The sequence below is a fragment of the Georhizobium profundi genome (genome assembly GCF_003952725.1).
Taxonomy (GTDB): Bacteria; Pseudomonadota; Alphaproteobacteria; order Rhizobiales; family Rhizobiaceae; genus Georhizobium; species Georhizobium profundi.
Map to the genome: position 1 here is coordinate 4255001 of NZ_CP032509.1, position 57220 is coordinate 4312220.

The 57220-nt window shown below is 63.1% G+C and carries 49 protein-coding genes and 1 tRNA gene; 21 read left to right on the top strand and 29 right to left on the bottom strand.

Features of this window, described 5'->3' with window-relative positions:
* Positions 1–341: 341 nt before the first annotated feature.
* Complete coding sequence (locus tag D5400_RS20530) at positions 342–2291, top strand: M23 family metallopeptidase (RefSeq protein ID WP_126012253.1); 1950 nt, start codon at positions 342–344, stop codon at positions 2289–2291.
* Between the two features lie 81 nt (positions 2292–2372).
* On the opposite strand, the gene D5400_RS20535 is transcribed toward D5400_RS20530, so the two are convergent.
* The 7 genes from D5400_RS20535 to D5400_RS20565 form a co-directional block, all read right to left on the bottom strand.
* Positions 2373–3818, bottom strand: a complete 1446-nt coding sequence (locus D5400_RS20535; RefSeq protein ID WP_425364941.1) for a L,D-transpeptidase family protein — start codon at positions 3816–3818, stop codon at positions 2373–2375.
* 277 nt (positions 3819–4095) lie between these two features.
* Positions 4096–6708: an ATP-dependent chaperone ClpB gene (clpB, locus tag D5400_RS20540; RefSeq protein ID WP_126012259.1), complete on the bottom strand. Its 2613-nt coding sequence runs from the start codon at positions 6706–6708 to the stop codon at positions 4096–4098.
* Positions 6709–6925: 217 nt separating this feature from the next.
* A complete protein-coding gene (locus tag D5400_RS20545) occupies positions 6926–7882 on the bottom strand; it encodes a DUF4167 domain-containing protein (protein WP_126012262.1) in 957 nt (318 codons plus the stop codon).
* A 301-nt stretch (positions 7883–8183) separates the two neighbouring features.
* On the bottom strand, positions 8184–9062 hold the full coding sequence (gene prmC, locus D5400_RS20550; protein WP_126012265.1) for a peptide chain release factor N(5)-glutamine methyltransferase: 879 nt from the start codon (positions 9060–9062) through the stop codon (positions 8184–8186).
* 3 nt (positions 9063–9065) lie between these two features.
* Positions 9066–10145 carry a peptide chain release factor 1 gene (gene prfA, locus D5400_RS20555; protein ID WP_126012268.1) on the bottom strand — a complete coding sequence of 360 codons (1080 nt, stop codon included), beginning with the start codon at positions 10143–10145 and terminating at the stop codon, positions 9066–9068.
* Between the two features lie 17 nt (positions 10146–10162).
* Positions 10163–12433: a phosphoenolpyruvate--protein phosphotransferase gene (ptsP, locus tag D5400_RS20560; RefSeq protein WP_126012271.1), complete on the bottom strand. Its 2271-nt coding sequence runs from the start codon at positions 12431–12433 to the stop codon at positions 10163–10165.
* A gap of 114 nt (positions 12434–12547) precedes the next feature.
* Entirely contained in the window at positions 12548–13801 is a 1254-nt protein-coding gene (locus tag D5400_RS20565; protein ID WP_126012274.1) for an aspartate kinase, read from the bottom strand.
* Between the two features lie 224 nt (positions 13802–14025).
* Here D5400_RS20565 and ubiG point away from each other — a divergent pair, with 224 nt between their 5' ends.
* Entirely contained in the window at positions 14026–14817 is a 792-nt protein-coding gene (gene ubiG / locus D5400_RS20570) for a bifunctional 2-polyprenyl-6-hydroxyphenol methylase/3-demethylubiquinol 3-O-methyltransferase UbiG (RefSeq protein WP_126012277.1), read from the top strand.
* A 48-nt stretch (positions 14818–14865) separates the two neighbouring features.
* Here the strand turns inward: ubiG and D5400_RS20575 are convergent, their stop codons facing one another.
* From D5400_RS20575 to D5400_RS20590, 4 genes are all read right to left on the bottom strand, one after another.
* On the bottom strand, positions 14866–15297 hold the full coding sequence (locus tag D5400_RS20575) for a DUF1178 family protein (protein WP_126012280.1): 432 nt from the start codon (positions 15295–15297) through the stop codon (positions 14866–14868).
* Entirely contained in the window at positions 15294–16154 is an 861-nt protein-coding gene (locus D5400_RS20580) for a carbon-nitrogen hydrolase family protein (RefSeq protein WP_126012283.1), read from the bottom strand. Before D5400_RS20580 ends, D5400_RS20575 begins: the two co-directional genes overlap by 4 nt.
* A gap of 3 nt (positions 16155–16157) precedes the next feature.
* On the bottom strand, positions 16158–16418 hold the full coding sequence (grxC, locus tag D5400_RS20585; RefSeq protein ID WP_126013676.1) for a glutaredoxin 3: 261 nt from the start codon (positions 16416–16418) through the stop codon (positions 16158–16160).
* Positions 16419–16498: 80 nt separating this feature from the next.
* Positions 16499–17269, bottom strand: coding sequence for a ComF family protein (locus tag D5400_RS20590; RefSeq protein WP_126013679.1), 771 nt, complete (start codon positions 17267–17269; stop codon positions 16499–16501).
* A 77-nt stretch (positions 17270–17346) separates the two neighbouring features.
* On the opposite strand from D5400_RS20590, the gene D5400_RS20595 reads away from it, so the two are divergent.
* Positions 17347–18228 carry a methyltransferase domain-containing protein gene (locus D5400_RS20595; protein WP_126012286.1) on the top strand — a complete coding sequence of 294 codons (882 nt, stop codon included), beginning with the start codon at positions 17347–17349 and terminating at the stop codon, positions 18226–18228.
* A 7-nt stretch (positions 18229–18235) separates the two neighbouring features.
* Here the strand turns inward: D5400_RS20595 and D5400_RS20600 are convergent, their stop codons facing one another.
* From D5400_RS20600 to D5400_RS20625, 6 genes are all read right to left on the bottom strand, one after another.
* Entirely contained in the window at positions 18236–18415 is a 180-nt protein-coding gene (locus D5400_RS20600) for a Flp family type IVb pilin (protein WP_126012289.1), read from the bottom strand.
* 108 nt (positions 18416–18523) lie between these two features.
* Complete coding sequence (locus D5400_RS20605) at positions 18524–18835, bottom strand: hypothetical protein (RefSeq protein ID WP_126012292.1); 312 nt, start codon at positions 18833–18835, stop codon at positions 18524–18526.
* A gap of 216 nt (positions 18836–19051) precedes the next feature.
* Positions 19052–19513, bottom strand: a complete 462-nt coding sequence (mutT, locus tag D5400_RS20610; RefSeq protein ID WP_126012295.1) for an 8-oxo-dGTP diphosphatase MutT — start codon at positions 19511–19513, stop codon at positions 19052–19054.
* The gene (locus D5400_RS20615; protein WP_126012298.1) at positions 19485–20261 is read right to left on the bottom strand and encodes a GNAT family N-acetyltransferase; all 777 of its coding nucleotides are present in this window, start codon (positions 20259–20261) and stop codon (positions 19485–19487) included. The genes mutT and D5400_RS20615 overlap by 29 nt, the downstream gene beginning before the upstream one ends.
* A complete protein-coding gene (gene argJ / locus D5400_RS20620; RefSeq protein WP_126012299.1) occupies positions 20242–21474 on the bottom strand; it encodes a bifunctional glutamate N-acetyltransferase/amino-acid acetyltransferase ArgJ in 1233 nt (410 codons plus the stop codon). Before argJ ends, D5400_RS20615 begins: the two co-directional genes overlap by 20 nt.
* Positions 21475–21566: 92 nt before the next feature.
* On the bottom strand, positions 21567–22535 hold the full coding sequence (locus D5400_RS20625) for a peptidylprolyl isomerase (RefSeq protein ID WP_126012301.1): 969 nt from the start codon (positions 22533–22535) through the stop codon (positions 21567–21569).
* A gap of 249 nt (positions 22536–22784) precedes the next feature.
* Here D5400_RS20625 and secA point away from each other — a divergent pair, with 249 nt between their 5' ends.
* From secA to D5400_RS20640, 3 genes are all read left to right on the top strand, one after another.
* Positions 22785–25502, top strand: coding sequence for a preprotein translocase subunit SecA (gene secA, locus D5400_RS20630; RefSeq protein WP_126012303.1), 2718 nt, complete (start codon positions 22785–22787; stop codon positions 25500–25502).
* A 162-nt stretch (positions 25503–25664) separates the two neighbouring features.
* Positions 25665–27077 carry a lipopolysaccharide biosynthesis protein gene (locus D5400_RS20635; protein WP_126012305.1) on the top strand — a complete coding sequence of 471 codons (1413 nt, stop codon included), beginning with the start codon at positions 25665–25667 and terminating at the stop codon, positions 27075–27077.
* Complete coding sequence (locus D5400_RS20640; RefSeq protein ID WP_126012307.1) at positions 27077–28369, top strand: GNAT family N-acetyltransferase; 1293 nt, start codon at positions 27077–27079, stop codon at positions 28367–28369. Before D5400_RS20635 ends, D5400_RS20640 begins: the two co-directional genes overlap by 1 nt.
* 9 nt (positions 28370–28378) lie before the next feature.
* Here the strand turns inward: D5400_RS20640 and D5400_RS20645 are convergent, their stop codons facing one another.
* From D5400_RS20645 to D5400_RS20655, 3 genes are all read right to left on the bottom strand, one after another.
* Positions 28379–30025 carry an AMP-binding protein gene (locus D5400_RS20645; RefSeq protein ID WP_126012309.1) on the bottom strand — a complete coding sequence of 549 codons (1647 nt, stop codon included), beginning with the start codon at positions 30023–30025 and terminating at the stop codon, positions 28379–28381.
* A gap of 69 nt (positions 30026–30094) precedes the next feature.
* Positions 30095–32761 carry a bifunctional diguanylate cyclase/phosphodiesterase gene (locus tag D5400_RS20650; protein WP_126012311.1) on the bottom strand — a complete coding sequence of 889 codons (2667 nt, stop codon included), beginning with the start codon at positions 32759–32761 and terminating at the stop codon, positions 30095–30097.
* Positions 32762–32903: 142 nt separating this feature from the next.
* A tRNA-Leu gene (locus tag D5400_RS20655) sits at positions 32904–32988 on the bottom strand.
* 175 nt (positions 32989–33163) lie between these two features.
* Here D5400_RS20655 and D5400_RS20660 point away from each other — a divergent pair.
* Both D5400_RS20660 and D5400_RS20665 read left to right on the top strand, forming a co-directional pair.
* A complete protein-coding gene (locus tag D5400_RS20660) occupies positions 33164–33688 on the top strand; it encodes a disulfide bond formation protein B (protein ID WP_126012313.1) in 525 nt (174 codons plus the stop codon).
* 54 nt (positions 33689–33742) lie between these two features.
* Positions 33743–35869: a DUF294 nucleotidyltransferase-like domain-containing protein gene (locus D5400_RS20665; RefSeq protein ID WP_126012315.1), complete on the top strand. Its 2127-nt coding sequence runs from the start codon at positions 33743–33745 to the stop codon at positions 35867–35869.
* Positions 35870–35890: 21 nt separating this feature from the next.
* Here the strand turns inward: D5400_RS20665 and D5400_RS20670 are convergent, their stop codons facing one another.
* Both D5400_RS20670 and D5400_RS20675 read right to left on the bottom strand, forming a co-directional pair.
* Positions 35891–36448 (bottom strand): HNH endonuclease, encoded by a 558-nt coding sequence (locus tag D5400_RS20670; RefSeq protein ID WP_126012317.1) that lies wholly within the window; start codon positions 36446–36448, stop codon positions 35891–35893.
* A 109-nt stretch (positions 36449–36557) separates the two neighbouring features.
* The gene (locus D5400_RS20675; RefSeq protein WP_126012319.1) at positions 36558–37205 is read right to left on the bottom strand and encodes a DNA-3-methyladenine glycosylase family protein; all 648 of its coding nucleotides are present in this window, start codon (positions 37203–37205) and stop codon (positions 36558–36560) included.
* Between the two features lie 126 nt (positions 37206–37331).
* On the opposite strand from D5400_RS20675, the gene gluQRS reads away from it, so the two are divergent.
* A complete protein-coding gene (gluQRS, locus tag D5400_RS20680) occupies positions 37332–38225 on the top strand; it encodes a tRNA glutamyl-Q(34) synthetase GluQRS (RefSeq protein WP_126012322.1) in 894 nt (297 codons plus the stop codon).
* Here gluQRS and D5400_RS20685 read toward each other — a convergent pair.
* Both D5400_RS20685 and D5400_RS20690 read right to left on the bottom strand, forming a co-directional pair.
* Positions 38222–38518, bottom strand: coding sequence for a hypothetical protein (locus D5400_RS20685; protein WP_126012325.1), 297 nt, complete (start codon positions 38516–38518; stop codon positions 38222–38224). The two genes, gluQRS and D5400_RS20685, sit on opposite strands and share 4 nt — an antisense overlap.
* Positions 38519–38625: 107 nt before the next feature.
* The gene (locus D5400_RS20690; protein WP_126012328.1) at positions 38626–39474 is read right to left on the bottom strand and encodes a YihY/virulence factor BrkB family protein; all 849 of its coding nucleotides are present in this window, start codon (positions 39472–39474) and stop codon (positions 38626–38628) included.
* 81 nt (positions 39475–39555) lie between these two features.
* On the opposite strand from D5400_RS20690, the gene D5400_RS20695 reads away from it, so the two are divergent.
* The 7 genes from D5400_RS20695 to D5400_RS20725 all read left to right on the top strand — a co-directional run bounded on the left by D5400_RS20695 (position 39556) and on the right by D5400_RS20725 (position 44989).
* Positions 39556–40392 (top strand): SDR family oxidoreductase, encoded by an 837-nt coding sequence (locus D5400_RS20695; RefSeq protein ID WP_126012331.1) that lies wholly within the window; start codon positions 39556–39558, stop codon positions 40390–40392.
* 109 nt (positions 40393–40501) lie between these two features.
* On the top strand, positions 40502–40699 hold the full coding sequence (locus D5400_RS20700) for a twin transmembrane helix small protein (protein ID WP_126012334.1): 198 nt from the start codon (positions 40502–40504) through the stop codon (positions 40697–40699).
* A gap of 30 nt (positions 40700–40729) precedes the next feature.
* Positions 40730–41299 carry a cob(I)yrinic acid a,c-diamide adenosyltransferase gene (locus tag D5400_RS20705; RefSeq protein ID WP_126013682.1) on the top strand — a complete coding sequence of 190 codons (570 nt, stop codon included), beginning with the start codon at positions 40730–40732 and terminating at the stop codon, positions 41297–41299.
* Between the two features lie 28 nt (positions 41300–41327).
* Positions 41328–42068: a rhomboid family intramembrane serine protease gene (locus D5400_RS20710; protein WP_126012337.1), complete on the top strand. Its 741-nt coding sequence runs from the start codon at positions 41328–41330 to the stop codon at positions 42066–42068.
* Between the two features lie 170 nt (positions 42069–42238).
* Positions 42239–42988 carry an electron transfer flavoprotein subunit beta/FixA family protein gene (locus D5400_RS20715; protein WP_126012340.1) on the top strand — a complete coding sequence of 250 codons (750 nt, stop codon included), beginning with the start codon at positions 42239–42241 and terminating at the stop codon, positions 42986–42988.
* A gap of 84 nt (positions 42989–43072) precedes the next feature.
* The gene (locus D5400_RS20720) at positions 43073–44002 is read left to right on the top strand and encodes an electron transfer flavoprotein subunit alpha/FixB family protein (RefSeq protein WP_126012343.1); all 930 of its coding nucleotides are present in this window, start codon (positions 43073–43075) and stop codon (positions 44000–44002) included.
* A 105-nt stretch (positions 44003–44107) separates the two neighbouring features.
* Positions 44108–44989: a 3-hydroxybutyryl-CoA dehydrogenase gene (locus tag D5400_RS20725; protein ID WP_126012346.1), complete on the top strand. Its 882-nt coding sequence runs from the start codon at positions 44108–44110 to the stop codon at positions 44987–44989.
* Between the two features lie 21 nt (positions 44990–45010).
* On the opposite strand, the gene tlpA is transcribed toward D5400_RS20725, so the two are convergent.
* Positions 45011–45697 carry a thiol:disulfide interchange protein TlpA gene (tlpA, locus tag D5400_RS20730; protein WP_126012349.1) on the bottom strand — a complete coding sequence of 229 codons (687 nt, stop codon included), beginning with the start codon at positions 45695–45697 and terminating at the stop codon, positions 45011–45013.
* Positions 45698–45734: 37 nt separating this feature from the next.
* Between tlpA and argH the strand changes: the two genes are divergently transcribed.
* From argH to D5400_RS20755, 5 genes are all read left to right on the top strand, one after another.
* The gene (gene argH, locus D5400_RS20735) at positions 45735–47138 is read left to right on the top strand and encodes an argininosuccinate lyase (protein WP_126012352.1); all 1404 of its coding nucleotides are present in this window, start codon (positions 45735–45737) and stop codon (positions 47136–47138) included.
* A gap of 140 nt (positions 47139–47278) precedes the next feature.
* Positions 47279–47548 (top strand): LPS translocon maturation chaperone LptM, encoded by a 270-nt coding sequence (lptM, locus tag D5400_RS20740; RefSeq protein ID WP_126012355.1) that lies wholly within the window; start codon positions 47279–47281, stop codon positions 47546–47548.
* Between the two features lie 11 nt (positions 47549–47559).
* The gene (gene lysA / locus D5400_RS20745; protein ID WP_126012358.1) at positions 47560–48843 is read left to right on the top strand and encodes a diaminopimelate decarboxylase; all 1284 of its coding nucleotides are present in this window, start codon (positions 47560–47562) and stop codon (positions 48841–48843) included.
* A gap of 108 nt (positions 48844–48951) precedes the next feature.
* Positions 48952–50013, top strand: coding sequence for a GGDEF domain-containing protein (locus D5400_RS20750; protein WP_126012361.1), 1062 nt, complete (start codon positions 48952–48954; stop codon positions 50011–50013).
* A gap of 86 nt (positions 50014–50099) precedes the next feature.
* Complete coding sequence (locus D5400_RS20755) at positions 50100–52706, top strand: TIGR02302 family protein (protein WP_126012363.1); 2607 nt, start codon at positions 50100–50102, stop codon at positions 52704–52706.
* Positions 52707–52732: 26 nt separating this feature from the next.
* On the opposite strand, the gene D5400_RS20760 is transcribed toward D5400_RS20755, so the two are convergent.
* From D5400_RS20760 to D5400_RS20775, 4 genes are all read right to left on the bottom strand, one after another.
* Positions 52733–53095, bottom strand: coding sequence for a response regulator (locus tag D5400_RS20760; protein WP_126012366.1), 363 nt, complete (start codon positions 53093–53095; stop codon positions 52733–52735).
* 146 nt (positions 53096–53241) lie between these two features.
* Positions 53242–55587, bottom strand: a complete 2346-nt coding sequence (locus tag D5400_RS20765; RefSeq protein ID WP_126013685.1) for a PAS domain-containing protein — start codon at positions 55585–55587, stop codon at positions 53242–53244.
* A gap of 228 nt (positions 55588–55815) precedes the next feature.
* Positions 55816–56358, bottom strand: a complete 543-nt coding sequence (gene hpt / locus D5400_RS20770) for a hypoxanthine phosphoribosyltransferase (RefSeq protein WP_126012369.1) — start codon at positions 56356–56358, stop codon at positions 55816–55818.
* 146 nt (positions 56359–56504) lie between these two features.
* Positions 56505–57074: an FxLYD domain-containing protein gene (locus tag D5400_RS20775; protein ID WP_126012372.1), complete on the bottom strand. Its 570-nt coding sequence runs from the start codon at positions 57072–57074 to the stop codon at positions 56505–56507.
* Positions 57075–57220: the final 146 nt, after the last annotated feature.

Here is a 57220-nt window from a genome sequence, read left to right on the forward strand (position 1 = left end):
ACTCGCTACCAGGCGACGCCCCCCCCTACTCGCTACCAGGCGACGCCCCCGCCCTGTAGGAAGAGGCATCTCGATGACCCCCGTATATAGATACGCGCGCGAACTGGTGTGTGTCATGACGAATGCAGATCGCCGCCGCATCCTTGGCACAATCTTCGTGGATTAGGGTCTCTCTGTCTTCATCGGACGAAGCAACCCGATTCGGCGGTGTCTGGAAGCCGGCATGGCTGACCCCAAGGGTTTGACTTCACGCGTTCGAGAAGGCACAGAAGGTTCGATATCAGAAGAGACTTATGGAGTGGCCCGTCGTGAGGGCCATGGAGCGGGCACGATATCCGGGGATGAGGTCTAGAAGACATTCGACGAGCCAGCTCGGCAACGAGCCGCCGCTAATGGCAGACGGGCGCCGGGCGCCCGACCGTCGCGAGATCTCGCTGCGCTGGCTTTCCGGCACCTTTCTAACAGGCGTGACCTCCTGCGCGCTGATGGGCATTGCGCTTTTCGCAGCCGTGAATGGACGCGAGCAGCTGGCCTTGCCGGCTCAGGCCATGGCGCTCAGCGCCGATGGCGCCGAGACGGCGCGCCGCGATGTGGCGAAAGGTGGCCGCATCGTTGCGTCGCTGGTGCCGTCTCGCCCCAAAGATCGCTCCATCATGGAAGTCTCCACGATGATCCGCGACGGCGATCGGGAAGTGATCCGGCGCAAGCCCTTCGCTCACATTCAGGTGGCCCTGGCAGCAAACCACCAGACCCAGGAAGAGTATCCACCGTTCGATCCACTTGCGATCTTTTCTACGGGCACGGCAGAGGAGGCGCCCGAGGCGGGCGACACGAGCGTCATCTATGGCGCGCAGGTGGAATCGGAAGTCAGCCTACGCACGCGTGACTTCCCGCTCGGCGATAACGAACTTGCCTATGGCGCGGCCATCACCGTTGATGAGGCGGAAGAAACCGTGCGCAGCAACGGATCGATCCTGACGGATGGATCGATCCAGGTGGCGGCGCTGCATTATGTCGATCCGCGCCGCTTCGCCACCGACGGTCTCGATCTGGACTTCAGCGCCAGCCTCAATTCCCGCGTCATCACCGAGAACGTTTCCGTCTCCGTTCAGGCGCCGTTCGATGCGTCGGCGGTCGAATATCTGGAAGACGTCATCACGGTCGGCGAAGAGCGCGAGATCATCGAAGCCATGGCAACGGCCGGCTATGACGACAGCCAAGCCGCCATGGTATCCGGCATTTTCGCCAACCTCGCCGCATCCTCGCGGCTGAGAGAAGGCCATGTGCTTCGGCTCGGCATCGAACAGCGCGGCGAGCAGACCCGCATCGTGCGCGCCAGCATCTACGACGGCACCGAGCATCAGTTGACGCTCGCCGAAAACGATCGCGGCTATTTCGTGCGCGCGGTCGAGCCGGCCAATTCCGAGATCGTCGCTGCCGCCCTCGATACGGATGCGGTTCCGGTCCAGTCGGGCCGTGAGCTTCCGAGTGTCTATGACGGGCTTTACCGCGCAGCGCTTTCCTACGGCATGAATGCCGAGCTGACGTCGCAGATCGTCCGGTTGCTCGCAAGCGACATCGATTTCCAGGCGCGGCTTCGGCCGACCGACCGGCTCGAGGCCTTCTTCTCCGTCGAAGACGAAAGAGGCGAAGCGGGCGATGATTCCGAGCTTCTGTTCGTCAACGCGACGTTCGGCGATCGCTCGACGCGCTTTTACCGTTTCCGCAATCCGGAAGACCAGACGATCGACTATTATGACGAGGAAGGGCGCAGCGTTCGGCAGTTCCTGTTGCGCAATCCCGTCCCGAACGGTCGGTTCACGTCTTCCTACGGCATGCGCCGCCATCCGATCCTCGGCTATAGCCGCATGCATGCCGGCGTCGACTGGGCCGCGCCGAGCGGCACGCCGATTCTTGCCTCCGGCAACGGCGTGGTCGAAAGTGCGGGCTGGCATTCCGGCGGCTTTGGCCGCCATACGGAAATCCGCCATGCCAATGGTTATGTCAGCACCTATTCTCACCAGAGCGCGATCGCCAAGGGAGTAGAGCCCGGCGCGCGGGTGACCCAGGGGCAGGTCATCGGCTATGTCGGCTCGACCGGCCTCTCGACCGGCCCTCACCTCCATTACGAGCTGAGCGTCAACGGCTCCAAGGTCGACCCGATGCGCGTGCGCCTTCCCGATGCGAAGTCGCTGGAAGGCGAGGCGCTTGCCGCGTTCAACCAGGAACGCGAGCGTATCGATCAGCTGATGGAAGCGGACGGGTCGGAATCGGAACTGGCCAGCCGCTGATTTAAAGCGATTTGCTTTTCAAACGCAAAACCGGCGGCCCATGGGACCGCCGGCAGCTTTAGCTCTGGAAATCGCCGCGTCTTACTGGATCGACGGCAACGCGCCCTGCTGGATCGATGGCTGCAGTGGCTGCGGCGCAGTGATCGAGGGCTGCGCGGCCGCGGCAGGTGCCTGTCCCGCGATCGGCTGGGTTTCAGTTTCCGTTTCCGACAGAAGCATGGGCTGATCGTCGACGAACTCGACCACGACACCGCGCTCCACCATGCCGGCGAGTTCACGCGCGTCCCAGTTGGTCAGGCGGATGCAGCCATTGCTTTCCGTCTTGCCGATCGCGGACGGCTCGGGCGTCCCGTGAATTCCATAGGTCGGCTTTGACAGCGCGATCCAGACCGTGCCGACGGGGCCGTTCGGGCCGGGCGGGATGGTCAGGACGCGATCATTGTTGCCCTGCTTGAAGTTGATGCGCGGATTGTAGGTGTAGTTCGGATCGAGCGCGATGCGTTCCACCGTGTGGGTGCCCGATGGTGACGGCGTGCCCTGGGATCCGATCGTGGCAGGATATGCTGCCACAAGAGTGTCGCTCTCATCGTAGGCGAAAACCTGCTTCAGGCTCTTGTCGGCGACGATGCGCGTGACCTTCGCCTTCACGTTGCTGCCCGTGTCCATGACCTTGATGACGGTGCCGGGGCGTGAGAAGTCTGCGTTCGGGTTGATCGCGCGCAAATAGCCCTCGTCCATGTGGAACCGCTCGGCCAGCATTTCAGCCGGCGAGGTGAACGACATGTTTTCCAGAAGCGCCTTTTCCGAATAGTCGGTTGGCACCGAGGCGATGAATGGGCCAGCAACGTCTTCGTTGGTGATCGTGTATTGTTTGATCGGCAGGCCGCCGGTGTCCACCAGACGGTTCATGATGCCGTCGACGTCGTTCGGATCGATCCGCTCTCCGGTTGCCTGTTCGTAGGCGGCCAGTGCCTTGCGCACATTCGAACCGATCTGGCCGTCGATCACGCCGGGAGAAAAACCACGGCGATCGAGATAGACCTGAAGAGCGGCAACTTCGGGCGAGCCGGCACGCGAGGGTGCGGGCGTGGCTGTCGCGGGGCCGCTGGTGCCAGCCGGCGGCGTATAGGGCTGGGGTCCGGAATTGTCATAGCCGGGATTGGACGGCTGGATCGGCTGGCGATCGACCGATCCATAATTCGGCTGCGGCGGGTAATACTGGCCCGGATCCTGCTGCGGAAAGGGCTGATACGCCCGATCGTCATAGCCGTACGGGTCGCGGTAGGGATCAACCCGACCTTCAAGCACAGGCTGGCCGCCATTATAATAGCCGCCGCCATTATAATCTTGGGGAATGCTGCCGGTCACGGGCGCTTGATCCACGGGAGGCACGATCGAGACGACTTCGCCATACTGGTTGAGGAACACCCGGTTGCCGGCATTGTCGATGTATTCGCGAAGCTCCGGCAGCGGCGGGCGGCCATAAGGATCGTAGTACTGCGCGATGGCCGGGGCAGCTGACAGCATCAGCGCCGTTGCGACACAGGAAGAGACGAGCTTCGACACTCCGGTTCCCTCTTTTCTTGCGATGGCCATTCGACCATTCAGCCGTTGTTGAACGGCGATCTCCATATCAACGCAGCAGGCAACGAATCGGTTCGCGCCCACGCGAATGTCTATGATCCCTAGCGTTAATAGTTTGCGCGAAGATGGCGGTTTGAAGATGAACGGTTGCTGAAGCGCGAGCGGCCACACGCAAAAAAAGGCGCCCGACGGAGCGCCTTTTTCTGTCGTTCAAGCGATATCAGGCTGCGATGTTTGCACCCTGTGTCGTGCCGGATGCCCGGAACTGGAGCCGATCAGAGCCAGCGGTGACCTTGATGCGGCTGCCATCGGCAATCTCACCCATCAGGATCTTCTCGGCGAGCGGATCCTGCACTTCCTTCTGGATCACCCGCTTCAACGGGCGGGCCCCATAGGCTGGATCGTAGCCCTTGTTGGCCAGGAACGTCCGAGCCTCCTCGTCAAGTTCGATGGTGATCTTGCGGTCGGCCAAGAGGCGCATCAGGCGCTGCAACTGGATTTCCACGATCTTGCCCATCTCCTGGCGATGCAGGCGGTGGAACAGGATGATCTCGTCGACGCGATTGAGAAACTCCGGTCGGAACGACGCCCGAACGACGTTCATGACGCTGTCGCGTACCTGATCGACATCCTCATCGTCGCCAAGATTGACGAGATATTCGGAACCGAGGTTCGACGTCATGATGATCATCGTGTTGCGGAAGTCGACGGTTCGACCCTGGCCATCGGTCAGGCGGCCGTCGTCCAGCACCTGCAAAAGCACGTTGAACACATCGGGATGCGCTTTCTCGATCTCGTCGAATAGCACGACCTGATAGGGACGCCGGCGTACGGCTTCCGTCAGCGCGCCGCCTTCCTCGTAACCAACGTACCCGGGAGGTGCTCCGATCAGCCTTGCAACCGAGTGCTTCTCCATGAACTCCGACATGTCGATGCGCACCATCGCCTGGTCGTCGTCGAACAGGAAATCGGCAAGTGCCTTGGTCAGCTCCGTCTTGCCGACGCCGGTAGGGCCGAGGAAGATGAAGGAGCCGAGCGGCCGGTTCGGGTCCTGCAGCCCCGCGCGGGCACGGCGAACGGCTTTCGAAACCGCCTGCACGGCTTCGCCTTGGCCGACGACGCGCTTGGCGAGTTCGTCTTCCATGCGCATCAGCTTGTCGCGTTCGCCTTCCAGCATCTTGTCGACGGGAACGCCCGTCCAGCGCGACACGATATGGGCGATGTGATCAGGCGTAACCGTCTCTTCCATCATGCCGGCGGCAACGGTGTCACCTTTTTCTTCCGCTTCGACGAGCCGCTTTTCGAGTTCCGGAATGCGCCCATAGGCAAGCTCGCCGGCGCGCTGGAATTCACCGTTGCGCTGCGCGATCGCCAACTCGTTGCGTGCTTCGTCCAGTTCGCGCTTGAGGTCGGCGGCCAGACCAAGCTTCTGCTTTTCAGCCTGCCAGCGCGCCGTCAGCGTGTCGGACTTTTCTTCCAGTTCACCGAGATCCTGCTCCAGGCGCTCGAGCCGGTCGCGCGAGGCCTGGTCGGTTTCCTTGCGCAGGGCTTCACGCTCGATCTTGAGCTGGATGATCCGGCGATCGAGTTCGTCGAGTTCTTCTGGCTTGGAATCCACCTGCATGCGCAGCCGGGCCGCCGATTCATCGACCAGATCGATCGCCTTGTCCGGCAGGAAGCGGTCGGTGATGTATCGGTTCGACAATGTTGCGGCCGAAACGAGTGCACTGTCGGAAATGCGCACCTTGTGGTGCTGCTCGTACTTTTCCTTCAGGCCGCGCAGGATGGAGATCGTGTCTTCCACCGTCGGTTCGCTGACGAAAACCGGCTGGAAACGACGGGCGAGCGCCGCATCCTTTTCCACGTGCTTGCGATATTCATCGAGCGTGGTCGCGCCAACGCAATGCAGTTCGCCGCGCGCGAGAGCAGGCTTCAGCAGGTTCGACGCATCCATCGCACCTTCTGTCTTACCGGCGCCCACCAGCGTGTGCATCTCGTCGATGAAGAGGATGATGTTGCCATTGGCTGACTGCACCTCGGTCAGGATGGCCTTGAGGCGCTCCTCGAACTCGCCGCGATATTTCGCGCCGGCAATGAGTGCGCCCATGTCGAGCGCCAGCAACTGCTTGTCCTTCAGCGATTCCGGCACGTCGCCATTAACGATGCGCAGCGCCAGACCTTCGGCGATCGCGGTCTTGCCGACGCCGGGTTCACCGATCAAAACCGGGTTGTTCTTGGTGCGGCGCGACAGGACCTGGATGGTGCGGCGGATTTCATCGTCGCGGCCGATCACCGGGTCGAGCTTTCCCTCGCGGGCATTGGCCGTCAGGTCGAGCGTGTATTTCTTCAGCGCCTCGAAGCTGTCTTCGGCCGATGCGCTGTCTGCCTTGCGGCCCTTGCGCGCGTCGTTGATGACATCGTTCAGCGCCTTGGCGGTAACGCCTGCCTGCTTCAGAATGTCCGCGGTCTTGGCACTGGTCTCGATTGCCATTGCGAGCAGAAGCCGCTCGACGGTGACGAAGCTGTCGCCGGCCTTCTTGGCGGCATCTTCGGCTGTCTGGAAGATCTTCGCGAGCGGCTGCGCGAGATAGACCTGGCCGTTGCCGCCGGTGACTTTCGGCAGTTTGGCGAGCGCGGCCTCGACGGCCAAGCGCGCGTCTTTCGGACGGCCGCCGGCGCGCTCGATCAGAGCCGATGCCATGCCTTCGCTGTCGTCCAGAAGCACCTTGAGGACATGTTCGGGCGTGAATTGCTGGTGACCTTCGGCCAGGGCGTAGGTTTGGGCGGACTGCAGAAATCCGCGGACCCGCTCGGTGTATTTTTCGACGTTCATGTGCGCATCTCCATTGTCGACCTCGCCTTCTCGAAGCACGAGGACACGGTTTGCGATCGGCTCCCAGTTCGGCAAGCCGTTTCCCGATGCATATGGGAAGCCGGTGACCACGCTGAAAGAGGACGCGGCTCCGCAAAATGACATCGATCAAACGCGCATGAAAAAAGCCGCCGGACGAGGTCCGGCGGCTCATGATTAGCGTCGTTTCTGGCGGCGATTATTCGCCGGGCACTGCCACCGCTTCGGCGGCGCCTGCTTCCGGCGCATCACCGCTTTCGTCAGCCTTGGCGCGTACCCGCTTCGGGCGTGCTGCGGCGACGCGACGGCGTGGGGCGCGCTTCGGAGCCGCACCATCCGCGTTCTCGTCGTCGGTTGATGCTTCGGCTGGCGCTGCCTCGATCTCCGGCTGAGGACCGGTGCCTGCGGCAACGGCTTCCACCGGAGCCTTCGGCGTCTCGTCCGTCGGCTGGCCGGTCGCCTCTTCCGGCTGGGCTACCGCAGTCTCGCGACGTTCGCGACGTCCCTCGCCATCCTGCTGGCCTTCGCCACGCTCGCGACGCGGCCCGCGTTCTGCCCGATCCTGGCGCTCTTGGCGTTCTGGGCGCTGCGCGTTCGGCTGACGACCTTCGCGGCCATCCTGACCTTCACGCGCTTCGCGGCCCTCTCGATTGTCACGACCTTCGCGGTTGTCACGGCCTTCCCGGTTGTCGCGCTGCTCGCGGCCTTCGCGATTATCGCGATTTTGCTGCGGCTGAGCCTGGGGCTGACGATCATCCTGGTCGTTCTCGCGATAGCCGCCCATCTGCGGCTGATCATCATCGTCGTCACGGTCATTGTTGCCGTCGCCGCCGAAGTCGCGCTCATTGCGCTGGAAGCGTTCCTGCATCTGGGCCTGGGCCGCCGCGATGATGCGGTTGTAATGCTCTGCATGCTGGAAATAGTTTTCAGCCATCACGTTGTCGCCAACGCTCTGCGCGTCACGGGCAAGCGTCGCATACTTCTCGGCGATGTGCTGCGCTGTACCGCGAATCTTCACATCGGGGCCAGTGCTGTCATAGGAGCGCGAGAGCGGATTGCCGCCTTTGCGGTTGTTGTTGCCGCCATTATTGCCGCCACCGCCGCCGCCACCGTTGTTGCGGCCGCGTCCGCGCTGCTTCTGCTGTCCTGACCTCATGAGTGGATTCCGATTTCCCTTGGTTGGCTGGTCTTTCCGCCATCGTGCATGTTCGGCACTGGGCGCGCCGATGCACTGAGCGCCGCGATCAAGACGCGTCACATCCGCGAACTTGTCGACGATTGGGGTTAAACAGATTCAAGCACCAGAGGTCCTGCGACGATCGCACCTGCGATACCGGGAACGCGCCCATTACGGGCTGGCCCTTGACCGAGACCTGCTGCCTAATGCTCGTTGGAACCTATAGTGCTTTGTATGCGATTCCAAGCCCTTTCTCAGCGCAGCAACATTCCACGGTTGTTCATGCAGCGTCCCGGGCGAAGATCAGAGCGCGGTCGTTACCGCCGAGATCCTTGAGCGCACTGAGCCTCGCCAGCCCCGCCTCCTCGAAAAGCGCCGTGACGTCTTCGCGCTGGTCGAACCCGATTTCGAGACCGACCATCCCGCCCGGCGCGAGATGATCGTTCGCGCTTGCGGCAATGGCACGGTAGGCGTCGAGCCCATCCAGACCGCCATCCAGGGCCAGAAGCGGATCATGCTCGCGCACTTCGACCGCGAGTTCGCCGATCACGGACGTCCTGATATAGGGCGGATTTGACACAATGATGTCGAACAGCCCTTCGACCGGCGCGAACCAGCTGCCTTCGAGCACCGCGAACCGATCGCCCAGCCCCAGTGCCGCGGCATTGGCGCTCGCCGTTTCGAGCGCATTCGCCGAGACGTCCGTTGCGACGGCAGTGGCGCGTGGATCTAGGGAGAGCAGCGCAAGCGCCAGCGCGCCGGCTCCTGTTCCAAGATCGAGGATGCGGCACGCGCCCTTCTCGTCGATGATCCGGCGCAGATACGGCACAAGGGCCTCCACGAGCACTTCGGTATCCGGTCGGGGTTCCAGCGTCTCTGCCGAAAGGCCAAGCTGCAGACCATAGAACTCACGATGCCCGAGAATGCGGTGTACGGGCTCGCCGTGCAGCCGGCGTTCCATGCGCGCATTGACGACATCGAGCCGTGCAGGATCGACCGGCTCGTCGGGACGGGTCACCAGATCCGTCAGGCTGATGCCCAAAGTCTCGAGGAGAAGCAGTCGCGCATCGTCACGCGGCGTTGGCAGCCCCGCCGCCTCGAACCTTTTGCGCATCTGCTTCTGCAGGGCGGAAAGCGTCATGGCGGCGGCCTCGGCCATCGATCAGTTGGCCTCGCTCAGCGATGCGAGCTGACCGGCCTGATAGTCCGCAATGAGCGCATCAACGACTTCGTCGATCTCGCCGATCATCATGCGATCGAGCTTGTAGAGCGTCAGGTTGATGCGGTGATCCGTCACCCGCCCCTGCGGGAAATTGTAGGTGCGGATGCGCTCGGATCGGTCGCCCGAGCCGACCTGGCTTTTGCGCGAAGCCGAGCGTTCCTGGTCGGCGCGCTGGCGCTCCATGTCGTAAAGGCGCGCTTTCAGCACCTGCATGGCCTTGGCACGGTTCTGGTGCTGCGATTTCTCCGACGACGTGACGACGATGCCGGTCGGCAAATGCGTGATGCGCACAGCGGAGTCCGTCGTGTTGACGTGCTGGCCGCCAGCACCCGACGAGCGCATCGTATCGATGCGGATGTCTTCGTTGCGGACCTCGATGTCGATGTCCTCGGCTTCCGGCAGCACGGCGACAGTCGCCGCGGAGGTGTGGATGCGCCCACCGGATTCCGTTTCAGGAACACGCTGCACACGGTGCACGCCGGATTCGAACTTGAGACGCGAGAACACGCCTCGGCCGGAGATCGTGGCGATGATTTCTTTAAACCCGCCGGCTTCGCCTTCGCTTGCCGACAGCACTTCGACCTTCCAGTTGTGGTCGGCGGCATAGCGCTCATACATCCGGAAGAGATCGCCCGCGAAAAGCGCGGCCTCGGAGCCGCCGGTGCCGGCGCGGATTTCGAGGATCGCGCTCTTTTCGTCCGCCGCATCTTTCGGCAGCAGCATGATCTGCATATCGGCGGCGAGCGCCTCGATACGATCGCGCACGTCGGGGTAATCCAGCTCGGCCATTTCCCGCATTTCGCGATCGGTGGCCTTGTCGGCAAGCAGGGTGTCGAGATCCTCGAGCTCGGCCGTCGCCTTCTCGTATTCGCGGATCTTGGCGACCACCGGACCAAGCTCGGCATATTCGGACGCGAGCTTGACGTAAACGTCGGAGTCCGGCCCCGCCGCCATGCGCGCCTCGATCTCGCTGTAACGGCGCTCGAGCTCGCGCATCTTCTCGATCGGCAAAACTGCCATCAGTCACCCTAATTCGGTCAAAGCGGAATCGCGTTATTTTCGGCAAACTCGGTGAGGAGCTCGCGCATTGGGCGCGTGTCGGGCCCGCTCTCCTCAAGCGCCTTTGCCATTTCCGTCCGCAGCTGGCCGGCGTCGAGCGCCAGCAGCATCGACTTCACCGGACCGATACCGGCCGGTGACATGGATATGGAGCGGAAACCGAGCCCGATCAATGCCATCGCGCCAAGAGGCTTCGCCGCCATTTCACCACAGAGGGTGACCGGCGTGTCGTGACGGTTGCTCGCTTCCACGATCTGGCGCAACACACGCAGGAACGGGCGGCCGAGATTGTCGAAGCGATCGGCAACGCGCGCATTGCCGCGATCCACCGCAAAGGTGAACTGGAACAGGTCGTTGGAGCCGACCGATACGAAATCGACCGTCGCCATCAGTTCATCCAGTTGCCAGAGCAGGCTCGGCACTTCCAGCATGGCACCGAAGCGCAGCTTGCGTGGCAGGTCATGGCCGAAGCGGGAGAGATGGCGCACTTCGCGGTTCAAAAGCTCACGCGCCTCGCGGATCTCGCGGACTTCGGTGACCATCGGGATCATCAGCCGCAATTCGCGACCGGCAGCAGCGCGCAGAAGGGCGCGGAATTGGGTGCGCAAGAGACCGGGACGATCGAGCGACAGGCGGATGGCCCGCCAGCCAAGAGCAGGGTTCTCCTCCTCCGCTCCGCGGAAATAAGGCACGACCTTGTCGCCGCCGATATCGAGCGTGCGGAAGGTGACCGGCTTGTCGCCCGATTGCCGGAGGACGTTGGTGTAGAAGCGCTCCTGATCGTCCGCCTTCGGCATGGTGGACGAGATCATGAACTGCAGCTCGGTCCGGAAGAGGCCGATGCCGCCGGCGCCGGAATCCTCGATCTGCGGCAGGTCGACGAGCAGGCCGGCATTCATCATCAGGTCGACACGGGTGCCGTCCTTCGTGACCGGCTCGACAGCCCGGAGTTCGCGGAAGCGTTCCTGCCTTTTTGCCCGGAAGCGGACCTTTTCGGCGTAGGCCTTCTCAAGGTCCGGCATCGGGCGCAGATGCACCTTGCCGTCTTCGCCGTCGACGATGATGGCATCGCCGTTTTCGGCAAGCGAAACGACGCCGGTTGCCTGGCCGACGACCGGAATGCCCATGGCACGCGCAACGATCACCACATGGCTCGTGATCGCACCGTCTTCCAACACCAGGCCGCGGATCTTGGAGCGGGTGTAATCGAGCAGTTCCGCCGCACCCATGCCGCGCGCCACGATGATCGCGGCATCCGGAAACCCCTCTGCCGTAGACGGGCCGGAGCGACCGATCAGCTGGCGCAGGAGACGGTTGGCAAGATCGTCGAAATCATGCAGGCGCTCGCGCAGATAGGGGTCCGACAGGTGCATCATGCGCGCGCGCGTGTCGCTCTGCACCTTTTCCACCGCCGCTTCCGCCGTCAGGCCGTTGCGGATCGCCTCTTCCATCTTCCGCACCCAGCCCCGGTCATGGGCGAACATGCGATAGGCTTCCAGCACTTCGCGGTGCTCGCCTTCCATGGACACGTCGCGGCGAGACAGCATGTCGTCGATGGAGATCCTGAGCGAGCCCAGCGCCTCGTCGAGGCGCTTCAGCTCCAGATCCATGTCGTCATTGAGCAGGTTCGTGACGACCACGCGCGGCTCGTGCAGCACGACATAGCCAAGGCCGATCCCGTCGCCATAGGCATCGCCATCGATTGAGATGGGCCTGGAGAGGTCCAGTTCCATGCCCGGACGGGTGATCTTCTTCAGCTCGCCCGTGGCGACCATCTCGGCGAGGACCATCGCCGTCGTCTCGAGCGCCTCGACCTCGTCGTCGCGATAGTTGCGCCGGGCCTTGTTCTGCACGACGAGAACACCGAGCGAGCGTCCGGCCCTCAGGATCGGCACGCCCATGAAGGAATGATAGACCTCTTCGCCCGTCTCCGGCAGATAGGCGAAGGCCGGGTGGGATTGGGCGTCGGAGAGGTTGAGCGGCCGCGCACTGGCCGCGATGGTGCCGACGAGACCCTGCCCCATCTTCAGCTGGGCAAGGTGGACGGCGTCGGGATTAAGACCTTCGGTGGCGTAGAGCTCCAGCACGCCGTCGGCACGCAGCACGTAGAACGAGCACACCTCGGCGACCATGTTCTGCGCGATCTGGCGCACGATCTGGTTCAGGCGTTCCTGCGGGCCGAGCGGCTCCGCCATCAGTTCGCGCAGCCGCCGCAACAGAACGCGCGGACCCGCAGACAGGTCTCTCATTGCGTGTTGGCTCCCACTCTCCATGGCGCCGCCTACGGCGTGCCACCCCGGCGCGCCTTATCGATACCGCGTGGCCGCGGCCTCACCTCCAGCACGAATCCCCATATGCTGTCTTTAACCTTTATCGAGACCGTAGACCGAATGCAAAGTCCGCACGGCCAACTCGGCATAGGGGCTGTCGATGAGGATGGAGATCTTGATCTCTGACGTGGTGATCGCCTTGATGTTGATGCCCTTTTCAGCCAGCGCTCGGAACGCGGTTGCCGCCACGCCGGCATGGCTGCGCATGCCGATGCCGATGACCGACACCTTGACCAGGCCCGCTTCGCTCTGGATCGCGTCGTAACCGATCTTCGACCGCTCGCGATCGAGCACGGCGAGCGCCTTCTCGATATCGCCGGTCGGCACCGTAAAGGTCATGTCGGTGCGCGAACCATCCTCGGAGATGTTCTGCACGATCATGTCCACATTGATGTGGCTCTCGGCAAGCGGCCCGAAAATGGCGGCCGAGACGCCAGGACGGTCGGCAAGCCGTCTCAGCGAGATCTGCGCTTCATCCTTGGCATAAGCGATACCGGTGACGACTTCCTGTTCCACGATTTCTTCCTCGTCGCAAATCAGCGTACCGGGTGGATTGTCGAAATCGCCCATGCCCGGTGCATCGGGGTCATCGAAACTGGAGCGCACGAAAGTGCGCACCTTGTGGACCATGGCCAGCTCGACGGAGCGGACCTGCAGAACCTTGGCGCCGAGGGATGCCATTTCCAGCATCTCCTCAAACGCGATCTTCTTCATGCGACGGGCCTTGGGCTCGACGCGCGGATCGGTGGTGTAGACGCCGTCCACGTCGGTATAGATGTCGCAGCGGTCGGCCTTGATGGCCGCAGCAATGGCGACGGCGCTCGTATCGGAACCGCCGCGCCCGAGCGTGGCGATGCGATTGTCCGGCCCGATGCCCTGGAAACCAGCGATGACGGCAACTTGGCCCTCGCTGAAGCGGCGGATGAGCTCCGTGCCGTCGATCTCCATGATCCGCGCGGCGCCATGGGCGTTATCGGTGCGGATCGGGATCTGCCAGCCCATCCAGGAGCGCGCATTGATGTCCATCGACTGCAGCGTGATCGCCAGCAGTCCAGCGGTAACCTGTTCGCCGGACGCAACGACCGCATCATACTCGCGCGCGTCGTGCATTGGTGATGCGCCGCGCGTCCAGGCAACGAGCTCGTTAGTCTTGCCGGCCATGGCAGAGACGACCACGGCCACATCGTGGCCGGCGTCGACTTCGCGCTTCACGTGGCGCGCGACATTGCGGATGCGGTCGAGATCGGCAACGGATGTTCCGCCGAACTTCATGACGATACGTGCCATCGGCGGTATCCGAGCTCCGATTGAGGATCAGGGGAAGGGTCGTTCGAGAGCGGCCTCTCCCGCCAAGGCCGCCTGAAAACGCGGCTCTCATAACGCAAGTGCAGGCGAGCCGCAACGGGCGAGCGGCGCAGATGGGCGGCTTAACCCAGGCATTCGAAGCTGGCGGTGCTTGACATCTTCCCATGCGCGCCCGACTTGGCACTCAAGAACAAGGAGAACGCGCCATGACGATCGCAGCCGAGGACAAGAACGGTGACAGCCGTCAATCCAGCATCGACCAGGCCGAGGTCGACCGCTTCTCGGCGCTTGCGCGTGAATGGTGGAACCCGACCGGCAAGTTCAAGCCGCTGCACAAGTTCAACCCGGTGCGCCTCACCTACATTCGCGACCAGGCGAGCCTGCATTTCGGGCGTGATGCGCGCTCGTCGAAGCCGCTTCAGGGCCTGCGCGTGCTGGACATCGGCTGCGGCGGCGGACTTCTGTCGGAACCGATGGCGCGCATGGGCGCGGAGGTCGTCGGCGCCGATGCTTCGGCAACGAACATCGAAGTTGCCAAGATCCACGCGGCCCAAAGCGGCGTTTCGGTCGACTATCGCGCGGTGACGGCCGAGCAGCTTGCCGCCGAAGGCGAGACCTTCGACATCATCCTCAACATGGAAGTCGTCGAGCACGTCTCGGATGTGAATTTCTTCATGACGACCTGCGCCTCGATGGTGCGCCCGGGTGGCCTGATGTTCGTCGCCACCATCAACCGCACGCTGAAGGCCGGTGCACTCGCGATCGTCGGCGCCGAGTACGTGCTGCGCTGGCTGCCGAAGGGCACGCACCAGTATGAGAAGCTCGTGCGACCCGAAGAGCTGCAGCGTCCGATCGAAGCTTCGGGAATGAACCTCATCGATCGGACCGGCGTCTTCTACAGCCCGCTCAGCGACAGCTGGAACCTGTCGCGCGACATGGACGTCAATTACATGGTGCTGGCCGAGCGACCAAAGGTGGCAGCGGCTTCAGCGGTCTAAATCGAGCTCACGCGTTCGGAACCGGCGACCAGTTCACCCGGATACGCTTCAGTTCGCGTCATCTGGAAAATGGGGAAGGGGTGCAACGGCGATGCCCTCCTCCAGAAGTGCTCGCGCCTCGTCGGGCGCGGCCCGTCCGATGATGCCGCGCTCTTCCGTTTCGCCGTAGTGGATCTTGCGGGCTTCTTCCGGGAAGCGATCGCCGACATCTTCCGACGACGACCGGATCGCACTCACCATCTCGCGGATTTTCTTCAGCTTCTCGGCCTGTTCGGCGCTCATCGCCAGCGGCTGCATCGCGCCGTCCGCCTTGCGTGTGCCGGTTACCGCCGGGGCCATCAAGGCTTTCGTGACATTGGTGGAGCCGCATTGCGGGCATGAGACGAGATTGCGTGCTGACTGATCGTCATAATCCGCACTCTTGGCGAACCACGCCTCGAATGCGTGGCCCCGGTCGCAACTCAAGGCAAATTTGATCATGCGGTTTGTCGCTGCTCGGCCGAATGGACTGCGGCTGCATTCTGATAGCCGCGCGCGTTCTTTAGATTGGGGATTTTGGCCCGGGCCGCCGCAACAGTCGCAGGGTCGATCTCGGCGACGATGACAGCCGGCTCGTCGTGATCGGCCTCCGCGATCACGCGGCCCCACGGGTCGATGATCACCGAGTGGCCATAGGTCTCGCGACCATCTTCGTGGAGACCGCCCTGCGCCGCCGAAATTACATAGGCACCGTTCTCGATAGCGCGGGCGCGCTGCAGCACATGCCAATGCGCCTCGCCCGTCTGGCGCGTGAAGGCAGCGGGCGCCGTGAGCACTTCAGCCCCTGCCAACGCCAGATCCCGGAACAGATGCGGAAAGCGGATATCGTAGCAAACTGCGAGCCCGATGCGCGCAAAGGGCAGATCGACCAGACAGCTTGCCTCGCCGGGTCGATAGACCGCGCTTTCCCGCCAGCTCTCGCCATTGTCGAGATCGACGTCGAACATGTGGATCTTGTCGTAGCGTGCGGCGATCGCGCCATCCGGGGCGAGGACGAACGCGCGGTTGGCGACCTTGCCGTCACCGAGCGCGATGGCCGTCGAACCGATGTGCAGATGCACCGCGTGGCGCTTGGCAAGCTCGGCGGCTGCGGCGACCACACCATCTTCCGCCTCAGGCTTCAGCTGCTCGAAAAGACGCGCGCGATCCTTCTGGATCATGCCGGTCATCTCGGGGGTCTGCACGTAGGACGCGCCGGCTGCAGCCGCCTCCCCCACCAGACGCCGCAGCGTCTCGATGTTGGCGCCAGGCTCCGTGCCGGAGCGCATCTGGACGGCGGCGGCCTTGAAACTTGCCATGGATCAGCCTGCCTTCAACATCGGATCGAGCTTGCCATCGTGCTCCAGCGCATGAAGATCGTCGCTGCCGCCGACATGAACGTCGCCGATGAATATCTGCGGGAAGGTGGCGAGGCCGTTGGCCTTCTGAATCATTTCCGCCCGAAGCTCCTTCGAAAAAGTCGCATCTCGTTCTTCAAACGCCACGCCCTTGCTCTCCAGCAGCCGCTTGGCGGCACTGCAGAAGCCACAGAACTGGCGGGTATAGATGACGACTGGCGGCATGATGCACTCCGGCTTTGCTTGCGTGTCAGCTTGGATATAGGGGGCAGCCGCCCTGCACTGCAAGGGATCGGCGCCAGGCATCATGGATCTGGAACCCGCGCGAAGGTCAAAACCGTCACATCGGCCACGCCGGCACGCTTCAAGGCGCGTGCGGCGGCGTTGACCGTCGCACCGGTCGTATAGACGTCGTCGACCAGCAGAACCCGTTTCCCGGTGACGTCGGCCTTGACTGCGTCCGGCACGACGAACGCACCCCGCACGTTGCGCTGGCGGGCTTTCTCGCCGAGGCCGACCTGCTGCCTCGTCTGGCGGCGGCGCACGAGCAAGCCGATCCCGTGCGGCTTTCCCGTGAGCCTCGCCAAAGCCCGCGAGAGTTCCGCCGACTGGTTGTAGCGTCGTGACAGGAGCCGAAGGCGATGCAGTGGGATCGGCACGATGACGTCCGCCTTTTCGACCAGTCCATCCCCGGCACGCACCATCCACGCGGCCATGATGGAGGCGAGATCGAGACGATCATTGTATTTCAGGCGGTGCACGAGGCTTGCGGCAATATCCCCATAGAGCATCACGGCACGCGCCCGGTGGTAATCCGGAGGCTCGGCCAATGCCGCAGGCGAGATCGCGCCCTCGCCTTGATCGTGCGCAAAAGGCACGCCCAGGACCTCACAGTAGGGACGTTCGATGAACTCGGCCCCCGACCAGCATGTGGGGCACAGCCCGCCATGGCGGGCCATGATGACCGAGCAGCCGAGGCAGACGGGCGGATAGACGAGCGACAGCAGACGCGACCAGAGCGCGCCAACCTGTTTGCGCACCGCTGAAACCTGGCCCGGAGGATCGATCGTCACCATCTTTCCAGGATAGCGAAACGGCGACACGCGGTATACGGGGGTTGCCTTAAGCACGTGCAACCTGAGACAGGCGACGGATGACCGACCAATCCCTATTCGATCAGGCATTTCTGGCGCTGCAACGCCGCCGGGCGCGCGCCAGAGCGACCGAGGGTGCCGACTTCCTGCTGCGGCACGTCGCCGAGGATCTGGCTGAACGGCTGGCAGCCGTGAGCCGCCGGTTTTCCGTCGCCGTTGAACTGCATGGGCACACGGGGATCGTGGGTGAGCGACTTCTTTCGAGCGGCAGCATAGACCGGCTTATCCGCATCGAAACGGATCCGCTTTTGATCGGGCAATCGGACGGCAAGGTCGCCTCGCTGGAAACCGTGCCGCTGGAACCCGAGACGGCCGACCTGATCGTATCGCCGCTGTCGCTGCACCTCACGCAGGATACACCGGGCGTCCTCATTCAGATCAACCGTGCCCTGAAGCCCGACGGCCTCTTTCTCGGCGCCATGCCCGGCGCCGGCACGCTTGGCGAGCTGCGTGAGGCGCTGATCGCGGCTGAAAGCGAGCTTTCGGGCGGCGCCGCGCCGCGCGTGATCCCGTTTCCGGACATCCGCGACGCCGGTGCGCTGATGCAGCGGGCAGGTTTTGCGCTGCCGGTGACGGATGTGGACACGCTGACCGTGCGCTATTCCGACATGTTCGGGCTGATGCGGGATTTAAGGGCGATGGGCATGGCGAACCCGCTTTCAGGAAGAAGCCGCCGCCCCGCTTCGCGGGCGCTTTTCCTGCGTGCTGCCGAACTTTATGCGGAGCGGTTTTCAGATCCGGACGGGCGCATCCGCGCAACGTTTCGCATCATTCACATGTCCGGCTGGCGTCCGCATGAGAGCCAGCAAAAGCCAGCGCGCCGGGGTTCAGCGACGGTCAGCCTTGCAGATATCTTGAAATCCACGTCCGGCGAATATTGAGCGCGTGCTATTCGCCGCTCATGGCGTCGACGACTTCGTTGGCAACATTGCCATAGAGGTTCTGAACGCTGAAGCCGGTTCCGGAAACGCCACCGATGACGGCGATGGAAAGTAGTCCCGCGATCAGACCATACTCGATAGCCGTCGCGCCACTTCGCTCGCTCCAGAAACGCTTGAGGATCGTCATGTCAGCTCGGCCTCTTGGCTTGGCCGGTCGGTGGACGGGCCCAGATCATGCGACACGAGAATAAGGGGCAATTCTTACGCAACAGCTAAATTGCGTGCGTGTATTTGTTCAACAACGGCTGCCGGTATCACCGAAATGCAGAATACAAACCGAGCCGGGCTCCTGGGCAATGCTGCGCCGAAGCGTGTATTGCCTGACGCCGCGATCGCCATTCGGGATGGAACCCGTCGCCATCGTGTCGATCCCCGGATTATAGGCCGTCATCCGTTCCCCACCGTCCAAGACAGGCGGCAACAGGAGCGCCATCGCGACTGCGACCGTGCCGAACAAAAGCGCGACGCGGACCGGGCCGACACCCGCGCGCTTGTGCTTGCGGTCAGCGTCGGTGGAGACTGAAAGCCAAAACTCGCTGTTGCTCATCGATCTGCTCTTTTCTGCCTGTCTTCGACGACTCTGCGACGACGAGGTCTATCTCAATCCAGCCGGACGACCAAGGTTTGACCACATATGTGGCATCTCGGCTTAGGCGCATATTCGCGAAAGCGGCTAAAGGATTGATTAATGATACAGGGCGGAGATCATCAATTGCGGCAACATTGATCACGTTGTCTTAATTGCTGTCGCAATTCAGAGGCTTCAACAGAGCAGATCGACCAGAGTGGGGATCAGCGGCGCATCGGCGGGCGGCATCGGATAATCGCGCAGCGCCTTGGCACGAACCCATTTGACCGCCTGCCCCTCCAGACCGCGGGCAATGCCTTCGTAGCGTCGGCAAATGTAGAGCGGCATCAGCAGGTGAAAGTCGTCGTAGCTGTGGCTGGCGAAGGTCAAGGGTGCGAGGCAGGCAATCTGGGTGACGATGCCCAACTCCTCCGCGAGTTCGCGGATCAGCGTTTCCTCCGGCGTCTCGCCAGGCTCGACCTTGCCGCCGGGAAATTCCCAGAGGCCCGCGAGCGCTTTGCCTTCCGGCCGCTGCGCGATGAGGATGCGGCCATCCGCATCGACGAGCGCGCAGGCGGAAACGAGCAACATGCGCCGCCCGGATCGGTCAGAGCTTTCGAGAGCCTTCTCACCTATGGCTGCGCTGTCGGTAGACATAGCGGTAGACCTCCTGAAAGCCGAGCGAGCGATAGAGTGAGACAGCAGGATCATTGATGGCCTCGACCTGCAAAAACGCCCTTCGGGCGCCGCGCAGACGCGCCCAGCGCAAAGCGCTTTTGATCAGGCTTCGGGCATGGCCGCGACGGCGATCGTCGGGCCGCGTCGCGACATCGAACAATCCCGTAAGGTCGTTGTCGTGGACGCAGAGCAAAGCGGAAAGCGGCGATCCGGCGGTGTCTTCGGCGACGAACATGCCCTTGGAAGGTCGGATGGCGTTCAAAACTTCGCTCAAACCTGCCTTGCGGCCGGGATCTGCATCCTGAAGCGCCAGAGAGGCATCCACATATCGGCCGACATCGTGAAGCGGCAACTGATCCAGCGCATCGGAAAGATCGACACTCTCCATCGACGCGGCCATGACCAACGTTTCTCCGGCCTCTTCCCAGCCCTGGGCTGCCAGATAATCATCCAGGACCGCGGGAGAAAGTGGCGACAGGCGAAAGACCGCGGGACGGCCATAAGCATCGAAGAGGCGGACGGCATTCGAGACGCGGGCCTCGATGTTCCGGTAATCGGACGGGTCAAGCGGATTGACCGAGTTCAGCCGCCTGGACGGATGTCCGGCGGTCAGCCGGATCTGCCAAGCTCCGTCGAAACGCACCGACGCAGCAGGCCAGGCCCGGAAGCTGACAGCCTCCAGCCTGCGCACCGTCGCCAGATCGGGTTCAACTGCGATAGTCGCCATTGATCGCGACATACTCCTTGGTGAGGTCGCAGGTCCAGACGGTTGCGCGCCCTTCACCGATACCGAGTTCGACTCGGATGGCGATATCTTCCTGGCGCATGACGGCCGTAGCTGCGGCTTCCGAATAGGCAGGATCGCGTTCGCCATCGACGGCGACACGGACCTCGCCGAACCAGATCGCGAGTCGGTCCCGATCAGCCTGTTCTCCGGCCTTGCCGACAGCCATCACGATGCGACCCCAATTGGCATCCTCTCCGGCTATTGCCGTTTTCACCAGCGGCGAGTTGGCGATGGAGAATGCAATGCGCTTGGCTGCTGCGTCTGTTTCGGCGCCTTCGACGGTGATCTCCACCATCTTGCGCGCGCCTTCGCCATCACGCACCACCTGCAGGGCGAGATCAGCCATGAGCTGGCGGAACGCCTCCTTGAAGTCGACGAGCCGCGGATCGTCCGCACTCTCGATCCGCGTCCCGCCCGAGGCGCCAGTTGCGAAAGCAAGCAGCGTGTCCGATGTGGAGGTGTCGCTATCGACCGTCACCACATTGAAGGTGGTGCCCACGTGCTCGGAGAGGATCGCTTGCAAAGCGGCCGGCGCGATGTTCGCGTCGGTTGCGATAAAGGAAAGCATGGTGGCCATGTCCGGCGCGATCATGCCTGCGCCCTTTGCCATGCCGTTGATCGTGACCAGCACGCCGCCGAGTTCGGCCGTCCGGGTCGCGACCTTCGGATAGGTGTCGGTGGTCATGATGGCCTTGGCCGCTTCGAGCCAACCATCTGCGTTTGCGCGCTCAGCCATATCCCCGAGCACGCCGGCGAATTTCGTCGCGTCGAGCGGCTCGCCGATCACGCCGGTCGAGGCGAGATAGACATCCGTTTCGGCACAGCCGACGGCGTCGATCGCAGCGCTCGCCGTAAGGCGGGTCGCTTCGCGGCCCTTCTTGCCGGTGAAGGCGTTGGCGTTGCCGGAATTGACGACCAAAATGCGGGCCGTCCCGTGAGACAGGTTCTGCCGGCAGAATTCGACCGGCGCGGAGGGGCATTTCGATGTCGTGAAGACACCGGCGACAGACGCCGGACGATCGAACACCATGACCATCACATCGGTGCGGTTACGGTACTTGATGCCGGCCGCAGCGGTGGCGAGCCTCACACCTGCGATGTGAGGCAAATCGGCATAGACCTTGGGCGCCAGGGGCGAGATCGTCGTCGTCATCGAAACCGTCCGGAATACTGAAATTCAATCGTGGACCATGCGAAGGAGCCCGCGGGCGCAGCAGCGCCGGCGGGCTCCTTCGCAATCCAACCTTACTGAGCGGCCGGTGCCTCTTCGGCAGCCGGTGCTTCATCGGTAGCCGGTGCTTCTTCGCCGCCGGCGGGCTCGCCAGCCGGCGCGTTGGCGGCGGCATAGGCTTCGGCAAGCGCCGGATCGGCGATCTCGACATCGCCGGAGCCACGGGCGTCTTCGAGAACTTCGAGGTAACGCTCGCGCAGCACGACCTGACGGACCTGGGTCGCCACCTGCTCGAATGCCGGCGGCTCTGCATCACGACGGTCTTCGACCTTGATCACGTGCCAGCCGAACTGGCTCTGCACTGGCTCGGCGGTGTAGGCGCCCGGCTCGAGCGCGAAAGCAGCTTCCTCGAAGGGCGGAACCATCTGGCCCTGCTGGAAATAGCCGAGATCACCACCGTTGGCAGCCGAGCCGTCGGTCGAATTCTCAGTCGCGAGCTCGGCGAAATCAGCGCCGCCATCCAGCTGCTCGATCAATGCGACCGCCTCTTCCTCGCTCTCGACGAGAATGTGCCGCGCGTTGACTTCCTCGGCCGGGTCCATGGCCGCGACTTCCTGATCATAGCGGGCGCGAACCTGCTCTTCGGTGATGCCGTTCAGGATTTCTTCCTGGAAATAGGCATTGTGCAGGGCGCGGTCGCGCAGGAAATCGATCCGGCGCTGGAATTCTTCGCCCTCGCCCAGACCGGCGTCTTCCGCCTGGCGCGCAAGCAGCTTGATGTCGATCAGCGCGGCGAGCGCTGCAACGCGGCGCTGCTCGGGCGGCAGTTGTTCGAACTGCGGGTCGAGGTCCGACATCGCGTATTCGAGTTCGGATTCGTAGATGTCCTGACCACCCACCGTGGCGATGACGGTGTCTGCAGCCGGCGTTGCGGCCTCGCCCTCTACGGCGGGAGCCTCGGTCTGCGCAAAAGCGGCAGGCGACGACAGTGCCGTTCCGGCGCTCAGGGCCGCGAGAAGGGCGAGTGAGAGATAACGCTTCATTGAACCAGGCCTCTTTCCTGTGGTATCTGTTGATCGTCCATTGGCCGTTAAAACGCACCGTTTTGAGGCGCGGCCGCCTGTTGCGGCGCCGTTGACATCGATTGACCCCCCTCTTATCTGTCACGAAACCGCGCGTCCAGTTCCCGCCGGGAGAAGCCGTGCCTGTCGCTATGCCCAGGAACCCCACTGCTTCGGACCCGCCGGCCGTCTAAGACGCCGCCTAAGAACACAACGGAAAGGACCATATTCATGGTCAGCTTCGGCGGCCTTGCCCGCAAACTTTTCGGCTCCTCCAGCGATCGTCGGGTCAAGGGATTTCAAGGGCGGGTCGATCAGATCAACGCCCTCGAAGATGGGCTCAAGGCTCTGTCCGACGAGGAATTGCGCGGCCGCACCGATAGCCTCAGGCAGGAACTCGCCAACGGCAAGACGCTCGACGACATCCTCGTCCCGGCTTTTGCAGTCGCCCGCGAAGGCGCCCGCCGCGCGCTTGGCATGCGCCCGTTCGACGTGCAGCTGATCGGCGGCATGATTCTTCACGAGCGCGCCATTGCCGAGATGAAGACCGGTGAAGGCAAGACGCTGGTTGCGACCTTGCCGACCTATCTCAATGCGCTGTCCGGCAAGGGCGTGCATGTCGTGACGGTCAACGACTACCTGGCGCGTCGCGACTCCGAGTGGATGGGCCGGTTCTACCGCTTCCTGGGCTTGAGCGTGGGCGTCATCGTCCATGACATGAACGACGACCAGCGCCGCGAGGCCTATGCCTGCGACATCACCTACGCGACCAACAACGAGCTCGGCTTCGACTATCTGCGCGACAACATGAAGTATGATCGCAAGCAGATGGTCCAGCGTGGCCATAATTTCGCGATCGTCGACGAAGTCGACTCCATCCTGATCGACGAGGCCCGCACGCCTCTCATCATTTCCGGTCCGCTCGACGACCGCTCCGACCTCTACGCACAGATCGATGCGTTCATCCCGCAGCTGACGGACGAGGATTTCGAGCTCGACGAGAAGCAGCGCTCTGTCACCTTCACCGAAGCCGGCACCGAAAAGCTGGAACAGGTGCTTGCCGAAGCCGGCCTGCTGAAGGGCGCCGGCCTTTACGACATCGAGAACGTCTCGATCGTCCACCACCTGAACAATGCGTTGAAGGCCCACAAGCTGTTCCAGCGCGACAAGGACTACATCGTCCGCAACGGCGAAGTCGTCATCATCGACGAGTTCACCGGCCGCATGATGCCCGGCCGCCGCTATTCGGAAGGCCAGCACCAGGCGCTGGAAGCCAAGGAAAAGGTGAAGATCCACCCCGAGAACCAGACGCTGGCCTCGATCACCTTCCAGAACTACTTCCGCATGTATTCCAAGCTCGGCGGCATGACGGGCACGGCCAATACCGAGGCCGAGGAATTCGCCAACATCTACGGCCTGTCGGTCATCGAAGTGCCGACGAACCTGCCCATTCAACGTCTCGACGAAGACGACGAGGTCTACCGGACCTTCGAGGAAAAGTTCCAGGCGATCGTCACGGAGATCAAGGCGGCACGTGAACGGGGCCAGCCGGTTCTCGTCGGCACGACGTCGATCGAGAAGTCGGAACTGCTCGCCGAACTCCTGAAGAAGGAAGGGCTGAAGGACTTCCAGGTTCTGAACGCCCGCTATCACGAGCAGGAAGCCTATATCGTTTCGCAGGCCGGCAAGCCCGGCGCGGTCACGATCGCCACCAACATGGCCGGTCGCGGTACCGACATCCAGCTCGGCGGCAATCTCGACATGCGCATCCAGCACGAGCTTGCCGACATGCCGGAAGGGCCGGAGCGCACCCGTCGAGAGGCTGAAATCAAGGCCGAAGTCGCGAAGCTCAAGGAAGAAGCCCTTGCAGCCGGCGGCCTCTACGTGCTGGCGACCGAACGCCACGAAAGCCGCCGCATCGACAACCAGCTTCGCGGCCGTTCCGGACGCCAGGGCGATCCCGGGCGTTCCAAGTTCTACCTGTCGCTGCAAGACGATCTCATGCGCATTTTCGGCTCCGACCGAATGGAAGGCATGCTGACCAAGCTCGGCCTGCAGGAGGGCGAGGCGATCGTCCATCCCTGGATCAACAAGGCGCTGGAGCGGGCACAGAAGAAGGTCGAGGCGCGCAACTTCGACATCCGCAAGAACTTGCTGAAATACGACGACGTGATGAATGACCAGCGCAAGGTCATCTTCGAGCAGCGTCTGGAACTGATGGACGCGACCGACGTCGAAGAGACGATCACGGACATGCGCCACGACGTGATCGACGATCTCGTCAACAAGTACATTCCCGAAAACGCCTATGCGGAACAGTGGGATACGGCAGCGCTCAAGGAAGACGTGCGCAAGCACCTCAATCTCGACCTGCCGGTCGACGCTTGGGCCGCCGAAGAAGGCATCGCGGAAGACGACATCCGCGAGCGACTGATCGAAGCGGCCGACAAGGCAGCAGCCGAGCGCACCGAGCGCTTCGGTGTCGATGTCATGCGCTATGTCGAGAAATCGATCGTGCTGCAGACGCTCGATCACCTCTGGCGCGAGCATCTCGTCAATCTCGATCATCTGCGCTCGGTCATCGGTTTCCGTGGCTATGCCCAGCGGGATCCGTTGCAGGAATACAAGCAGGAAGCTTTCGAACTGTTCCAGGCACTGCTCGGCAATCTGCGCCAGGCCGTGACGTCGCAGATGATGCGCGTGGAAATCCGCCGCGAGGAGCCGCGCGAGACGCCGCAGGTTCCGGAAGGCCGTGCCCGCCACGTCGATGCGACGACCGGAGAAGATGAATTCGGCGGCGACGACCTCGGCTACGTGCCGCCGGAAAACCGCAATCCCGAAGATCCGCAGAGCTGGGGCAAGGTCGCGCGCAACGAGCCCTGCCCCTGCGGTTCCGGCAAAAAATTCAAACATTGCCACGGTGCGTTCGCCCAGGCGACCGTCGCCTGATCCCTCGCAAAATCGTGATCTTTTCAAACGGCGCATCCTCCGATGCGCCGTTTCGTTTTCGGCCACATCCAAGCAATCCGATAGTGTCGGCAAAACCGATCCTTAACGTGTCGCATGCGATGGAAAAGGCTGACCAGAAACGTCACCGGATCCGCGATTGACATGACCGTCATCACCAGTGCCGAGAAATGGCTGCCGCCGCGCGTGACAGCGCGGCTTGCGCCAGCGCTGGATCGTGCGGAGGCGATCATATCGCGGCGCGACGACCAGTCGGCTGCGGAATACATGGCGCTCGTCGCTTTCGCGATCCGAGTGTTGAGCGCCGCCATCGCGTTTTCGTCGCAGATCATCCTCGCGCGCTTCATGGGCGAGTTCCAGTACGGCATCTTCGTGTTCGTCTGGGCGATTGCCGTCATCTTCGGCAATCTGTCGTGCTTCGGCTTTCACACAGCGATCATTCGCTTTCTTCCCGGCTATCGGGATCAGAAGGCGCATGCGGAAATCCTTGGCTTGACTCAGACCGCCCGCCGTTTCGCCGTCGGGTCGGCCACGCTGATCGCGGCACTCGGGCTCACCGGCCTTGCCGTTTTCGGTAAGAGCGTCGATGCCTATTATCTCGTGCCGTTCTATCTGGCAGCCTTCACGCTGCCGATGATCGCGCTTGGCGACGTGCTCGACGGGACGGCGCGCGCCAACAATTGGCCCTTCTTCGGCCATGGCGCGACGTTCCTCTTGCGCCCCACGCTCATCATCATCCTGATGGTAGCGGCGATCTCGCTCGGCTATGAGGCCACGACGATCACCGCCTTGAGCGCCGCGCTGCTTGCCACCTATCTGACGACGATCGGCCAGTATCTGGCCGTAACCATTCGGGTGCGCAGCAGCTTCGCCTCGCCCACCAAGAGCATCACGTTCCGCCGCTGGTTCGTCGTCGCCCTGCCGATCTTCTTCATCGAGGGCTTTTACTTCCTGCTGACGAATTCCGATGTCATCATCGTCGGCTTCTTCGTCCCCCCGGATCAGGTCGCGGTGTATTTCGCGGCAGCCAAGACCATGGCACTCGTTCACTTCGTCTATTACGCGGTCAAGGCCGGCGCTTCGCCGCGCTTTTCCCAGCTGGTCAGCGCCGATGATGCCGCGGGCATCGCGAATTTCGCAGCACGCACGGCTGCCTGGACATTCTGGCCCTCGCTCGTGCTCGGCGCCATGATCCTGCTTGCCGGACCGTTTCTGCTGTCGCTGTTCGGACCGGGCTTTGCCGATGGCGAGCTTCTGATGGCGATCCTGTTCGCCGGCATCCTTGCCAAAGCCATGATCGGCCCAGGCGAAGTGCTTCTGACAATGGCCGGGCACCAGATGATCTGCGCCTTCATCTATCTCCTGGTCTTGATCACCCATCTCTGCCTTTCCGTGTCGCTCATTCCGCATTACGGGCTGCAGGGTGCTGCTGCGGCCACGGCGACCGCGATGACGGTTGAGGCCATCCTGTTGTTCCTTGTCGTCCGCCACCGGATCGGCATCGCGATGTTCGTCTTCGCCCCTCGCCGGTACACGCATGAAGAGGATCCCGGCTGATGGCATCCAACCCGTTTTTCGAAGGCGACATCGGCGGGCAAGCCGCAACGCTGATCGACGCCCTGGCAGAAACACCGATCACGCGCCCACCGCCGGAGCTTGCGATCGATATCGGACGTCCCGGCCGTCAGATGTGCGTCTATCCCGCGCGCGCCGGCTACGATCTGCAGACCGAGCTCGATTTTCTCGCCAATCGGATGATCGAGCCGAACGTGTTCTTCACCGGTCGGTTCCTTGCGCCCGCGATGCCTCGCCTCGACGATCGCCAGGTCCGTCTGCTGCTCATTCGGGATGAGGCCCCGGGGCGCAGCCGGCTGCGCATGGTCATGCCGTTTTCGATCGAGCGTCCCGGCTTTTCGGTCGGTCCCTCGATCATTCGCGCCTGGTCGCATCCATTCGGTCCCCTCGGTACGCCGCTGGTCGATGCCGAAGGTGCAGCCGAAACGCTCGATAATTTTCTGGAAGCGCTGGCTGGCGATGATACGCAGATGCCGAATGTGCTGGTTCTGCCGGACATGCGCATCGATGGGCCGGCGGCAGAACTGCTGCGTGCCGTCGCTTTGGCGCGCGGATTGACGGTGGAAACGACCGAAGCGGTCGACCGCCCGGTGCTGCGTTCGAGCGAAGAGCCGGAGCGCTATCTGCGCGGCGCGATCAGCGGCCGGCACTTGAAGGACATGCGTCGGCAGTGGCGCCATCTCGCAGCCCAGGGCACGCTCGTCCACAAGGTCGCACGCCAGCCGCTCGATGTGCGCATCGGGCTCGAACAGTTTCTCGCACTCGAAGCAAGCGGCTGGAAAGGCCAGCGGCGGAGCGCGATGGTGTCGGATCGCTACCGGGCGGCTTTCGCGCGGGAGGCCGTGACCAACCAGGCCGAAAACGACAATGCACGCATCCACGTGCTCGAATTCGATGGCCGGGCCATTGCCGTGATGGTCGTATTCGTGATCGCCGGCCAGGCCTTCACCTGGAAGACTGCCTATGACGAGCGGTTCGCCGCATCCTCGCCGGGCAAGCTTCTGTTCTGGAAGTTGACCGAACAGCACCTCGACGACCCGAACATTCAGATGACGGATTCCTGCGCGGTGCCGGATCATCCGATTGCCAGCAGACTCTGGGAAGAGCGCGAGCGCATGGCCACGATGATCATTGGGCTCGACGGAAAGGCGGACCGCCAGGTCCGCCAGGTCGCCCGTCAGCTCCACCTCTATCGAAACACCCGCAACGTCGCACGCATCCTGCGGGAGCGCGTGCGCGCGCTCGCCCGCCGGAAGTCCGCGGCGAAGAACTGAGCCTGCCGGTTAGACGCCGGCTGCCGCTTCCTCGATTGCTCTTTGGCGCAATTCGCGTCGGATGACCTTGCCTGTCGTCGTCAGCGGCAGGCTGTCGACGAATGCGACCTCGCGCGGGTATTCATGGGCCGACAGCCTCGTCTTCACCCATGCGGTGATCTCGCTCGCAAGCGTCTCCGACGCTTCGAAGCCCGGTTTCAGGACGACATAGGCCTTCACCGCTTCCGTCCGGATCGGATCGGGCTTACCGACGGCCGCGGCAAGCGCGATCGCCTCGTGGGCATGGAGGCAATCCTCGACCTCGCCGGGGCCGATGCGATAGCCGGCGGACGTGATGACATCGTCTTCGCGGCCGAAGAACTCGACATAGCCATCCTCGCTCATCACGCCCTGGTCGCCGGTCGTCATCCAGTCGCCGATGAATTTGCGTTCCGTCGCCGCCTCGTCGTTCCAGTAGCCGAGGAACATGACCGGGTCCGGCCGCTTGATCGCGATCTGACCGGGCGCGCCAGGCGGACAGGGAGCGCCATCCGCGTCGATGACGGCCACGTTGTGCCCCGGCACGGTCTTCCCTATCGCGCCGGAGCGCGAAACGCCAATCCTGGCGCAGGATGCGAGCACGAGATTGCACTCGGTCTGGCCGTAGAATTCGTTGATCGTCACACCGAGTTCGCGCCGCCCCCATTCGAAGGTTTCGCGGCCAAGCGATTCACCACCCGATCCGGTGGTCCTGAGGTTCAGGCTGTACTTTTCGGCCGGACGCACGACGCTCCGGAGCATTCTGAGCGCTGTCGGCGGAATGAAGGCGTTGCGCACGTCAAGCTCCGCCATGATGCGGAAAGCGAGATCGGGATCGAATTTCTGCGCCGGTGTCGACACCACCGGGACGCCGAAATAAAGCCCCGGCAGAAGCACGTTGAGCAGTCCGCCCGCCCAGGCCCAATCGGCCGGGGTCCAAAGCTTGTCGCCGGGCTGAGGCAGGAACTCATGGTGCATCTGTACGCCGGGCAGATGCCCGATCAAGACGCGGTGGCCGTGCAGCGCCCCCTTGGGCGGCCCGGTCGTGCCGGAGGTAAACACCATCAGCGCCGGCGTGTCGCCGGTCGTCGGCTCGTCGATAGGGGGTCCATCGCGGTGTGCCTGCACGAGTGCGTCGAAGCGGAGCGCCGGGCTTTCCACCGCATCGCCGGTAACGATCACGGTCTTGAGGTCGGGCAAGGCGTCGCGCAGTGGCTGGAGTTTGTCGACCCCCATCGCGTTCGTCACGATCGCGCGCGCACCGCAGGCGGCCAGCCGATAGCTGAGCGCATCTTGCCCGAACAACAGCGCAAGCGGCACGGCGATGGCCGCCATCTTGTAGATCGCGACATGGGCGATCGCGGTCTCGAAGCTCTGCGGGAGAAGAATTGCGACGCGGTCGCCGCGAGAGACGCCCTCGGCCTTCAATGCCCGCACCAGCGCCGATGCGCGAGCATCAAGTTCTGCATAGGTTAGCGAGGCGTGGTTGCCGCCGACATCGAAATGCTGGAGGCAGACCCGCTCCGGCTCGCTGCGCGCCCACCGTGCGGAGACATATTCGGCAATGTTGAAATCATCCGGCACATGCCATTCGAAGCCGGACACGGCCTCTTCGTAGGTTTGGCTCTCGTCGAGCATTTCAGTTGTCCGCCTTAATTTTGGGCAGCAGCTTAAACGCTCAACGGCGGCGGATGGCAAGGGCGTGATTTACGCTGCGCCCATCGCTTCCGCATTGCCCTCTCGCTGATAGGCCGCGAGGTAAGCGGACAGATCATCCCCGGACATGGGGCGCGCGAACACATAGCCCTGCAACGAACTGCAGCCGAGCCTGCGCAAGATCGACACGTGCTCCATGGTCTCCACGCCCTCGGCCACGACCTCGATCTGCAGCGAGCGACCGATATCGATCATCGACGAAACGAGATTGCGGGCGGTCTCGGACTTCGTGATCGGCATGATCAGCTGGCGGTCGATCTTGAAGCGTTTCGGCTGGAGATTGACGAGGCTGACGATCGAGGCGTAGCCCGTGCCGAAGTCGTCGATCTCGATATCGATGCCGAGGTCCTTCAAGCCAGCGATGTTTTTCGCGACGATGTCCTTGCCGTCGTCCAGGAACGTCGATTCCAGCAACTCGAAGGAAAGATCGCCGGGCTTGAAGCTCAGTTGCTTCAGCCCGTCGATCAGGCTCTCGTCATGCAGGCGGGCCGATGAGACATTCACCGAGATGCGTGGCACCGCGATGTCCTGCGCGCGCCAGCGCACCAACTGGAACATCGCCTGATCGAGCACCCGCTGGTCAATGGCGGCCATGACGTTGATGTCTTCGGCGGTATCGAGGAAAGCGGCCGGCGGAAGAATGCCGCGCTCCGGATGCTGCCAGCGCACGAGAACCTCTGCACCGACCACGGCGAGCGACGTCGCGTCGAACTGGGGCTGATACCAGGCCACGAACTCGTCGCGCTCTAAGCCGCGCAAGATCTCGTCGGCCGTCTTCTTGCCGGCGATGACGGCCGTCTGCAGCGCTTCGGTGAAGAATTCATAGCGGTTGCGGCCGCGGCTCTTGGCTTCATAAAGCGCGATATCGGCATTGACGAGCAACTGACGCCCGTTCCGATCGCCGGGTGCCGCCAGCGCGATGCCGGCGCTCACTCCGGCGCGGCAGTCCTGCGACTGGTATAGAAATGGCTGCCGCATCGCCTCGATGATCGACATCGCCAGGGCTGCAAGACAGGCAGCGCTCGTCGGACCCATGGTCACGATCACGAATTCATCGCCGCCGATGCGGGCAACGAAATCCTGTTCACGAACATTCGCCCTGAGGATGCCGGCCGCGTGGCGCAGCGTCTCGTCGCCTGCCGCATGCCCGAGCGTGTCGTTGATCTGCTTGAAGCGATCGAGGTCCAGATGGATCAGGGCCGACGGCAGGCGCCCACCATCGCCGCCCTCGCTCAGGATGCGGTCGAGATAGCGTCGGTTCGGCAGTCCCGTCAGCGGATCATGGTTGGCGTTGTGCTCCATCTGCGCCTTGGCCTCTTCGAGCGCTGCGGTGCGCGCTTCGGCGAGATCACGGGCAAGCTTCAGGCGAGCATTCAACTCCAGATCGGCCGAAACGTCCCAGTTGACGCCGACGATGCGCCGGCCGCCATTGGAGTGGATATAGGCCGAGCCGATCGCCCGGATGTGGCGGCAATAGCTGACGGATTGTCCCGAGCGGAACTCGGACTCGTAGCGCTCGCCGCCATCGAGCACACGCCGGAACGCTGCCGTCGCCTGCTCCAGATCGTCTGGATGGATGCAGTCGAGCCAACGCTCGAAATCATTGATGTCGTCTTCCGGCCGGATGCCATAGAGCTCCTTCATCCGGTCGTCCCAGTAGAGCTCGCCCGTCTTCGCGTCGATTTCCCAAATGCCGATCTTGGAGGCGTCGAGTGCAAGTTCGAGCCGGTGGGACAGGCGCTCCATCTCCTCCTCACGGCGCCGCATCTCCTGGATGTGACGCTGGCGCTCGTCGACGAGGCGGCCCGACATCACGATCGGCACCACGATGAGGATCGAGGCTGTCGCAAAGATCGCGCGGATGAGCCATGTGTTCGGCGGCATGGTCGCCCAGCCATCGTTCGGCACGGCGGACAGCACCCATTGCCCGGTCGGCAGTACAACCGACATCGTTTCGGGCTGCTGCGCCAGGATCTCGGCATCTCCGTAGAAAAGTTCGCCCCGATCGCCGAGCCCGTCCTTGCCGCGAATGGCGATGTCGATCGGAAGCTCTGCCGTCAGGCCGCTGGCCGCGTAGAGCGCCTGAAGGTCCAGAACCGCAGCAACGATCCCCCAGAAGCGCCGACGTCCGTTGTCGTCCTGGACGAATACCGGGTAGCGGCCGATGAGACCCTGTCCGCCCTGAACGAGATCGACCGGGCCGGCGAGAACGAGGCCGCCGGTGTCGCGGGCGCGCAGCGCGGCATCGCGCTGGGCAGGTAGGGTGCGGTAATCGAGGCCGATGGCTCTCTCATTGCCTTGCACGGGATGCATCAGCGTAATGACGAGGTCGGGCGCGGCAGCGATGTTGCGCACCTGTGAATTGTCGTCGATCAGTTCACCGGCCAGTTGCTCGAAGCGGGCCTGGTCCATGTTGGGTTCGCTGGTGATGACCGCGACGAGGCCGCGTACCAGCTGGGTATTGGCATTGATGCCACCTTCGAGCTTCGCGCGAACCACAGAAAGCCGCTCAGCGACCTCGGCACGCTGCTTCTGCATGAAGACGACGTTGTTCTGGTGTTCGGCATAGACGCCGGCCGCAATCAGCACCGCAAGCGCAACGATTGCGGCGAACTGACTGGATTTGAAACGGTAGCCGACCGCTCTCCAAGCCCCCATGATGCTGTCCCGCGAATGCCCGGACACCCCGCGTGGGATGTCCCCCGATGGGTCGACACTAGAGGCGAGAGCTTAACACTTTGAAACGTCGAAGCTGGGATAACTAGCCACTGTCGGGTCGTCCAAAGCCTGGATCGATCGATGGTGCGGGTGGTCGGGGTCGAACCGACACTCCTTTCGGAACCGGATTTTGAGTCCGGCGCGTCTACCAATTCCACCACACCCGCAGCGCGTGACGAGGCGATATCTGCCACGAGCGACGCAGTCAGTCCAGCCTTAATTCGACGCCTTGAAAGGTGAGCTCGATCCGTTCGGCAGGCCGGCCTGCGGCGTCGATGGCGCTTCGTTTTCCCGCAGACGACATGGTAGAAGGCTGCAATCAACGATGCGGATCGGCATGACATGGCAGACAGACTCTCACTCGACAGGCCCATAACGCGGAATCGGCGCCCCGCATTGGCGGCAGCGCTCGCGATCGGCATGGCGCTGGTCGTCGGCGGCGCCCTCGCCTTCGAGCATATCGGCGGCTACATTCCTTGCGCGCTCTGCCTGCAGCAGCGCACGCCTTACTATGTGGGCATTCCCGTCGCGTTGCTTGCTCTCTTGTCGGCGGCGATGCGCTGGCCGGCAATGGTGACCCGGGCCCTGTTCCTGATCGCTGCCGCGCTGATGGCCTATGGCGCCGGGCTCGGCGCCTACCATTCCGGCGTCGAATGGGGTTGGTGGGAAGGCCCGGCGGCGTGCGGCGGCGGCGCGGTCAGCACCGATGCGGGCAGCCTGCTCAATGATCTCAACGCGCTGCGCCCACCGTCCTGCGCCGATGCGGCCTTGCGGGTTCTCGGCCTCTCCTTTGCGGGCTGGAACGTCATCGCCAGCGTCGGCCTTCTTGCCATTGCTCTCAAAGGAGCATTCGCGCCGGCGCAGTGACAGCCGAGTGCAAAGACATAGGGCTCTACCGGTGAGGGGTTGAAGGCAAGACCGATGAAGGCAGCAACCGGTGCAACGCCGCTCAAGGCGCTCGATGCCATCGTATTCGACAGCGAGACCACCGGCCTCGATACCAAGGTCGCGCGTATCGTGCAGATGGCAGCCATCGGCGTATCGGGCGGTGCGATCGTGGAAGACGATCGCTATGACAGCCTGGTGGATCCGCGCATGGCGATCCCGTCAGGCTCAACCGCGATCCACGGCATCAGCGACAGCATGGTCAAGGATGCGCCGGTGTTCGCCGTCGCGCTCGGCCATCTGGAATCCTACCGCAGCGAGCGGCCGATCATCGGCTATTCGATCGGGTTCGATCTCGCCATCATGGCCAAGGAGGCGAGCCGCACCGGCCTGACCTGGCGCCGGCCCCGTTCGCTCTGCGTGCGAACGCTGGCGGCTTTTGCCAATCCCAATCTGCCGGACCATGCCCTGGAGACGATCGCCACCTGGCTTGGCGTCGAGATCGTCGGACGCCACAGCGCGATGGGTGATGCGCGGGCGGCAGCGGCCATCTTTATCGCTCTTTTGCCCAGGCTTGCTGATCTCGGCGTCCGCACGCTTGCCGAGGCGGAACGGGCAAGTCTCGGGCTCAACGAGCAGATGACGTCGCATGATCGCGCAGGCTGGACGCGGCCGGTGCTGGAACCGGGAGACCACCCCTCACTCGCGGCAGTGGACCCCTACGCCTATCGGCACCGGGTCGGCCAGATTGCGTCCGCCGAGCTTGTTATCATTGCCGGCGATCAGCGGGTGGATCGTGCCATGAAGCTGATGGCAGAGCGCAAGATCAGCTCCGTCCTCGTTTCTCCGGAAGGAAAGCCCGGCGGTACCGTGCAGGAATACGGCATCGTCACCGAGCGCGACATGCTCCGCCTCGTCGTCACCCATGGCGCGGCGGCGCTCGAGATGCCCATCGATACCATCGCCACGCGGCCGCTGATTTCAGTCGCCGAGGAATCCTTCGTCTACCGCGCCATCGGCCGCATGGAGCGGCAGCAGATCCGGCATCTGGCCGTGCGCAATCAGGAAGACCGGCTGACGGGCATCATCTCGGCGCGCGATCTTCTGAAGTTGCGCGGCAGTGCGGCCATCCGGCTCGACGATGCGATCGAGGCGGCGAAGAACGCCGCCGATATCGCCAAGGCCTGGGCGATGCTGCCCGGCGTCACCAACCGCCTGCTTGCCGAAGACATCGACCCGCGCATCCTCGCCGGCATCGTTTCGGAGGAGCTTCGCATCGTCACGCGGCGCGCGGCCGTCATGGCCGAAGCGGAGATGCTGGCGGAGGGGCGCGGCGCTCCTCCCACATCCTATGCTTTTCTGGTGCTTGGATCGGGCGGCCGGGGTGAAAGCCTGCTTGCGGCCGACCAGGACAACGCCATCGTCTATCAGCAGGGCGAACCGGGTGAACCGGAAGACGAGTGGTTCGCCGAACTGGGCGAGCGAGTCGCCAAGACGCTCGACACGGCCGGCATCGTCTATTGCAAGGGCGGCGTCATGGCCAAGAACCCGCCATGGCGCGGATCGCTCGCCACCTGGCACCGACGGATCGCGCATTGGATCGCACGCTCCGAGCCGGAAGATCTGCTCAATGTCGATATCTTCTTCGACATGCGGGCGGTTCACGGAAGCCAGCCGCTTGCCGCGCGGCTTCTGGACGATGCGCTGACCTCCGCCCATGACCACCGGCCCTTCGCCAAACTGCTCGGCGACCGGCTCGGCGAATTCACGCCCGTTTTCGGGATGTTCGGCCGGCTGAAGACGATCGATGGCCGGCTCGATCTCAAGAAGCACGGGCTTTTCCCGATCGTGACGCTCGCGCGGGCGCTGGCCATCCGCCACGACATCCGCCACCGCCGCACCGAATTGCGTCTGGAGGGTTTGATCGCCCGCGGTATCGGCTCGGAGGAACAGCTGACGGCGCTGCTCGATGCGCACCGGTTCATTCTCGGGCTGATGCTTGCCCAGCAATCGCGGGATCTTGCGGAAGGTATACCCGTTTCGAACAAGGTTGCGGTCGACCGCCTCACGCCGTCTCAAACCGCGCGGCTGAAGGCAGCGCTCAAGCTGGTGGAGAGCGTGCCCAATCTCTTCCGCGGGCTGGTCACTGCCCAGCCCCGCTGACATCGTGGCGACGCAGCCTGCTCAGGGCTGCAGTTCGACATCCCAGTAGAGATAATCCATCCAGCTTTCATGCAAATGGTTCGGCGGGAAAAGCCGGCCATTGTTGTGAAGATCGTGCACGGATGGCTGGAACGGCGTCTGGCGCGGGAACATCTGCGCTTCGCGCGGCATTTGCCCGCCCTTCTTGAGATTGCAGGGCGAACAGGCTGCAACGACGTTTTCCCATGTCGTCTGACCACCGCAGCGGCGCGGGATGACGTGATCGAAGGTCAGATCATCGGGCGAGCCGCAATACTGACATTCGAAGCGATCGCGCAGGAAGACGTTGAAGCGTGTGAAGGCCGGGTGTCGGGACGGCTTGATGTAGCTTTTCAGGCAGACGACACTCGGGATCTTCATCGAGAAACTCGGTGAGGACACCGCGTGCTCGTATTCGGCCACGATGTTCACGCGGTCGAGAAACACCGCCTTGATCGCGTCCTGCCAGGACCACAAGGAGAGCGGATAATAACTCAAGGGCCGGAAGTCGGCGTTCAATACAAGCGCCGGCAAGGACTCCGGTGAAACTGCAATCGTCAAGTAGCTGCTCCTGACCGATTCGTACGCTGCGTCACATATATTAGGCACCATGTTGCAGGAATGTGAAGCTATGGCGAAGTCCGGGCACCTTTGTTGCCAAGCCTTATCCTCAGCTTCCCACCGGAGCCACCGTACGGCGGATCACCGTTCCATAATAGGCCCACAAAAGTCTGGCGGCGATCCCCCTGAAAGGCGACCATTCCTCTGCGATTATACGCAGGTCCCGTGCGGTTGGACGCGTGGCGAGGGAAAAGGCATGGGCGGCAGCCGCTTGCAGCGCCACGTCGCCGGCCGGAAAGATGTCTGGATGACCACCGCAAAAGAGCAGATAGACTTCTGCGGTCCACGGGCCGATCCCCGGAAGTGCCGTCAGGTCGGCGATCGCCTGTTCGGCAGGCAGATGGCGCACCGCGTCCAGATCGATCGCTTCCTCGGACACGGCCCGGGCCACACCCAGCAATGCCGCCTGCTTGGCGCGCGAGAGGCCAATCTGACGGAAATCGGCTTCCTCCAGTGAAAGGACGCCGGCCGGGGTAATCTCACCCAGCCTGGACAGGAGCCGCGCATGGATGGCGTCGGCACTCGCCCGCGACACCATTTGCGACACGACGATACCGGCAAGCCCCGCATAGCCTGAAGGCTGAAGGCGCAGCGGCACGGGGCCCGCCTTCTCGATCACCGGGCGCAGGCGCGGGTCGGCACGGGCGAGTTCCGCCAAGCCCGCCTCGATCTGCTCCTGTGTCGCGATGGGCTGCATGGACGTTGACCTCGGTCCGGGACAGATGGCACGGCACATGGCTCCGACTTATCGCGTTCCCGACCGTGAACCGGTATCCACTTCACCCGGGAACGCTCTAGCAGATCATCCGCCGCGGAACCAATCATGAGCGCTGTGCCGTCCAGTCCCGTCTTCCGCTTCGCGCCGAGCCCCAACGGTGCGCTGCATCTCGGCCATGCCTATTCGGCGCTGCTGAACGAGAAGCTGGCGCGGGAAACCGATGGCCGGTTGCTGCTGCGCATCGAGGATATTGACCAGACACGCTGCACGCCGGCGCTCGAAGCGCAGATGATCGCCGATCTCGCCTGGCTCGGCCTGGACTTCACACCTCCGCATCGCCGCCAGTCGGATCACTTCGACGACTACCAGCAGGCGCTCGATCGACTGATCGGTCGAGGCCTCGCCTATCCCGCCTTCATGAGCCGTGGCGATATCCGGGCGTGGATCAGCGACCAGGAGCGTGCGACCGGCAAGCCATGGCCGCGCGATCCGGACGGTGCACCGATCTATCCTGCCCTGGATCGTCACCTCTCCGCCTCCGAACGCGAAGCCCGGATCGCCGCAGGTGTGCCTTTCGCGTGGCGGCTCGATATGGCGGCTGCGCTCGCCATGGTGGGTCCGGACCTCAGCTGGGTGGAAAGCGGCCAAGGCCCCTCGGGCGAGCACGGGATCATCGTCGCCGATCCGGGTGCCTGGGGCGATGTGATGCTGGCGCGCCGGGACACGCCGACGAGCTATCATCTCTCCGTAGTGGTCGACGATGCGCTGCAGGGCGTGAGCGACGTGGTGCGCGGCCGGGATCTCTTTTTTGCTACGGCGATCCACCGGCTGTTGCAGCACCTACTCTCACTGCCGGCGCCGCGCTACCACCATCACCGGTTGATCCTCGGTGACGACGGAACGAAGCTTTCGAAGAGCAAGGGTGACGAAGGCATTGCCGCCCTGCGCAATGCAGGCATCGATCCCGTCACGATCCGCAATGAGCTCGGATTTCGCTAGAAATCCATGCGCATGAGAATGCGCTTCACCACAGCCAGGAAGAACAGCGATCCGAAGCCTCCTGCGATGCCGGCAGCAAACCGGATCTCCGTCGCATCCATCGGCATGCGCATCGCTTCATAGGCCATCAGACCGAGATAGAAGCCGGCAGCGAGCACGATCATGTTGCCGAGGGCACCAAAGCCCTGCCTGCCCATGACGGCATCCATCGCCTGCCCGACCAGAAATCCACCCATCAGCGCAAGGATCGCAAAAATGGTGGACCATTCGACTGAAAGATCCCCGAGCATCATGCTCGCACCTCCAACGCTTCACCCATTGCTAAAATACCATTGGCCGCTGTCGGCTGCGATGGGATTGTGGAGATTGGGTAAACGGCGTCCTAGCGGCACACCGACAATTAGGCGTCGTCCTTGTGGATCGACCGGTAGCGCAGGATCGCGGCATTCACTTCGGCTCCGAGAATGAAGATCGCCGCCACGATGTACAGGAAGAACAGCGCGATCACGATCGAGGCGAGGCCTGCATAGGTCGATACGTAAGTCGCGAAACGCTGCAGATAGGACGCAAAAAGGCTTGCGGCGACCAGCCAGCAGAAGATGGTGAGTCCGACACCCGGCAGGACCTCGGTCAGCTTGCGCCGGCCGGCGGGCAGCCAGAGATGCGAGATCGCAAGGCCGATGATGAGGACGGATACGGCCACCACGATGCGCCAATTGTCGATCATCGACGTCGTCGCATCCATCCAGGGCAGCCAGTCCCGCGCCAGCCGGACGGCGAGCGGGGCAAGGACGAGCAGGAAGCTGATCGCCATGAAAACGAAGGATGCGATGAAGACGAAGCCGAGGCTTTGCGCGCGCGTCAGATACCAGGGTCGCCGATCGGCGACGCGATAGGCACGGTTCAGCGAGATGCGCAGCGCTTCAACGCCGTTCGACGCGAAGAACGCCGCCGCGAGAACACCGATTGTCAGAAGGTCGAAACGATCCTGCGTCAGCACATTCTCGACTTCTCGCGCGATCGGCTCGGCGACGGTCTGCGGCCAGGTGTCGAAGATGAGATGCACGGCCGTCTCGGAGAACGCATCGGCGCCGAGATAACTGGCCAGCGCCGTTCCGAAGATCATGAAGGGGAAGATCGCCATGATCGTCGAAAGCGCGACATGGCTCGCCATCGCCCAGCCATCTTCGTCGTTGAAGTGGTTGAAGGCGTCGAGCGCTATCCGGTAGGTCTTCTTGTAGACGCCCATTCTCGTAAAGTCGCACTTCAGCCCAGGCGGTTCGGCGATGCGCACCGTTCCGCGCCCATCTCATCAAGCGGTGCATCAAGCATGACACAAATACGTTCCATTCTCTTAACCGGATGCTCATCCGGTATCGGCGCCTATTGCGCACGGGCCTTGAAGGCCGAGGGCTGGCGCGTGCTGGCCACTGCGCGCACCAACGCCGACCTTGCCGCACTTGCAGCCGACGGGATCGAGGCCTTTCAACTCGACTACCGCGACGCGACCTCGATCGCGACGCTTTTCGAGACCGTGATGGCTGCGACAGGTGGCACGCTCGACGCGGTCTTCAACAATGGCGCCTACAGCCAGCCCGGCGCGGTGGAAGACTTGCCGGTCGAAGCGCTGCGCGAGCAGTTCGAGGCGAATGTCTTCGGCTGGCACGATCTCACGCGGCGCATCGTGCCGGTCATGCGCGCACAAGGACATGGCCGCATCGTACAGTGCTCGTCCATCCTCGGCCTCGTTCCGATGCCCTATCGCGGCGCGTACAATGCCTCGAAACATGCGATCGAGGCGCTCAGCCTCACCATGCGCATGGAGTTGAAGGGCTCCGGCATCCATGTCAGCCTGATCGAGCCGGGCCCGATTGAATCGAAGATCGCGATCAACGCACTTCGCTATGTGGAAAAATACATCGACATCGAGAACTCGGTTCATCGCGCAGCTTATGAAAAACAGCTCGCACGGCTGCGCCAGGGCGGGGTCAAGTCCAAGAACAAGCTCGGGCCGGACGCCGTGCATGCGGTTCTGACCCACGCGCTGAACTCGCCGAAACCACGGCCGCATTATCCGGTGACGCGTCCGGCCAAGCTCGGCATCGCGATGAAGCGCCTTTTGCCGGCAGGCTTCTTCTACGACATGCTCGCCCGGCAGGAGCCCTGACACGGCGTCATTGCGACACACTTTCCGTGAGCGGATGGAATGTGGCAAAGCAGGCGCAACGTCCTATGTGTGGTGTTCTCATACGCCACAGCGCAAGAAGTGACCTGATATGGAAAACATCACTTACGCCCTCGCCATCATCGTCATGGCCGCCGTCGCGGTCGTGCTCGTGCGCGGCTTGTTTCATATGATGCGGGGCGGCGACGGCGTCACGTCGAACAAGCTGATGCAGATGCGCATTCTCCTGCAGTTCATCGCGATCGTTCTCATCGTGGTGACGCTGTTGCTGACGAATGGCGGGCGCTGATCGCGCGACCTGAATGCGGGGGGACGAATGATGGTTCGACTGAACAAGATCTACACGCGTACCGGAGACGATGGCACCACTGGCCTCGTCAGTGGTGATCGCCGCGCAAAGGACGACGCCCGCATCGAGGCGTTCGGCACCGTCGACGAGGCCAATTGTACCATCGGCATGGCACGGCTCTACACATCAGGCAGCGAACTCGATGCGGTGCTCTCGCGCATCCAGAACGATTTCTTCGATCTCGGCGCCGATCTCGCCACGCCGCATACGGACGAGAAGCTGGAATACGAGCCGCTGCGCATCGTCGCCGCCCAGGTCGATTGGCTGGAGACACAGATCGACCGGCTCAATGCCGATCTCGAACCGTTGAGATCCTTCGTGCTGCCGGCCGGCACGGCACTGGCCACCCACCTCCACCTCGCGCGGACGATTGCACGACGGGCAGAACGTGCGATGGTGACGCTTGCGGCCAACGAGACGATCAATCCCGACGCGCTGCGTTACATCAACCGCGTCTCGGACTTCCTGTTCGTCGCAGCCCGCCACGCCAACGCCAAGGGCGAAGGTGACGTCCTGTGGGTTCCGGGCAAGAACCGCTGACGCCATCAACCGGCCATCGGGGGTGGCGATGTTCGTTCCGATCCACGACGCCAACGATCTTCGTCACATCCGACTTCAGGTGGTCACGCTCGGGCTGATCGCCGCCAACGTCCTCATCTATTTCACGACGGCGCTGGACGGCCTCGACAGCGAGGCGGTGCTCGCGACGGTCTACGGTCTCGGCTACATTCCAGCGGTCGCCAACGGCCACCTCGATCTCGCGCCGGCGCTGACGATCGTGCCCGACGCGGCAACCTACATCACCTACGCCTTTCTACATGGCGGCCTCCTGCACCTTGCAGGCAACATGGCCTTTCTCTGGGTATTCGGCGACAATGTCGAGGATGCGATGGGGCATGTGCGCTTCCTCCTCTTCTACCTGCTCTGCGCCGCGGCCGCCGCGATGGCTCACGGACTTCTCTATCCGTTTTCCGAAGTGCCGTTGATCGGGGCCTCAGGCGCGGCCTCGGGCGTGGTTGCGGCCTATCTCCTGCTTCATCCGCGCGTTCGCCTGTGGGTGCTCGTCTTCGGCCGCATTCCCGTTCCCGTGCCCGCCTATCTCGCGTTGATCGCCTGGATCGCCTACCAGTTCGGCATGCTCGTCATCGATCTCGGCGGCGAAGTGTCCTGGGCGGCGCATGCGGGCGGCATCGTTGCTGGGCTGGTGCTGCTGCCCTTGATGAAGCGCCGCGACGTGCCGCTTTTCGACCGCCGGATCGTGCGCCCGCGGGCCGTGACGGTCGTGCCCGCCATCCGTCGCGATATTTGACTTTTACGTAAGCGTAAGTTACCTCTCGACCGATGTCGAGCGGTCCTGGACGCGATTGAATTCCGCGGGGAATGGCGTATGCATGTCGCGAATTGGCCGCCTTGCCGGCTTCCCGGTGAGGCAAACCAACCCCGTCCGCGTCCAAGTCCGCGTTCTAGAAAGGGAAGAGAATGAAGATCCTCGTGCCGGTAAAAAGGGTGGTCGACTACAACGTGAAAATCCGCGTCAAGGCGGACGGTTCGGGCGTCGAACTGAACAACGTGAAGATGTCGATGAACCCGTTCGATGAGATCGCCGTCGAAGAGGCGCTGCGACTCAAGGAAGCTGGCAAGGCCGAGGAAGTGGTCGTCGTTTCCGTCGGGCCGGCAAAGGCCGAGGAAACGCTGCGCACCGGGCTTGCAATGGGTGCCGACCGTGCGCTCCTGATCCAGACCGACGACGTGGTCGAGCCGCTGGCCGTTGCCAAGCTGCTCAAGGCCGTCGTGGCGGAAGAAAATCCCGATCTGGTCATTCTCGGCAAGCAGGCGATCGATGACGACTCGAACCAGACCGGCCAGATGCTTTCGGCTCTGCTCGGCTGGGGCCAGGGCACCTTTGCCTCCAAGGTCGAACTCGGCGATGGCAAGGTCAATGTGACCCGCGAAGTCGATGGCGGCCTGCAGACGATCGAGCTGAAGCTGCCAGCCGTCGTAACGACGGATCTGCGCCTCAACGAACCGCGCTATGCATCGCTTCCGAACATAATGAAGGCCAAGAAGAAGCCGCTCGACAAGAAGACGCCGGCCGATTTCGGCGTCGATACCGCGCCGCGTCTCAAGGTCCTGAAGACCGAGGAACCCGCTGGCCGTTCGGCAGGGGTCAAGGTCGGCTCCGTTGAGGAACTGGTGCAGAAGCTCAAGAACGAAGCCAGCGTGCTTTGATGTGATTTTCAGCGTTGGCCCGAGGCTCGGTCGAGAGACCGCAACGCCTTGAGCCCGCCAACGCGCTCAAGGGAGAAACGACAGATGACCATTCTTCTCGTCGCTGAACACGACAATGCAACGCTTTCCGACCAGACGGCGAAGGCGCTTTCGGCTGCCTCCAAGATCGGTGGAGAGGTCCACGTCCTCGTCGCCGGCAAGGGCGCGCAGGCCGCCGCCGACGCAGCTGCCAAACTTGAGGGCGTCACCAAGGTTCTGCTGGCCGATGCCGACAGCCTGGAACACCGCCTTGCCGAGCCGACCGCTGCGCTGATCGCGAAGCTTGCAGCCGACTACGACACGGTGATCGCGCCCGCGACCACCATGGGCAAGAACGTGCTGCCGCGCGTCGCCGCGCTGCTCGACGTCATGCAGCTGTCCGACATCATCGAAGTCATCGACGCGACGACCTTCAAACGCCCGATCTATGCCGGCAACGCGCTGCAGACCGTGCAGACCAGCGACGCCAAGAAGGTGATCACCGTGCGCACGGCCTCCTTCCAGGTGGCTGGCGAGGGTGGTTCGGCGAGCGTCGAGACCATCGACGCCGGTGAAAATCCGGGTGTGTCGTCCTTCGTCGGTGAGGCGATTGCCGAAACCGATCGTCCCGAACTCACCTCCGCGCGGATCATCGTGTCCGGCGGCCGTGCGCTCGGCTCCAAGGAAAAGTTCGAGGAAGTGGTGCTGCCGCTTGCCGACAAGCTCGGTGCAGCCGTCGGCGCTTCGCGCGCTGCCGTCGACGCCGGCTATGCGCCGAACGACTGGCAGGTCGGCCAGACCGGCAAGGTCGTCGCCCCCGATCTCTACATCGCCTGCGGCATCTCCGGCGCGATCCAGCACCTTGCCGGCATGAAGGATTCCAAGGTGATCGTCGCGATTAACAAGGACGAGGAAGCACCGATCTTCCAGGTCGCCGATTACGGCCTGGTTGCGGATCTCTTCACCGCGCTTCCGGAACTCGAAAAAGCGCTTTGATCGCACGCCGATTTGCACATTAGAGCGCTGGCCGGGGTGGACGCATGCCACCCGGCCACGCTAGTTTCCCTCACTCTTTCAGGACATGGCGGAAACAGAGGGTCAATGACCAGCACAATTCGTAGCGTGGGCGTGGTGGGCGCGGGACAGATGGGCTGCGGCATCGCCCAGGTCTGTGCTCTTGCCGGGTATGACGTCCGTCTTCACGATGTGACGACCGAGCGCATCGAAGCGGGACTTGCGACGATCAACGGCAACCTCGCGCGCCAGGTCTCTTCGGCAAAGTTGCCGGAAGAAGAGCGCAGCAAGGCGCTGTCGCTAATCAAGGCCGCTCCGACCATGGACGATCTGGCCTCGATGGATCTCGTCATCGAGGCCGCGACGGAAGACGAAACCGTCAAGCGCAAGATCTACCAGCAGCTCTGCCCTGCTCTCAATCCCGAGGCGATCCTCGCCACCAACACCTCGTCACTCTCCATCACACGGCTCGCCTCGGCCACCGACAGACCCGAACGCTTCATCGGCATTCACTTCATGAACCCGGTCCCGGTGATGAAGCTGGTGGAGCTGGTGCGCGGCATCGCGACGGAAGACGAGACGTTCCAGTCCGCCAACAAATTCGTCGCCTCGCTCGACAAGACGATCACGGTTGCGGAGGACTTTCCGGCCTTCATCGTCAACCGCATCCTACTGCCGATGATCAACGAGGCGATCTACACGCTCTATGAGGGCGTCGGCACCGTGGAAGCAATCGACACCGCGATGAAACTGGGCGCCAACCACCCGATGGGCCCGCTCCAACTCGCCGACTTCATCGGCCTCGACACCTGCCTGTCGATCATGCAGGTCCTCTATGACGGCCTCGCCGACAGCAAATACCGCCCCTGCCCGCTCCTCGTAAAATACGTCGAAGCCGGCTGGCTCGGCCGCAAATCCGGCCGCGGATTCTATGATTATCGCGGCGAAGTGCCCGTTCCGACGCGGTAGGACGCCGGCCCCAATGCCCGCCTAGATCGCCTTCGCCGTCTCCACCAGCTTGATGGCGTCTTCGCTGGCCCAGGCGGCGGGGCCGTTCATGGCGGCGAGGAGGCAGGAGTTTTCGTCGATGAGGAGCGTCACGGGAAGGCCGAAGGCGAGGCCTTGGGCCTTGAGGTCGTTGAAGATGCCCATGGACGCATCGCGGTAGAGCGCGAGGTTGTCGACGCCGATTTCTTGCAGGAAAGCACGCGGCTTCTCTTCGTCGCCCAAGTCGATGTTGACCGTCACGACCTCGAACGTGTCGTCGCCCATCGTCTCCTGCAGCTCGGCGAGATCCGGCATCTCTTCCCGGCAGGGGGCGCACCAAGTGGCCCAGAGATTGACGAGCAGCGTCTTGCCGCCGAAATCGCCGAGCGTCATCGGCGCGCCGTCGGGGCCGTTGAAGCCGAGCGAGGCAAGCGAGACGGGCGTCTCTGTCGGAGCCATCGCGGCAACCGCTCCGGTGGCGACAGGGGTCAGCGCCGCAACCCGGTCGTCGGTTGCCGCGCAGCTTGCCGCCTCGGTGGTGCCTTGAAGCGAAACGGCCGCCACTTCGTTCATCGGCGGCGTGCGGTCATTGCCAGAAGGACTGCCCTTCACGTATACCGCCCCGGCACCAGCCAGGACACCAAGAACGACGGCGGCGATTGCCAGTTTCGCGGTGGACAGGCTCTGCATTCTCGCGATCCCTCTCAATCAGACCGTTGGGCTCAACATGTCGGACAACACTGCCGAAGGCAAATCGTCGAACCAGATGTGGGGTGGGCGTTTCGCGTCCGGTCCTGCTGCGATCATGGAAGAAATCAATGCTTCCATCGACTTCGACCGCAAGCTGTACCGTCAGGATATCGCCGGCTCCCTCGCCCATGCGGCGATGCTCTCAGATAAGGGCATTATTTCGTCTGAGGATCGCGACAAGATCGCGCAGGGCCTGAAAACGATCCTCGGCGAGATCGAGCAGGGGCAGTTCCAGTTCTCCCGCCGGCTGGAAGATATTCACATGAACATCGAGGCGCGGCTCGCCGATCTCATCGGTCCTGCAGCGGGCCGCCTGCACACAGCCCGGTCGCGCAACGACCAGGTGGCGCTGGATTTCCGGCTGTGGGTGAAGGAAGAACTGCAGCGCACGGACACGGCATTGACCGGCCTGATCGAGGCATTTCTCGAGCGCGCCGGTGAGCACGCCGAAACCGTGATGCCGGGCTTCACGCATCTCCAATCGGCCCAGCCCGTGACATTCGGTCACCATCTCATGGCCTATGTGGAAATGTTCGGCCGCGACCGTTCAAGGGTCCGCGATGCGATCGAACGGCTCGACGAATCGCCGCTCGGTGCCGCGGCACTTGCCGGCACGGGCTATCCGATCGATCGCCATCAGACCGCCGCTGCGCTGAATTTCCGCGAGCCGACCCGCAATTCCATCGACACGGTGTCGGATCGTGACTTCGCGCTGGAGTTCCTGGCGACGGCTTCGATCGCGGCCACGCATCTGTCGCGGCTTGCCGAGGAGATCGTCATCTGGTCGACGCCGCAGTTCCATTTCGTGACGCTGTCGGATGCCTTTTCCACCGGCTCGTCGATCATGCCGCAGAAGAAGAACCCGGATGCGGCCGAACTGGTGCGGGCAAAGACCGGCCGTATCAATGGCTCGCTGATCGCGCTGCTGACGGTGATGAAGGGTCTCCCGCTCGCCTATTCCAAGGACATGCAGGAAGACAAGGAGCAGGTGTTCGACGCCGCCGAAAGCCTGGAGCTCAGCATCGCCGCCATGACGGGCATGATCCGCGACCTCAAGGTCAACGCGCAATCGATGCGGGCGGCTGCCGGCTCGGGCCATTCCACCGCCACTGATCTTGCCGACTGGCTGGTGCGCGAAGCCGGCCTGCCCTTCCGCGAAGCACACCATGTCACGGGACGCGCAGTCGCGCTTGCGGACGAGAAGGGCTGCACGCTTTCGGATCTGCCTCTCGACGCGCTGCAGGCGATTCATGCGTCTATCACCGACGATGTCTTCAATGTGCTCTCGGTCGAAGCCTCGGTCGCCAGCCGCAAATCGTTTGGCGGAACGGCGCCCGATCAGGTGCGCAGCCAGATCGCCTGGTGGCGGGAACGGCTCTAGCACGTTGCCAGCTGAAGTGGATGCCGGTTCATCGTTCGGGAACGCGACATCCCAACACACAAAGGCGTGCGTTCTGCTCGCATTGCACATGACGCACGCCATCGGCTAAAAGACGCGGCATCATCCGGAGACAAGAGACGATGACCGGCCAGAAAACGACCGCCAACGCGACAGCGCGCCTTCTCATCATCACGGTGGCGGCAGGCCTTGCGCTGACAGCCTGCGGTCGCAAGGCGCCGCTTGACCGGCCGGCGCTTTCCGGCGCGCCGCAGGCGCAGGCAGAGGTTCAGCAGCCCGATACGGATGCCAATCGCCTGTCGGGCGTGATCGGCGGCTCGCGCAACAGCTCGGCTGACGTTCCACCCGCCGAACCCAACCGCCGCTTCTTCCTCGATCCGCTGCTCGATTAAGGCCAAGCCTCTTGAACCATTTCCGTTACCTGAACGGCGCGCTCCACGCCGAAGACGTCGACGTGGCGGAGATCGCCAAGACCGTCGGCACGCCTTTTTATTGTTATTCCACAGCAACGCTGACGCGCCACTATCAGGTCTTCGCAGACGCCTTTTCAGACATCGACGCGCTCGTCTGCTATGCGATGAAGGCCAATTCGAACCAGGCGGTTCTGGCGACGCTCGCCAAGCTCGGTTCCGGCGTCGACGTGGTCTCTGAGGGCGAGTTGCGGCGCGCGCTTGCAGCCGGCATCCCGCCTTCCAAGATCATGTTTTCGGGCGTCGGCAAGACCAAGCGCGAGATCGACTTTGCGCTCGCGTCCGGCATCCACTGCTTCAACATCGAATCCGAGCCCGAACTGGAGGTCGTGAACAGCCGGGCGCTCGCTGCCGGAACGACTGCACCGGTCTCCTTCCGCATCAACCCGGATGTCGATGCACGCACCCATGCCAAGATCTCGACTGGCAAGAAGGACGACAAGTTCGGCATCTCCTGGCAGGATGCGCGCCGGGTCTATGCCCATGCCGCCACGCTGCCCGGCATCCGCGTGACCGGCATCGACATGCATATCGGCAGCCAGATCACCGATCTGCAGCCCTATGACGACGCCTTCCGGCTGCTGCGCGAACTGGTCGAAACACTGCGCGCCGACGGGCATACCATCCACCATGTCGATCTCGGCGGTGGCCTCGGCATTCCCTACCGCGACGACAACCAGCCGCCGCCGGAGCCGCGCGACTATGCCGAAACGGTCAAGGCGCATGTGCGCGATCTCGGTTGCCAGGTGATCTTCGAGCCCGGCCGCATGATCGCCGGCAATGCCGGCATTCTCGTTTCCGAAGTGCTCTACGTGAAGGAAACCGGCAGCAAGATCTTCGTGATCGCCGACGTCGCCATGAACGACCTGATCCGTCCGACGCTCTATGAAGCATGGCACGAAATCCGGACGGTGAAGGAAACGCCTGCCGGCGCGCCGCGCATCAAGGCGGATATCGTGGGGCCTGTGTGCGAGAGCGGCGACTTCATGGCCCGCGACCGGACCATTCCGGTTCTTCGAGCCGGCGACCTCATCGCCATTGGCTCTGCAGGCGCCTATGGCGCGGTGCAATCGGGCACCTACAATTCCCGCCTGCTCGTGCCGGAGGTGCTCGTCAAGGGCGACCGGTTCCATGTCGTGCGCCCGCGCCCAAGCTTCGATGATCTTCTTGGCCTGGACAGCGTGCCGGACTGGGTCAACGAAATCGAAGCTGATTAGACCAAATTTAAGGTTTTTCAAGCGATAACCCCCTAATTATTAAGGGGTTCTTCTTTGCTTCAAGTCGATTTCGGCATCATTGCGCTCGCGTTTTTCCACAATGCCGGATTGGTCGCCCTGGTGGTGCTGGCATACGGCTCGGTGCTGAGACGCACACGCGCCGGGATGGCCCGGAAACTCGTTCTCGGGCTTCTGTTTGGGGCAGGCGTCCATCTGGCGATGTCGAGCCCCATCATGCTGACGGAAGGCGTCGTCATCGACGGTCGAGCAGTCTTTGTTGCCCTTTCTGCTGTGTTTGCGGGTTGGCCAGGGGCCGTGATTACAGCATCGATCGCCGCCTTTCATCGGTTCGAGACGGGTGGCATTGGAGCTACCGCGGGGCTCTGCGGAATTGTTTGGGTCGTGGTCTCGACGATCGCGGTCGCTGAATGGCGCGGTCTGACGACAACCGTGCCTAGCATGCGGCGCTTGACGGAAATTGCCTTTGTGGCATCACTGATGCCGATAGCCATTCTGCTGATGCCCTCGAATCTCGCGCTCACCGTTTTTCTGAATGCGGGTCTGCCGCTCGCAGCGGCGACTTTTGGCGGCGTGTTGGCTTTTGGTCACCTTCTTGCCGGCGAGCTGCAGCGTCATGAGGCCACGGTGCGAGCGCGTCGGGATCTGCGCACCGATGCACTGACCGGACTGCAAAACCGCCGTGGCTTCGACGATCTCTCCACGCGCGCCTTCCACGTTGCCAGAAGCGAAGGCAAGCAACTTGCGCTCGTCATGATCGATATCGACCACTTCAAGAAGGTCAACGATATCTGGGGTCATGCAGCGGGCGACAAGGTGCTGGCCGAAGTCAGCGATATCATCGGAAAGCATGTGCGTGTTCACGACACCGTCTGCCGCTTCGGCGGTGAGGAAATCGCCATTCTCATGCCGCACGCCTCGCTTGAAGCAGCGCTATCGACCGCCGAACGGGTACGGATCGCCATCGAGGAGGCAGTTTTCCTGCTGGGAGGGATCCAGATCAAAGTGACCGTCAGCGCCGGTGCGTCATGCGTGGAGGAATCGATGACCGAATTCGGTGATCTGTTCGATGCTGCAGACAAGGCGCTCTATTTGGCGAAGAGTACCGGTCGCAACCGGGTGAAGAGCGCGGCCATCGTCAAAGCCGCCTGAGAATCTGCACCCATCACAATCCGGTGGGTGCCCTCGCCAAAGCCACATTTTCCGCTATCCTCGTCTTGAACCTGGAGCAGCGGTGCATGGCGATTTCTACCTTGGCCGAAACGGCGGCGGCATTGGCCGCCAAGCTTTCGCGCAAGCGGGCCACGACGAAGCTCGTCATCGCGCTCGAGCGCCTCTGGATCGCAGTCCTTCCGCTTGCCGGGATCGCCGCGATCTACGTTGCGCTGTCCTGGTTCGGCTATTTTCGCGCCGTGCCCGACCTGGTCCGCATCGCGACGCTCGTCGTCCTGGGGCTGGCCGCGCTCGCGTCGCTCTACCTGCTCACCCGTTTTCGACTTCCATCGACGGGCGAGGCCGACGCCCGGCTTGAGGAACGCAATGCGATCGCGCACCAGGCGGTGCGCGTTCAAAGCGACACGCTCGAGCGCGACAACCCGCTTGCCCGCGCGCTTTGGGAAGAACACCAGCGGCGCATGAGCGCAAGGCTCGACAAGCTTTCGGTCGGTCTGCCCAATCCCGACACGCCGCGCCGCGATCCCTACGGAATGCGGGCGCTGGTCGTGCTTCTCCTCTTCACGGCATTTGCGTTTTCTTCTTCCAACCGCGCCGGCACGCTGTCGGATGCGTTCGTTTCCCATGCGGTCAGCAATGCGCCCCCGACGCGCATCGACGCGTGGATCACGCCGCCGGCCTATACGGGCCGTCCGCCGATTTTCCTCAGCACGGCGCAGCTGGGCGAAGGTGCGGTCATCACCCTGCCGGAGCGCAGCGAAGTGGTTGTCCGGATCAGCGGCGGCGCCGGCGGGGAGATCGTCAGCTTCGCAGCGGAACAGGCCGAAAGCGCGGTGATGCTGGCACCGACCGAGGCAAACGACGCGCCCTCGTCCGCGGTGCAGAGGCCTGCAGCCGCATCGAGTGGCGATGCGCGCGGCTACCGCATGGATGCGATGCGCAGCGGAACGCTGGTCGTTTCCGGTGCGCGAGACGGCGACCGCGCGTGGCGGCTCGCGGTCGAGCCGGACCAGGCACCGGAAATCACTTTCGCCGAAGATCCCCGCCGTGCCGTCAACGGTGCGCTGGAAATCGCCTTCACCGCTTCCGACGATTACGGGATCGTCCGCGCTTTCACCGATATCGCACCGGTCGATCCCGCGGAAGGCGCGCGTCCGCTCTACGAGGCACCCGAGTACCGCTTGAACCTGTCGCGTCGCCAGGGGCTGGAGCAGCGGGGACGCGCAAGTCACGATGTCACGCAGCATCCATGGTCGGGCACGCTCGTCGACGTGACGCTCGTCGCCATCGACGCCAGCGGCCAGGAAGGCCGATCGGAGCCGCACCGCATGCGGTTGCCGGAACGCAGCTTCTCCGAGCCTCTCGCCCGCGCACTGGTCGAACAGCGACAGATCCTCGCGCTCGATGCCAACGCCGTCGCCGAGGTGCTGACGCTGAGCGATGCGCTGATGATCGCGCCGGAAGAGACCATCCCGAACCTCTCCCATTTCCTGCTTCTGCAATCGGCGCGCTCGCGCATCGAGCAGGCTTACAACGACGACATGCTGCGCGATTCCGCCGATTATCTCTGGGAAGTGGCGCTGGGCATCGAGGACGGCGACCTGTCGCTTGCCGAGAGACGCCTGCGGGACGCCCAGCGCGAGCTTGCCGAGGCACTGGAGAACGGTGCGACAGACGAGGAAATCCAAGCGCTGATGGACGAGCTGCGCGAGGCGATGCAGGAGTACCTGCAAGCGCTCGCTCAGGAACTGCAGAATTCCGACCAGGCCATGCAGCTTCCCGAAAACGCGATGCAGAACCTGCTTCGCCAGGAAGACCTGAACGCGATGCTCGACCAGATCGAGAATCTCGCTCGGCAAGGCGCGACGGAAGAAGCGCAGCAAATGCTGTCCGAACTGCAGCGCATGATGAACAACCTTCAGGCCGGCCGCCAGCAGCAACAGCAGCAGGGCAATGGCGAGATGCGCCGCCAGATGGACCAGCTCGGCGAACTGATGCGCGAGCAGCAGGAGCTGATGAACGAGACCTTCCGGCTCGATCAGGAGCTCGCCGAGCGCATGCAGCAGAGCCTCGATCCGTTCAATCCCGGCCAGCAGGATCAGCAGCAGGGCAATCAGGCGCCACAGGAGGGTCAGCAGGGCGAGAACGGGCTTTCGGAGATGACGCCCGAGCAGTTGCAGGAGGCGCTGCGCCAATTGCGCGCGCAGCAGGAGGCGCTCCAGGAACAGCTGGGTGAGTTGCAGGAGAGCCTGGAGGGCATGGGGATGGAGCCGAGCGAAGGGTTCGGCCAGGCCGGAGAAGCCATGGGCGATGCCTCACGCTCGCTCGGTGACGGGCGTGGCGAGCAGGCCGTCGGCGAACAGGGCCGCGCGCTTGAAGCGCTGCGCCAGGGCGCTCAGGACATGATGAACCAGATGATGCAGCAGATGGGCCAGGGCGAGGGTCAGGGCGAAGGCCAGGGCCAGAACCAGATGCGCCGGTCGGATACCGATCCGCTTGGGCGGCCGCGCTCTACCGAAGGGCCGGATTTCGGCGACACGGTGCGCGTTCCTGACGAGATCGACATCCAGCGGGCCCGGGAAATCCTGGAAGCGATCCGCAACAGGCTCGGCAACGCGCTGAGCCCGCAGCTGGAACGGCAATATTTGGAACGGCTGCTGGAGATGCGCTGAGGCGACGCCGCCTCGCGCATCGGGTCTCAGGCGGCGAGCGCGCGGCTTACGGCGGCGCGAATTTCCGGCAGGCTGAAGGGCTTGGAAACGACATCCACGATGATGGCGGCGAGGTTGTCCGCACGTTCGCGCTGCTCGGCATAGCCGGTCATGAGCAGGATCTTCATGGTCGGGTGCATGGCGGACGCCTGGTGCGCCAGCTCGATGCCATCCATCGCCGGCATGCGGATATCCGACAGAAGCAGATCGTAGCGCTCGCCACCACCCAGCCTGTCGATGCCTTCGGCGCCGTCACCGACTTCCTCGACCTGGTGACCGTCGAGCTTCAGGGCTCGTGCTACGAACGAGCGGAGCGCCGTCTCGTCTTCCGCGATCAGAATTTTCGCCATTGCCGTCTCCGCTTTCGTCAGCGCACCGCAATCGGTCGCCGCGGGTTTCTCTGTCCAGCCCTTAAGCCAACAAACCATTGATTGGTTTGCTTTGCGTAAAGAGAGCACGCCGGAAACCTGGTTGAGTGCCGAAATGAAGCGGCGTTTCAGCTCGGCTCGATAAGGGCCTTGATGCGTTCCGTCAGCTGCTCGAGCGCGAATGGCTTGGTCATCACGTGCATGCCATGTTCCAAATGGCCATGGCCAACGACCGCATTCTCGGCGTAGCCGGTAATGAACAATACCTTCAGATCGGGTCGCGTTTCGCGTGCTGCATCGGCCATCTGCCGGCCGTTCATGCCTCCGGGAAGGCCGACATCCGTAATGAGGAGATCAAGCCTCGCATCGGACTGCAAAATCTTGAGGCCCGAAGGACCATCGCCCGCCTCGATCGCCGTGAAGCCCAGCTCCTCCAGCACCTCGACGACCAGAAGCCGGATCAGGGGTTCGTCATCAACGACAAGCACCGTCTGTCCGGCCGCTTCGAGCGAGGGCGCACTTTCCTCTGCCTGGATGCCCTGTTCGAAGACCTCGCCCAGATGGCGCGGCAAATAGAGGCACACCATCGTGCCCTGCCCGACTTCCGAATAGATCCGCGTCTGTCCGCCCGACTGGCGGGTGAAGCCGTAGATCATCGACAGGCCGAGCCCGGTGCCCTGGCCGATGGGTTTGGTCGTGAAGAATGGATCGAATGCCTTGGCGACGACCTCCGGCGGCATGCCGGCGCCGTTGTCCGACACGCACATGGAAATGTACTGACCCGGCGGGATCTCCCGTTCCCGAGCGGCGCGCTCGTCCATCCAGCGATTGGCGGTCTCGATCGTCAGCTTGCCGCCATCCGGCATCGCGTCACGCGCATTGATGCAGAGATTGAGAAGCGCGTTTTCGAGCTGGTTCGGATCCACGAGCGTGGCCCAGAGGCCAGCGGCTGCCACCACTTCCACGGCGATCTGCGGTCCCATGGTGCGGCGAATCATGTCGTCCATGCCGACGACCAGACGGTTGACGTCGGTCGCCTTCGGATCGAGCGTTTGGCGGCGGGAGAATGCCAGGAGACGATGAGTCAGCGCAGTCGCCCGCTTTGCCGCGCCCTGCGCCGCGCCGAGATAGCGGCCAGCCTCGTCGACGCGACCCTGCGCGATGCGCCGTTCGGCCAGCTCCAGGCTGCCCGTGATGCCCGCGAGTAGATTGTTGAAATCGTGCGCGATCCCACCGGTCAGCTGGCCAACCGCTTCCATCTTCTGGGACTGGCGCAGCGCCTCTTCCGCCGCCATCAGTTCCCCGGTGCGTTGCTGGACCTGCTGCTCCAGAGTCGCGTTTAGATTGGCCAGTTCGGCGGCCTGGGCGCGGCTGTGCTCGATATCGGTGTTGGTGCCGATCCAGTTGACGATCGTGCCGTCCTCGTCCCTCACAGGCTCGGCGCGGACCAGGAACCAGCGATACACGCCGTCGTGGCGGCGAATGCGAAATTCCGTCTCGTAGACGGCTCCTGTCGTCAAAGCACGCTCCCAGGCGGCAGCAGCTTTCTTGAGATCGTCGGGGTGAACGATCTTCGTCCACTCGACACCTTCCAGGTCTGTGCTGGAAGCGCCCGCATATTCGGAGACGCGGTTGTTGAACCAGTAGAGCAGGCCGTCGGGTCGGGCCGCCCAGACATGGTTCGGCACCGTCTGGGCAAAGACGCGGAACTGTTCCTCGCTGTCGCGAAGCGCCTTTTCAGCCTGTTTGCGGGCCGTAACGTCCTGAAACAGCACGGCCACCTGGCGGCGGCTCGGCGGCTCGACCCGAACCGCGGCAAGCTCCAGATGCCGGCCGGTCGCGATCAACATCTGTTCGAAGCGGATCTGCTGTCCAGTGCGCAGCACTTCGCCATAGCGCGCAACCCAGTCATCGGCCTCGGCGGGAACCATCTCCCGCAGCTTCTGGCCGACGACGTTCGGAATGCCGGCATGGCGGGCATAGGCTTCATTCGCTTCGATGTGAACGTAATCGCTGGCCGGGCCGTGCGGACCATCCAGAAATTCGATGATGCAGAAGCCCTGGTCGATGGCGTCGAACAGCATGCGGTAGCGGGCTTCGCTCTCGCGCAGCAGCTCAGTGCCGATCGTCCGATCGGTGACGTCGGCGCCCTCGACGAAGATGCCTGTGATCTGCCCATCCCTGCCGCGCAAGGGTTGGTAGACGAAATCGACGTAGCACTCGTTGATCGGCCCGCCCGGCACGGGCTGCACGGCATATTTGATCCCATCGGCGCGAAACGGCCTGCCGCTCTGGTAGACCTCGTCGAGCAATTTGAGGAAGCCTTGCTCCACGGCATCGGGAAGCGCTTCGGCAACCGTCTTGCCCAGCACGTCACGACCGCCGACGATTTTTCTGTAGCTGGGATTGGCAAGTTCGAACCGGTGCTCCGGGCCGCTCAGAAGCGCCATTAAAGTCGGCGCCTGCTCGAACATCGCTGCCAGCTGATCGCGTTCGAGAACGACGTTCTGGAACGAGGCCTGTTCGGAATTCTCGTTGCTGTCCAAGAGGTTTTCCCAGCCTACGTGTTGCAGATCGACATTCGACCCTGTCGCGCCTGTCGATGATGACAGGCTTTCCGGCAGAGCGTTCGACTGGTTCTACACCGAGACGTTGAAAACGCGATAAGATTTCCGCCTAAGGCAACGGAAAGGCCGTCAGGCTCAAGCGTCGCCCTTCACCACGCCCACGAAAGGCAGTTCGCGGAAGGCATAGGCGACATCCATCCCATAGCCGACGACGAAATAATCGGGGCATTCGAAACCGACATGATCGGCCTCAAGCTGGCCCTCTCGCTTGGAGCGCTTGTCGAGCAGCACCGCGATCGAGACATTGGACGCACCGCGCTCATACATGAGATCACGGGCAAAGCGCAGCGTGCGGCCCGATTCCAGGATGTCGTCGATGAGGAGAACATCGCGGTCTTTGACGAGGCTATCGATGTCCTTGATGATCTTTACGCCTTGGCTGGTGGTGCCCTTGCCGTAGCTGGAGAGCGTGATGAATTCCACCTCCGGCGCCAGGCCAACATCGTGCATGGCGCGGATCAGATCGGCCGCGAAGATGAAAGAACCCTTGAGGATTGCAACGACCAGCAGATCATTGCGCGGCGTGGCAGCGATTTCGGCGGCGATCGCATGGTTGCGCTCCGCGATCGCTTCGGCGGAAAACAAGGGGTCGATGGTCTTTCCGCGCACGACGGGCATGTCTCGATCTTTCCTGCGGCAGTGGCTTTCAAGCCGCCGCTTTAGCGCAGTTGCGCGCCGAGCGAAACGATCGGCTCGACGCGACACCCATGAAGAACGAGGCTTGTTTCAAGCGTGATGCGGAAATGCATCGCCGCAGTCGATGATCAGCGCTTCAACAGCTGGACGGACGGCGGCACATCGACGAGATCGGCGCGCGGGATGCGCGCCTCGAAACGGACCGATCCACCGGCGGCCAGCCGTTCCGTGCCCGCGATCACATCGGCCAGCGCAAAGCTGTCACCGACATTCACATGCACCTGCGGCAAGCTGACAGCGCGATCCCCACCGTTTTCGACGCGGCCGGTGATGAAGAGGACATCGCCGAGGCGCGTGGCCACAATATGGGAATTGACGTCCGTCACCTGAATCTGCGGGCCATAGCCGGTGAGCTTCGCCAGTGCATGACCACCGGATATCCAGAAGGTGGCGGCAGACAGCAGAATGAGCGCGGCCCAGAAGGCGGCATCGCTGCGTCCGCGCCGCTTCGGGGCAGCCGACAAGTCAACGCTCGGCGACGCTGCGGTGGCACGGGCGACTTCTCGGAAGCGGACGGTCGTGTCGGCAACCGAATCAATGTCGATGAATTCCGCGTCAACCACGCGCGAATCGCCGATCAGGACACCGCGAGGCGCCTGTCGGGTAAAATTCTGAGGCGGGATCACATCGATCGACATCGAAGATGTTGCCTTGCTCTTAGCCGTTTGCCGTCCAAACATCGGACACTCCCTAAGGACCGGACATGGTCGCCCTGCCGCGATGTCCGGGCATCAGTGCCCAGGGCCGCGGCTATCGGGGAAAACAGTTGGCAAATCGTGAAGCA

Excerpts from the sequence above, each read along its gene's own strand:
- D5400_RS20530 (WP_126012253.1), top strand. The coding sequence starts at position 342 with ATGAGGTCTAGAAGACATTCGACGAGCCAGCTCGGCAACGAGCCGCCG.
- D5400_RS20535 (WP_425364941.1), bottom strand. The coding sequence starts at position 3,818 with ATGCTGTCAGCTGCCCCGGCCATCGCGCAGTACTACGATCCTTATGGC.
- clpB (WP_126012259.1), bottom strand. The coding sequence starts at position 6,708 with ATGAACGTCGAAAAATACACCGAGCGGGTCCGCGGATTTCTGCAGTCC.
- D5400_RS20545 (WP_126012262.1), bottom strand. The coding sequence starts at position 7,882 with ATGAGGTCAGGACAGCAGAAGCAGCGCGGACGCGGCCGCAACAACGGT.
- prmC (WP_126012265.1), bottom strand. The coding sequence starts at position 9,062 with ATGGCCGAGGCCGCCGCCATGACGCTTTCCGCCCTGCAGAAGCAGATG.
- prfA (WP_126012268.1), bottom strand. The coding sequence starts at position 10,145 with ATGGCAGTTTTGCCGATCGAGAAGATGCGCGAGCTCGAGCGCCGTTAC.
- ptsP (WP_126012271.1), bottom strand. The coding sequence starts at position 12,433 with ATGAGAGACCTGTCTGCGGGTCCGCGCGTTCTGTTGCGGCGGCTGCGC.
- D5400_RS20565 (WP_126012274.1), bottom strand. The coding sequence starts at position 13,801 with ATGGCACGTATCGTCATGAAGTTCGGCGGAACATCCGTTGCCGATCTC.
- ubiG (WP_126012277.1), top strand. The coding sequence starts at position 14,026 with ATGACGATCGCAGCCGAGGACAAGAACGGTGACAGCCGTCAATCCAGC.
- D5400_RS20575 (WP_126012280.1), bottom strand. The coding sequence starts at position 15,297 with ATGATCAAATTTGCCTTGAGTTGCGACCGGGGCCACGCATTCGAGGCG.
- D5400_RS20580 (WP_126012283.1), bottom strand. The coding sequence starts at position 16,154 with ATGGCAAGTTTCAAGGCCGCCGCCGTCCAGATGCGCTCCGGCACGGAG.
- grxC (WP_126013676.1), bottom strand. The coding sequence starts at position 16,418 with ATGCCGCCAGTCGTCATCTATACCCGCCAGTTCTGTGGCTTCTGCAGT.
- D5400_RS20590 (WP_126013679.1), bottom strand. The coding sequence starts at position 17,269 with ATGGTGACGATCGATCCTCCGGGCCAGGTTTCAGCGGTGCGCAAACAG.
- D5400_RS20595 (WP_126012286.1), top strand. The coding sequence starts at position 17,347 with ATGACCGACCAATCCCTATTCGATCAGGCATTTCTGGCGCTGCAACGC.
- D5400_RS20600 (WP_126012289.1), bottom strand. The coding sequence starts at position 18,415 with ATGACGATCCTCAAGCGTTTCTGGAGCGAGCGAAGTGGCGCGACGGCT.
- D5400_RS20605 (WP_126012292.1), bottom strand. The coding sequence starts at position 18,835 with ATGAGCAACAGCGAGTTTTGGCTTTCAGTCTCCACCGACGCTGACCGC.
- mutT (WP_126012295.1), bottom strand. The coding sequence starts at position 19,513 with ATGTCTACCGACAGCGCAGCCATAGGTGAGAAGGCTCTCGAAAGCTCT.
- D5400_RS20615 (WP_126012298.1), bottom strand. The coding sequence starts at position 20,261 with ATGGCGACTATCGCAGTTGAACCCGATCTGGCGACGGTGCGCAGGCTG.
- argJ (WP_126012299.1), bottom strand. The coding sequence starts at position 21,474 with ATGACGACGACGATCTCGCCCCTGGCGCCCAAGGTCTATGCCGATTTG.
- D5400_RS20625 (WP_126012301.1), bottom strand. The coding sequence starts at position 22,535 with ATGAAGCGTTATCTCTCACTCGCCCTTCTCGCGGCCCTGAGCGCCGGA.
- secA (WP_126012303.1), top strand. The coding sequence starts at position 22,785 with ATGGTCAGCTTCGGCGGCCTTGCCCGCAAACTTTTCGGCTCCTCCAGC.
- D5400_RS20635 (WP_126012305.1), top strand. The coding sequence starts at position 25,665 with ATGACCGTCATCACCAGTGCCGAGAAATGGCTGCCGCCGCGCGTGACA.
- D5400_RS20640 (WP_126012307.1), top strand. The coding sequence starts at position 27,077 with ATGGCATCCAACCCGTTTTTCGAAGGCGACATCGGCGGGCAAGCCGCA.
- D5400_RS20645 (WP_126012309.1), bottom strand. The coding sequence starts at position 30,025 with ATGCTCGACGAGAGCCAAACCTACGAAGAGGCCGTGTCCGGCTTCGAA.
- D5400_RS20650 (WP_126012311.1), bottom strand. The coding sequence starts at position 32,761 with ATGGGGGCTTGGAGAGCGGTCGGCTACCGTTTCAAATCCAGTCAGTTC.
- D5400_RS20660 (WP_126012313.1), top strand. The coding sequence starts at position 33,164 with ATGGCAGACAGACTCTCACTCGACAGGCCCATAACGCGGAATCGGCGC.
- D5400_RS20665 (WP_126012315.1), top strand. The coding sequence starts at position 33,743 with ATGAAGGCAGCAACCGGTGCAACGCCGCTCAAGGCGCTCGATGCCATC.
- D5400_RS20675 (WP_126012319.1), bottom strand. The coding sequence starts at position 37,205 with ATGCAGCCCATCGCGACACAGGAGCAGATCGAGGCGGGCTTGGCGGAA.
- gluQRS (WP_126012322.1), top strand. The coding sequence starts at position 37,332 with ATGAGCGCTGTGCCGTCCAGTCCCGTCTTCCGCTTCGCGCCGAGCCCC.
- D5400_RS20685 (WP_126012325.1), bottom strand. The coding sequence starts at position 38,518 with ATGATGCTCGGGGATCTTTCAGTCGAATGGTCCACCATTTTTGCGATC.
- D5400_RS20690 (WP_126012328.1), bottom strand. The coding sequence starts at position 39,474 with ATGGGCGTCTACAAGAAGACCTACCGGATAGCGCTCGACGCCTTCAAC.
- D5400_RS20695 (WP_126012331.1), top strand. The coding sequence starts at position 39,556 with ATGACACAAATACGTTCCATTCTCTTAACCGGATGCTCATCCGGTATC.
- D5400_RS20700 (WP_126012334.1), top strand. The coding sequence starts at position 40,502 with ATGGAAAACATCACTTACGCCCTCGCCATCATCGTCATGGCCGCCGTC.
- D5400_RS20705 (WP_126013682.1), top strand. The coding sequence starts at position 40,730 with ATGGTTCGACTGAACAAGATCTACACGCGTACCGGAGACGATGGCACC.
- D5400_RS20710 (WP_126012337.1), top strand. The coding sequence starts at position 41,328 with ATGTTCGTTCCGATCCACGACGCCAACGATCTTCGTCACATCCGACTT.
- D5400_RS20715 (WP_126012340.1), top strand. The coding sequence starts at position 42,239 with ATGAAGATCCTCGTGCCGGTAAAAAGGGTGGTCGACTACAACGTGAAA.
- D5400_RS20720 (WP_126012343.1), top strand. The coding sequence starts at position 43,073 with ATGACCATTCTTCTCGTCGCTGAACACGACAATGCAACGCTTTCCGAC.
- D5400_RS20725 (WP_126012346.1), top strand. The coding sequence starts at position 44,108 with ATGACCAGCACAATTCGTAGCGTGGGCGTGGTGGGCGCGGGACAGATG.
- tlpA (WP_126012349.1), bottom strand. The coding sequence starts at position 45,697 with ATGCAGAGCCTGTCCACCGCGAAACTGGCAATCGCCGCCGTCGTTCTT.
- argH (WP_126012352.1), top strand. The coding sequence starts at position 45,735 with ATGTCGGACAACACTGCCGAAGGCAAATCGTCGAACCAGATGTGGGGT.
- lptM (WP_126012355.1), top strand. The coding sequence starts at position 47,279 with ATGACCGGCCAGAAAACGACCGCCAACGCGACAGCGCGCCTTCTCATC.
- D5400_RS20755 (WP_126012363.1), top strand. The coding sequence starts at position 50,100 with ATGGCGATTTCTACCTTGGCCGAAACGGCGGCGGCATTGGCCGCCAAG.
- D5400_RS20760 (WP_126012366.1), bottom strand. The coding sequence starts at position 53,095 with ATGGCGAAAATTCTGATCGCGGAAGACGAGACGGCGCTCCGCTCGTTC.
- D5400_RS20765 (WP_126013685.1), bottom strand. The coding sequence starts at position 55,587 with ATGTTCGAGCAGGCGCCGACTTTAATGGCGCTTCTGAGCGGCCCGGAG.
- hpt (WP_126012369.1), bottom strand. The coding sequence starts at position 56,358 with ATGCCCGTCGTGCGCGGAAAGACCATCGACCCCTTGTTTTCCGCCGAA.
- D5400_RS20775 (WP_126012372.1), bottom strand. The coding sequence starts at position 57,074 with ATGTCGATCGATGTGATCCCGCCTCAGAATTTTACCCGACAGGCGCCT.